General features: G+C 63.3%; 51 protein-coding genes, 1 tRNA gene and 1 other RNA gene (1 of these 53 running past the window's edge). 27 read left to right on the top strand and 26 right to left on the bottom strand.

What is annotated here, in order from left to right:
* Nucleotides 1–1106, bottom strand: the 5' portion of a protein-coding gene (locus Q0877_RS06145) for an ABC transporter substrate-binding protein (RefSeq protein ID WP_299166500.1). Its footprint begins 301 nt before the window's first position; 1106 of the gene's 1407 nt are visible here — the first part of the coding sequence; its start codon is at nucleotides 1104–1106; its stop codon lies off the left edge, out of view.
* 292 nt (nucleotides 1107–1398) lie between these two features.
* On the opposite strand from Q0877_RS06145, the gene Q0877_RS06140 reads away from it, so the two are divergent.
* On the top strand, nucleotides 1399–2565 hold the full coding sequence (locus tag Q0877_RS06140) for an ROK family transcriptional regulator (RefSeq protein WP_299166499.1): 1167 nt from the start codon (nucleotides 1399–1401) through the stop codon (nucleotides 2563–2565).
* Here the strand turns inward: Q0877_RS06140 and Q0877_RS06135 are convergent.
* Entirely contained in the window at nucleotides 2562–3164 is a 603-nt protein-coding gene (locus Q0877_RS06135) for an SGNH/GDSL hydrolase family protein (RefSeq protein ID WP_299166498.1), read from the bottom strand. The two genes, Q0877_RS06140 and Q0877_RS06135, sit on opposite strands and share 4 nt — an antisense overlap.
* A 51-nt stretch (nucleotides 3165–3215) precedes the next feature.
* Here Q0877_RS06135 and Q0877_RS06130 point away from each other — a divergent pair, with 51 nt between their 5' ends.
* On the top strand, nucleotides 3216–4973 hold the full coding sequence (locus tag Q0877_RS06130; RefSeq protein ID WP_299166497.1) for a class I mannose-6-phosphate isomerase: 1758 nt from the start codon (nucleotides 3216–3218) through the stop codon (nucleotides 4971–4973).
* Here Q0877_RS06130 and Q0877_RS06125 read toward each other — a convergent pair.
* A complete protein-coding gene (locus Q0877_RS06125) occupies nucleotides 4970–5872 on the bottom strand; it encodes an ROK family protein (protein WP_299166496.1) in 903 nt (300 codons plus the stop codon). The genes Q0877_RS06130 and Q0877_RS06125 overlap by 4 nt on opposite strands.
* A 101-nt stretch (nucleotides 5873–5973) precedes the next feature.
* Between Q0877_RS06125 and Q0877_RS06120 the strand changes: the two genes are divergently transcribed.
* Nucleotides 5974–7110 (top strand): LacI family DNA-binding transcriptional regulator, encoded by a 1137-nt coding sequence (locus tag Q0877_RS06120; RefSeq protein WP_299166494.1) that lies wholly within the window; start codon nucleotides 5974–5976, stop codon nucleotides 7108–7110.
* Between the two features lie 90 nt (nucleotides 7111–7200).
* Here the strand turns inward: Q0877_RS06120 and Q0877_RS06115 are convergent, their stop codons facing one another.
* Nucleotides 7201–7869, bottom strand: coding sequence for a ThuA domain-containing protein (locus Q0877_RS06115; RefSeq protein ID WP_299166493.1), 669 nt, complete (start codon nucleotides 7867–7869; stop codon nucleotides 7201–7203).
* Between Q0877_RS06115 and Q0877_RS06110 the strand changes: the two genes are divergently transcribed.
* The 4 genes from Q0877_RS06110 to corA all read left to right on the top strand — a co-directional run bounded on the left by Q0877_RS06110 (nucleotide 7857) and on the right by corA (nucleotide 10685).
* The gene (locus tag Q0877_RS06110) at nucleotides 7857–8570 is read left to right on the top strand and encodes a nucleoside/nucleotide kinase family protein (RefSeq protein WP_367182140.1); all 714 of its coding nucleotides are present in this window, start codon (nucleotides 7857–7859) and stop codon (nucleotides 8568–8570) included. The two genes, Q0877_RS06115 and Q0877_RS06110, sit on opposite strands and share 13 nt — an antisense overlap.
* 169 nt (nucleotides 8571–8739) lie before the next feature.
* Nucleotides 8740–9231, top strand: coding sequence for a DUF2975 domain-containing protein (locus Q0877_RS06105; protein WP_299166491.1), 492 nt, complete (start codon nucleotides 8740–8742; stop codon nucleotides 9229–9231).
* Complete coding sequence (locus Q0877_RS06100) at nucleotides 9231–9464, top strand: helix-turn-helix transcriptional regulator (protein WP_299166490.1); 234 nt, start codon at nucleotides 9231–9233, stop codon at nucleotides 9462–9464. The genes Q0877_RS06105 and Q0877_RS06100 overlap by 1 nt, the downstream gene beginning before the upstream one ends.
* A 204-nt stretch (nucleotides 9465–9668) precedes the next feature.
* Nucleotides 9669–10685 carry a magnesium/cobalt transporter CorA gene (gene corA / locus Q0877_RS06095; RefSeq protein WP_299166489.1) on the top strand — a complete coding sequence of 339 codons (1017 nt, stop codon included), beginning with the start codon at nucleotides 9669–9671 and terminating at the stop codon, nucleotides 10683–10685.
* A 6-nt stretch (nucleotides 10686–10691) separates the two neighbouring features.
* Here corA and Q0877_RS06090 read toward each other — a convergent pair whose 3' ends face one another.
* Nucleotides 10692–11738 (bottom strand): D-2-hydroxyacid dehydrogenase, encoded by a 1047-nt coding sequence (locus Q0877_RS06090; protein ID WP_299166487.1) that lies wholly within the window; start codon nucleotides 11736–11738, stop codon nucleotides 10692–10694.
* Nucleotides 11739–11867: 129 nt separating this feature from the next.
* Here Q0877_RS06090 and Q0877_RS06085 point away from each other — a divergent pair, with 129 nt between their 5' ends.
* From Q0877_RS06085 to Q0877_RS06065, 5 genes are all read left to right on the top strand, one after another.
* Complete coding sequence (locus Q0877_RS06085; protein WP_299166486.1) at nucleotides 11868–13943, top strand: HNH endonuclease signature motif containing protein; 2076 nt, start codon at nucleotides 11868–11870, stop codon at nucleotides 13941–13943.
* Between the two features lie 247 nt (nucleotides 13944–14190).
* The gene (locus Q0877_RS06080; RefSeq protein ID WP_299166484.1) at nucleotides 14191–15105 is read left to right on the top strand and encodes an aldo/keto reductase; all 915 of its coding nucleotides are present in this window, start codon (nucleotides 14191–14193) and stop codon (nucleotides 15103–15105) included.
* 11 nt (nucleotides 15106–15116) lie between these two features.
* Nucleotides 15117–15896 carry an alpha/beta fold hydrolase gene (locus tag Q0877_RS06075; protein WP_299166483.1) on the top strand — a complete coding sequence of 260 codons (780 nt, stop codon included), beginning with the start codon at nucleotides 15117–15119 and terminating at the stop codon, nucleotides 15894–15896.
* A gap of 47 nt (nucleotides 15897–15943) precedes the next feature.
* Nucleotides 15944–16954 carry a GlxA family transcriptional regulator gene (locus Q0877_RS06070; RefSeq protein WP_299166482.1) on the top strand — a complete coding sequence of 337 codons (1011 nt, stop codon included), beginning with the start codon at nucleotides 15944–15946 and terminating at the stop codon, nucleotides 16952–16954.
* Nucleotides 16955–16967: 13 nt separating this feature from the next.
* Nucleotides 16968–17384, top strand: a complete 417-nt coding sequence (locus Q0877_RS06065) for a CoA-binding protein (RefSeq protein ID WP_299166481.1) — start codon at nucleotides 16968–16970, stop codon at nucleotides 17382–17384.
* Nucleotides 17385–17495: 111 nt separating this feature from the next.
* Here the strand turns inward: Q0877_RS06065 and Q0877_RS06060 are convergent, their stop codons facing one another.
* Nucleotides 17496–18320 carry a DUF1206 domain-containing protein gene (locus Q0877_RS06060; protein ID WP_299166480.1) on the bottom strand — a complete coding sequence of 275 codons (825 nt, stop codon included), beginning with the start codon at nucleotides 18318–18320 and terminating at the stop codon, nucleotides 17496–17498.
* 59 nt (nucleotides 18321–18379) lie between these two features.
* Here Q0877_RS06060 and Q0877_RS06055 point away from each other — a divergent pair, with 59 nt between their 5' ends.
* Both Q0877_RS06055 and Q0877_RS06050 read left to right on the top strand, forming a co-directional pair.
* Nucleotides 18380–18775: an MmcQ/YjbR family DNA-binding protein gene (locus Q0877_RS06055; protein WP_299166479.1), complete on the top strand. Its 396-nt coding sequence runs from the start codon at nucleotides 18380–18382 to the stop codon at nucleotides 18773–18775.
* The gene (locus Q0877_RS06050) at nucleotides 18768–19442 is read left to right on the top strand and encodes a DUF1990 family protein (protein ID WP_299166478.1); all 675 of its coding nucleotides are present in this window, start codon (nucleotides 18768–18770) and stop codon (nucleotides 19440–19442) included. The genes Q0877_RS06055 and Q0877_RS06050 overlap by 8 nt, the downstream gene beginning before the upstream one ends.
* Before the next feature lie 28 nt (nucleotides 19443–19470).
* Here the strand turns inward: Q0877_RS06050 and Q0877_RS06045 are convergent, their stop codons facing one another.
* The 7 genes from Q0877_RS06045 to Q0877_RS06015 form a co-directional block, all read right to left on the bottom strand.
* Entirely contained in the window at nucleotides 19471–20340 is an 870-nt protein-coding gene (locus Q0877_RS06045; RefSeq protein ID WP_299166477.1) for an SMP-30/gluconolactonase/LRE family protein, read from the bottom strand.
* Nucleotides 20341–20398: 58 nt separating this feature from the next.
* Nucleotides 20399–20785 (bottom strand): DUF1304 domain-containing protein, encoded by a 387-nt coding sequence (locus tag Q0877_RS06040; protein ID WP_299166476.1) that lies wholly within the window; start codon nucleotides 20783–20785, stop codon nucleotides 20399–20401.
* A 103-nt stretch (nucleotides 20786–20888) separates the two neighbouring features.
* The gene (gene purL / locus Q0877_RS06035; protein WP_299166475.1) at nucleotides 20889–23186 is read right to left on the bottom strand and encodes a phosphoribosylformylglycinamidine synthase subunit PurL; all 2298 of its coding nucleotides are present in this window, start codon (nucleotides 23184–23186) and stop codon (nucleotides 20889–20891) included.
* Nucleotides 23183–23938 carry a phosphoribosylformylglycinamidine synthase subunit PurQ gene (purQ, locus tag Q0877_RS06030; RefSeq protein ID WP_299166621.1) on the bottom strand — a complete coding sequence of 252 codons (756 nt, stop codon included), beginning with the start codon at nucleotides 23936–23938 and terminating at the stop codon, nucleotides 23183–23185. Before purQ ends, purL begins: the two co-directional genes overlap by 4 nt.
* A gap of 17 nt (nucleotides 23939–23955) precedes the next feature.
* A complete protein-coding gene (gene purS, locus Q0877_RS06025; protein ID WP_299166474.1) occupies nucleotides 23956–24213 on the bottom strand; it encodes a phosphoribosylformylglycinamidine synthase subunit PurS in 258 nt (85 codons plus the stop codon).
* A 190-nt stretch (nucleotides 24214–24403) separates the two neighbouring features.
* Nucleotides 24404–24985: an SSI family serine proteinase inhibitor gene (locus Q0877_RS06020; protein WP_299166473.1), complete on the bottom strand. Its 582-nt coding sequence runs from the start codon at nucleotides 24983–24985 to the stop codon at nucleotides 24404–24406.
* Nucleotides 24986–25042: 57 nt separating this feature from the next.
* Nucleotides 25043–25984, bottom strand: a complete 942-nt coding sequence (locus Q0877_RS06015; protein WP_299166472.1) for a 3-methyladenine DNA glycosylase — start codon at nucleotides 25982–25984, stop codon at nucleotides 25043–25045.
* Between the two features lie 347 nt (nucleotides 25985–26331).
* Here Q0877_RS06015 and Q0877_RS06010 point away from each other — a divergent pair, with 347 nt between their 5' ends.
* Together Q0877_RS06010 and Q0877_RS06005 are read left to right on the top strand one after the other, a co-directional pair.
* Entirely contained in the window at nucleotides 26332–29376 is a 3045-nt protein-coding gene (locus tag Q0877_RS06010) for a S8 family peptidase (protein ID WP_299166471.1), read from the top strand.
* Between the two features lie 139 nt (nucleotides 29377–29515).
* Nucleotides 29516–29794, top strand: coding sequence for a hypothetical protein (locus Q0877_RS06005; protein ID WP_299166470.1), 279 nt, complete (start codon nucleotides 29516–29518; stop codon nucleotides 29792–29794).
* 83 nt (nucleotides 29795–29877) lie between these two features.
* Here the strand turns inward: Q0877_RS06005 and Q0877_RS06000 are convergent, their stop codons facing one another.
* The 5 genes from Q0877_RS06000 to ffs form a co-directional block, all read right to left on the bottom strand.
* Nucleotides 29878–31164 carry an aspartate kinase gene (locus Q0877_RS06000; RefSeq protein WP_299166469.1) on the bottom strand — a complete coding sequence of 429 codons (1287 nt, stop codon included), beginning with the start codon at nucleotides 31162–31164 and terminating at the stop codon, nucleotides 29878–29880.
* A 196-nt stretch (nucleotides 31165–31360) separates the two neighbouring features.
* Nucleotides 31361–31957 (bottom strand): recombination mediator RecR, encoded by a 597-nt coding sequence (gene recR / locus Q0877_RS05995; RefSeq protein WP_299166468.1) that lies wholly within the window; start codon nucleotides 31955–31957, stop codon nucleotides 31361–31363.
* A 70-nt stretch (nucleotides 31958–32027) separates the two neighbouring features.
* Complete coding sequence (locus Q0877_RS05990) at nucleotides 32028–34868, bottom strand: DNA polymerase III subunit gamma and tau (protein WP_299166467.1); 2841 nt, start codon at nucleotides 34866–34868, stop codon at nucleotides 32028–32030.
* A gap of 9 nt (nucleotides 34869–34877) precedes the next feature.
* A complete protein-coding gene (gene gluQRS, locus Q0877_RS05985) occupies nucleotides 34878–35798 on the bottom strand; it encodes a tRNA glutamyl-Q(34) synthetase GluQRS (protein WP_299166466.1) in 921 nt (306 codons plus the stop codon).
* A 44-nt stretch (nucleotides 35799–35842) separates the two neighbouring features.
* An RNA gene (ffs, locus tag Q0877_RS05980) (signal recognition particle sRNA small type) lies at nucleotides 35843–35939 on the bottom strand.
* Nucleotides 35940–36042: 103 nt separating this feature from the next.
* Here ffs and Q0877_RS05975 point away from each other — a divergent pair.
* Nucleotides 36043–36127: transfer RNA gene (locus Q0877_RS05975), tRNA-Ser, on the top strand.
* Between the two features lie 62 nt (nucleotides 36128–36189).
* On the opposite strand, the gene Q0877_RS05970 is transcribed toward Q0877_RS05975, so the two are convergent.
* Nucleotides 36190–37089: a diacylglycerol kinase family protein gene (locus Q0877_RS05970; RefSeq protein ID WP_299166465.1), complete on the bottom strand. Its 900-nt coding sequence runs from the start codon at nucleotides 37087–37089 to the stop codon at nucleotides 36190–36192.
* A 198-nt stretch (nucleotides 37090–37287) separates the two neighbouring features.
* Between Q0877_RS05970 and Q0877_RS05965 the strand changes: the two genes are divergently transcribed.
* Both Q0877_RS05965 and Q0877_RS05960 read left to right on the top strand, forming a co-directional pair.
* Nucleotides 37288–38349: a ferredoxin reductase gene (locus tag Q0877_RS05965; RefSeq protein WP_299166464.1), complete on the top strand. Its 1062-nt coding sequence runs from the start codon at nucleotides 37288–37290 to the stop codon at nucleotides 38347–38349.
* An 11-nt stretch (nucleotides 38350–38360) separates the two neighbouring features.
* Nucleotides 38361–39545 (top strand): acyl-CoA desaturase, encoded by a 1185-nt coding sequence (locus Q0877_RS05960; RefSeq protein ID WP_299166463.1) that lies wholly within the window; start codon nucleotides 38361–38363, stop codon nucleotides 39543–39545.
* A gap of 36 nt (nucleotides 39546–39581) precedes the next feature.
* On the opposite strand, the gene Q0877_RS05955 is transcribed toward Q0877_RS05960, so the two are convergent.
* A complete protein-coding gene (locus tag Q0877_RS05955) occupies nucleotides 39582–40502 on the bottom strand; it encodes an oxygenase MpaB family protein (protein ID WP_299166462.1) in 921 nt (306 codons plus the stop codon).
* Nucleotides 40503–40592: 90 nt separating this feature from the next.
* Here Q0877_RS05955 and Q0877_RS05950 point away from each other — a divergent pair, with 90 nt between their 5' ends.
* Nucleotides 40593–41087 (top strand): glutathione peroxidase, encoded by a 495-nt coding sequence (locus Q0877_RS05950; protein WP_299166461.1) that lies wholly within the window; start codon nucleotides 40593–40595, stop codon nucleotides 41085–41087.
* On the opposite strand, the gene Q0877_RS05945 is transcribed toward Q0877_RS05950, so the two are convergent.
* Nucleotides 41084–41962, bottom strand: a complete 879-nt coding sequence (locus tag Q0877_RS05945) for a hypothetical protein (RefSeq protein ID WP_299166460.1) — start codon at nucleotides 41960–41962, stop codon at nucleotides 41084–41086. The genes Q0877_RS05950 and Q0877_RS05945 overlap by 4 nt on opposite strands.
* A gap of 126 nt (nucleotides 41963–42088) precedes the next feature.
* On the opposite strand from Q0877_RS05945, the gene Q0877_RS05940 reads away from it, so the two are divergent.
* Nucleotides 42089–42715: a hypothetical protein gene (locus tag Q0877_RS05940; RefSeq protein WP_299166459.1), complete on the top strand. Its 627-nt coding sequence runs from the start codon at nucleotides 42089–42091 to the stop codon at nucleotides 42713–42715.
* Nucleotides 42708–44096, top strand: coding sequence for a multicopper oxidase domain-containing protein (locus Q0877_RS05935; protein WP_299166458.1), 1389 nt, complete (start codon nucleotides 42708–42710; stop codon nucleotides 44094–44096). The genes Q0877_RS05940 and Q0877_RS05935 overlap by 8 nt, the downstream gene beginning before the upstream one ends.
* On the opposite strand, the gene Q0877_RS05930 is transcribed toward Q0877_RS05935, so the two are convergent.
* Nucleotides 44074–44643, bottom strand: coding sequence for a hypothetical protein (locus Q0877_RS05930; protein ID WP_299166457.1), 570 nt, complete (start codon nucleotides 44641–44643; stop codon nucleotides 44074–44076). The two genes, Q0877_RS05935 and Q0877_RS05930, sit on opposite strands and share 23 nt — an antisense overlap.
* Before the next feature lie 112 nt (nucleotides 44644–44755).
* On the opposite strand from Q0877_RS05930, the gene Q0877_RS05925 reads away from it, so the two are divergent.
* The 3 genes from Q0877_RS05925 (at nucleotide 44756) to Q0877_RS05915 (ending at nucleotide 46856) form a co-directional block, all read left to right on the top strand.
* Nucleotides 44756–45793, top strand: a complete 1038-nt coding sequence (locus Q0877_RS05925) for a multicopper oxidase domain-containing protein (protein ID WP_299166456.1) — start codon at nucleotides 44756–44758, stop codon at nucleotides 45791–45793.
* A 90-nt stretch (nucleotides 45794–45883) separates the two neighbouring features.
* Nucleotides 45884–46183 carry a type II toxin-antitoxin system VapB family antitoxin gene (locus Q0877_RS05920; protein ID WP_299166455.1) on the top strand — a complete coding sequence of 100 codons (300 nt, stop codon included), beginning with the start codon at nucleotides 45884–45886 and terminating at the stop codon, nucleotides 46181–46183.
* Nucleotides 46176–46856 (top strand): LytR C-terminal domain-containing protein, encoded by a 681-nt coding sequence (locus Q0877_RS05915; RefSeq protein WP_299166454.1) that lies wholly within the window; start codon nucleotides 46176–46178, stop codon nucleotides 46854–46856. Before Q0877_RS05920 ends, Q0877_RS05915 begins: the two co-directional genes overlap by 8 nt.
* A gap of 42 nt (nucleotides 46857–46898) precedes the next feature.
* Here the strand turns inward: Q0877_RS05915 and Q0877_RS05910 are convergent, their stop codons facing one another.
* The 3 genes from Q0877_RS05910 to aceA all read right to left on the bottom strand — a co-directional run bounded on the left by Q0877_RS05910 (nucleotide 46899) and on the right by aceA (nucleotide 50757).
* Nucleotides 46899–47594, bottom strand: a complete 696-nt coding sequence (locus Q0877_RS05910) for a DsbA family protein (RefSeq protein ID WP_299166453.1) — start codon at nucleotides 47592–47594, stop codon at nucleotides 46899–46901.
* Between the two features lie 122 nt (nucleotides 47595–47716).
* Nucleotides 47717–49342 carry a malate synthase A gene (gene aceB, locus Q0877_RS05905; RefSeq protein WP_299166452.1) on the bottom strand — a complete coding sequence of 542 codons (1626 nt, stop codon included), beginning with the start codon at nucleotides 49340–49342 and terminating at the stop codon, nucleotides 47717–47719.
* 95 nt (nucleotides 49343–49437) lie between these two features.
* On the bottom strand, nucleotides 49438–50757 hold the full coding sequence (gene aceA / locus Q0877_RS05900) for an isocitrate lyase (protein WP_299166451.1): 1320 nt from the start codon (nucleotides 50755–50757) through the stop codon (nucleotides 49438–49440).
* 134 nt (nucleotides 50758–50891) lie between these two features.
* Between aceA and Q0877_RS05895 the strand changes: the two genes are divergently transcribed.
* A complete protein-coding gene (locus tag Q0877_RS05895) occupies nucleotides 50892–52373 on the top strand; it encodes a helix-turn-helix transcriptional regulator (RefSeq protein ID WP_299166450.1) in 1482 nt (493 codons plus the stop codon).
* Nucleotides 52374–52400: 27 nt separating this feature from the next.
* A complete protein-coding gene (locus tag Q0877_RS05890) occupies nucleotides 52401–52940 on the top strand; it encodes a CGNR zinc finger domain-containing protein (protein ID WP_299166449.1) in 540 nt (179 codons plus the stop codon).
* 74 nt (nucleotides 52941–53014) lie between these two features.
* Here the strand turns inward: Q0877_RS05890 and Q0877_RS05885 are convergent, their stop codons facing one another.
* Entirely contained in the window at nucleotides 53015–56974 is a 3960-nt protein-coding gene (locus Q0877_RS05885) for a S8 family serine peptidase (RefSeq protein ID WP_299166448.1), read from the bottom strand.
* Between the last annotated feature and the right edge of the window lie 421 nt (nucleotides 56975–57395).

The raw sequence follows: 57395 nt of genomic DNA, 5'->3' as shown, positions 1-57395 counted from the left end.
CCGAAGCGCACCGGAACCTTGCCTTCAGGCGCGATTGCCAGCCAGTCCACGTAACCGTCACTCATCATGTACTCGACGAACTGCTTGGCCGGCTCCGTGTTGGCGCTGGCCGTGATGGACCAGTTGGTGATCTGGCCGAACTGGGCCGGTGTGCTGCCGTCAGGACCGACGATGGCGGGGACCACGCCGGTGTTCTCGGCAAGGAACGCAGGGTTGTCCGCACATTCGGGGCAGGTGGGCAGCGCGTCGTCGCGCAGGCCTGCCATCTCGTCAAGCACGAAGGTGGACCAGATGAACATGGCGGCTTCACCCGCGAAGTAGTTGGCACGCACGGTGTCCACGTCCTGGGCACCCGGCACCGAGTAGTTCTCGATGAGGTTGCCGTAGAAGTCGAGCGCTCCAACACATTCGGGGCTGTCGAAGACGATCTCGCCGGACTCGTTCACCATCTCACAGCCGTTGCCGAGCGCAACGTGCTCGATCGTCTGCTGCGTGAAAGCGTCACCCGGTGCGGTGGCGCCTACAAAGCCCGCCATCTCGGGTGAGTCCAGAGCCTCAGCGGCGGCGAGGATGTCATCGTAGGTTTCCGGTGCCGGCAGGCCCGCCTCTTCGAAAAGATCCGTGCGGTAGTAGAGAAGCTGAGCCCAGGACTCGCTGGGAATGGCGAGTAGTTCATCGCCGTCCCGGTTCAGTTCAAGCGCCCTCGCTGAGAAGGTGTCTTCCCCGAGTGCTTCAAGCACCTCTGCGGTGGCCTGAGTGTTTACGAGGTCATTGGCCCCGAGAGTGCGAACCTGTGTCAGGCCGATGGAACCGATGACATCCGGAAGTTCACCCGCTGCCGCTCCTGAGGTGAGCACCTGGTTGAACTGATCTTCGGCCACGCCCACCAACTCCACCTGGATGCCGGTGTCGGCCTCGAAGTTAGCAATGATCTCCTCCGTGGCCGCAACGCGGTCGGGAATGGTGTCAGTGGTCTGGACGACGATGGACTGCCCTTCGCTGTCCGCCTCACCGCCGCCGCCCGAGCACGCCGCGAGCGTGCTGACAGCCAGCGCTGCCACCGCCGCGGAAGCGGCGACTCTCCGTTGGGAGGTCCTGATTTTCATTCGAAGCTCCTTCTTGCTCTTCATGGAACAACGTTGTCCATGCGCGCTGGCCGGGTCCGATCCTCTGGTCGTTTTCCGGCGGACGCTATGTTGTGCGGACATCTGACGTCGAAAGGTGCTGGTGACCGTGTGGTCGCTATCACCAACTTATGCCCAAACATTAGCCGGATGAGTAGTGGCTGTCGAGCAGTAGTGAACAAATCGTTATCCTTAACATGAGCCTTGGATGTACTTTTAACATTCACTGTTTCGTAAAGGGATACTCTTTACTCTGCCCATCAAGGAGCTCACGATGACGGTTGGACCGGGGGAGGTTTTCGACCTCATTCGCTACGGTCATGCCCGCACCCGCGGCGATTTGCAGGAGGTCACCGGGCTCTCGCGTATGACCGTCGCCCAGCGGGTCGATGCGCTCCTGGCCGCCTCCCTTATCCGTGAAGCCGGATCGGACCGGCCCTCCGGCGGCCGGAGGCCCACGCGGCTTGAGTTCAATATCGAGCATTCGGTTGTGGTGGCTGCAACGGTGGACACCACGCACTCGCACATAGCGCTCACCGACCTGGCCGGCCGGATCCTCGCCGATGACAGCATTGACCTTGCTGTCGTCGACGGACCGGAGAAAGTGCTGCACGGCATCGTCGAGTCGATTCACAGGCTCCTGGAGCGAACCGGCACGCCGACGGGAAGAATCTCGGGCATCGGTATCTCGGTCCCTGGGCCGGTTGATCCGCGGACGTCCCGCCCCAGCCAGCCGCCGATTATGCCCGGGTGGGATGCCTACCCGGTCGCGGAGTATCTACATGACGCGCTGCCGGTTCCGGTCCTTGTTGAGAATGACGCGAATGCGATGGCGCTCGGCGAACACACCGTCGGCTTCAAGGACTGTTCATCGATTGCGCTCGTCAAGATCTCGACGGGCATCGGAACCGGGATTGTCATCAACGGGCGGGTGTACCAGGGGATCGACGGCGGTGCCGGCGACATTGGACATGTGCGGTTGGGAGACCACCCCGACGTCGTCTGCCAGTGCGGTGCGCGGGGCTGCCTCGCCGCTGTGGCGAGCGGCCGGGCCATCGCGCGCCAGCTCACTGAGCTGGGAGTCGAGGCTTCTTCCGGGAGGGATGTGGGTGAGCTGCTCGCACGCGGAAACGTTGAGGCGCTGCGTCTCACTCATGAGGCAGGCCGCCGCATCGGCGAAGTGATGGCCACGGTGGTGTGTCTCATCAACCCGGGCGTGCTGCTGATCGGCGGAGCACTGGCTTCCTCCTCCCTGCTCAGCGGTGTTCGCGAGACGCTATACCCGATGTCCCTCCCGCGGGCCACCCGCAACCTGGATGTTCGGCTGGCCACCCTTGGTGACCGGGCTGGAATCATCGGAATGACGCGGATGGTGGTGGACGAGGTCTTCGCCAGCAAGGCGATCAACGCCCGCCTGAACGAACCTGCTCTCGCCCGCTAGCTCCTGCGACTCGCGACGGCGTGAAGTACCGCCTGTGCGAGGCAGGCGTGCCCGGCGTCGTTCGGATGAACCGTGTCCTCATGGAGCATGAGTTCCGCGTCCCAGTGGTCGGTTTCGGCCAGTGCAACGAATGAGTATTCGGCGCTGGCCCTTCTCAGGACGCTGTTGTAGTCGTCGACCAGCTGGTTGTTGCCGCGGTTATGGGGCGGGTAGAGGCTGAAGTCCACGAGGTAGGGCTGGGCGACGGCCACCACCAGCGAATTCGGCGACGTGCGTCGCAGGGCAGTCAGGATCCGCCGCAGCACCCCGGAGTATCCGGAGAGGGCGAACGATTCTTCGCCGTGGAGTCGCAGGTCGTTGAGCCCGGTCATCACCACATACAGCGGCGCGGGCGGCGGCGGGCTTGAAACCACGAGTTCAGCGGTCGCGGTACTGCTGCTTCCGCCGACGGCACGGTTGTCCAGGGCAAGCTCAAGCTCGCGGGCGGCCAACGCGGCGAACGACGTCCGGCTGAAGGACGCACCGTCGCCGGCCACCCAGGAGTGCCCGTAGGACACCAGGACCGGAGGTGCTTTGTCGCTATCGGCGTTGGAGTGCATGCTGGTAACGTTATCAAAACCAGTGCCACGAGGAAGAAGGCGGCCAGAGTAATGAGCTCATACAAGAAGTTTCCCCGTATCACCGTTCCCGGGGAGCCGCGACTCTGGACCGGGGAAAACGCGTGGCAGGAGGTTGCACGCCACCCGTCGTCGTCGGTGATCGTCGTCGACACCTACCCGGGAGTCCGTCTCGATGAGTTGCAGGATTTTCTGGCGCAGGCGCTACCCGGCCGTCGGGTCATCGACGTCGAGGATTACGCGGCGCTTCCTCTTGCCGAGATCGACCGGCTTATCGAGCCGAACCTGACGGATGACCGCGTCTTCGGCGTGCTCAGCCATTTCACGCTTTCGGATTTCTATGATGCGCAAAAGCTGGCGGAACTGGCACAGGAGGTGTCGACGTCGGACGCTCCGGTGGTGCTCATCGGCTGGGGGGCCGCATTGGTTCCCGTTTCGAACCGCACCCTTGTGCTGGCCGATATGGCGCGCTGGGAGTTGCAGCAGCGGCAGCGAGCCGGTGCGCCGAACTGGCGTTGCGACAACGGCGCCGAGGACACCCTGCGTAAGTACAAGAGAAGCTTCTTCGTGGAGTGGCGGGCGGCCGACCGGCACAAACGCGCGCTGTTCGCCGAACTTGACTACGTACTCGACACCAACAGCAGCGTGCGCGAAGGGAAACTGATCACCGCCGATACGTTCCATCGCGGCATGGCAACGGCCGTGTCCGCTCCGTTCCGGGTGGTGCCGTTCTTTGATCCCGGCGTGTGGGGAGGCCAGTGGATGAAAGAGGTCTGCGGCCTGGATCCGGACGCTGACAACTATGCGTGGTGCTTCGACTGCGTGCCCGAGGAGAACAGCATCCTGCTCGACGTCGGAGGCGAGGTCATCGAGTTGCCCGCACTGGATGTGGTCCTCGCCCAGCCGCGCAAACTGCTCGGTGCTCTGACGCACGCGCGGTTCGGTGCCGAGTTTCCGATCCGGTTCGACTTCCTCGACACCATGGGTGGCGGCAATCTCTCGCTGCAGGTCCACCCCTTGACCGAGTACATCCAGGACCGCTTCGGAATGCCCTACACGCAGGACGAGAGTTATTACCTGCTCGACTGCGATGAGGACGCCGTGGTGTACCTCGGCCTCAAGACGGGCACTGACCCGGATGCCATGATCACAGAGCTGAAAGACGCGGCCGACGGCGGCGGCTCCTTCCCTGCCGAAAAGTACGTAAATGCCTTCCCGGCGAAAAAGCACGACCACTTTTCCATTCCCGCTGGAACGGTCCACTGCTCAGGCGCGAACTCCATGGTGCTCGAGATCTCCGCCACCCCTTACATCTTCACGTTCAAAATGTGGGACTGGGGCCGGCTCGGGCTGGACGGACGCCCGCGGCCTATCCACCTGGACCACGCAATCCGCAACATCCAGTGGGACCGCAATACCGAATGGGCAACCGAGCAGCTGGTCGACCAGGTGCAGGAGGTCGCTTCAGGGCCGGGGTGGACGGAGGAACGCACAGGCCTGCACGAGCTCGAGTTCATCGAAACCCGGCGCCACTGGTTCACAGGCGTCGTAGCGCACCATACAAACGGCACGGTGAACGTGCTGAATCTGGTTGAGGGTGCGGAAGCAATGGTTGAGAGTCCGGACAATGCCTTCGAACCGTTCGTGATCCACTATGCGGAAACGTTCATTGTCCCGGCCGCAGTGGGCGCCTACACCATCCGCCCTACCGGCGCGGCGATTGGGCAGCGGCTGGCCACAGTGAAGGCCTATGTGCGTGGGACTGAGAGGCAGCCGGCTCTCAAGGGTTAGCGGTTTTCAGTTACCCAGTGCGCGGCACCGATCAGGCACGCTTCCTCGAAACGCTCCGAGCGGATCACCGGAAGGTGCTTCAGCTGCGGCCTCACGGACGTGAGACCGTGCCGGACGGCGGGGTGCACGATGTCCCAGGAACCGGCCATGGATCCACCGATGACAAGGATCTCTGCTCCGAAGTCGTGAAGGTACGGGGCAATCGCTTCGCCGAGTGAGGTGAAAGCCTGCCTGAGCACGTGTGAGGCCGCGCCGTCGCCCTGACGGCTGCGCTCTGCTATCTCGTGGACATCGTGGTCTCCGCCCGCCGTTTTCGAGTACCGCCGCCGGATGGCGCGGCGTGAGACAGAATCCTCCAGTGCGCTGCCACGGTATTCAATGAGGTGGCAGGACCCGTTCGGCGGGACGCCCGGGCCTGCCTTGGCGGGGACTCCGTTCACGAGGAAAGCGGACCCGACGCCGGTGCCAAGAGTGATGCAGGCAAGGCGCGCAGGAGTTGGGCGGAGTAGTGCATACTCGCCGATCCCGAAGGCGTCGGCGTCGTTGAGGAAGGCGATGCTGGTGACCAGCGCGCCGAGTTCCACGGTCAGGTATGCACCGACGTCAATGCCGTTCAGCGCTTCGAACTTGCCGACATGCTCGTAGCGGCCGATGCCGTTCTCATAGTCGAAGGGTCCGGGAAGCGCTATGCCCCACCGGGTGTTGTGGCTGTTGCCGAGGAGGCGGGCCGCCTGCACAACGACGTCGAGAATCACCTTGGCGGACGCATGCGCGTCGAGCGGCAGTCTGAGGAGGCTTCCCGCGGGCGCGGACCAGCCGTCGTCGTGCTGTTGCACCAGGGCAGCCGTTACATGGGTGCCGCCGATTTCCAGCACGGGAATTGTTGCCTGTGTCCTCACAAGGCAACTTTCTCATCCGGATGGCATCTTTCTCATCCGGACGGGTATGGGCATCAGATCGAGCGCGGCACGCTGCTCGCCCCGCTTGGTAACGTGATCGTGTGCCCTCGTCCCCTCCGTCCCCGCCGTCGGGTCCATCGGATTCGTCGCCTCCGCCGGCTTCGTCGCCTCTGTCGGTTTCAGCGGCTTCGTCCCCGGCGTCTCCTTCGTCTGCGGCGTCTTCTAGGTCTGCGGCGTCTCCTTCGTCCCCGACGGTTCGCGATGTTGCGGCGCTCGCCGGCGTCAGTCCCATGACGGTGTCGCGCACCATGTCGGGCGGCCGGAATGTACGGCCGGAAGTGCAGGTACGGGTGCGCGCGGCAGCGGATCAGCTGGGATACCGTCCGAACCAGAGTGCGCGGAACACTCGGCTGCGCCGGCCAACCGGGCTCATTGGAGTGGCAGTAACCAATCTCGGTAACCCTTATTACGGGCAGTTTGCCCTCGGAATCGAGGATGTTGCAGCCCAGAATGGCCGGCACATCCTGATTGGGAACACGCGGGAGGATCCGTCGAGGGAACGGGAACTGCTTGATGATTTTGCGGGTCGTCAGGTTGAGGGGCTGATCATTGTTCCTGCCGGAAACGGGCTGTCCGTCCTCGGCGAAGGGCAGGTCACCTCATCGATGCCGTTGGTCCTTGCAACGCGAGCCGTCCAGGGTGTGCGCAGCGATACGGTGCTCGTCGACGACGTGGGCGGGGCTGTTGCGGGAACCACGGCGTTGATTGATGACGGTCACTCCCGCGTTGCCTTTCTCGGCGATATTTCTGGGATTCCGACGGCGAGGCGGCGCTTCGAAGGGTTCAACAGTGCGCTGGATGCCCGGGGTTTGGGCTTCGATGAGTCGCTGCTTTATTCTGTTCGGGACGCTGATTCCGCTTTGCAGGCGGTTGCCGGCTCGCTCGGTGGGCACAATCCGCCTACTGCGTTCTTCTCCACCAATAACCGGACGACGGTGGGGGCCCTGCGCGCGGTCTGGAATCACCGGCGGAACCATCCCGGCCTGGAGGTTCCGGCGATCGCCAGTTTCGACGACGTCGAGTTGGCGGATCTGTTGGACGTGCCGCTGACGGTCATGTCGCACGACCCGCGGGCTCTTGGTGCACAGGCGGCCCGGATGCTGTTTGAACGGCTCGCGGGCGATGCGCCGTCAGAGCCGCGCACTATTTCGATGCCGGTGACTGTTCAGCGGTACTGACTTCTGCTCCTGCTCTGCTTGTACTTCCTGCTCCTGCTGCGTGTTCCTAGGGCGAGCAGCCAGTCCACTGCGTGCGTCAGCAGCTTGTTCCTATTCGAGTAGCCAGTCCACTGCGCGCGTCAGCAGCTCACGGTGTTCCGGTGATTTGTAGGATGCCGCATCGTGGCCGAGCGCGTCGTAGAAAGTTCGCGCCGATCCGGTCTCGACCTGCCGTTCCAGCGACCACATCACCGGATGCAGGTGGCCCTCGTGTTCGTGGCGCGCGTGAACCACAACGTCGGGCGAGGTGCGCAGCCAGCTGTAGCGTTCGTCGTCGAGCGTGAAATCCGGAACGCCCACCGGGAAAGAGCCTTCGAGCAGGATGTGCGCCGCGCCGTACTCAGGGTGCATCGAGACACCGCGCACCCACTGTCCTCCGGCGGCCTTCTCCCACGACTCCGAGTCGGTGAAGCTCGTGGAGCTGGAATGAAGGGCGAGCAGCGGCCGGCCGCCGGCCACCCAGGCGTCCATTCCGGCATGGGCTTCCTCAGTACCCGGGGCCGTACCGCCGTCGCGGGGCAGGCCGACGTTGACGACCAGCAGGTCGGGCCAGGCGGAAGGGTCCCGGAGGCTCGCAAGGGAGGTGTCGACGTCGTCGGCAGTGTTCACCGTTAGTCCGGGGTCCTCAAGGAGGCTGGCCACCGCGGCGGAAGTCTCCGCGAAGGGGTGCCAGGGGTCTGCGTACCGGCCGGTGCCGCTCAGGAGCAGTGCTGTTGTCATGGGGTGACCGCCTTTGTGTACTGGAGCTGTCGGTGAGTTCTACGTGTCAGGATAGCCGGGTGACTCTCGCCGATCTTGTGAAGCGAATCGAGCGGTTGTCGGCGTCGGAGGGTAGCGCCGTCGTCGTCGGAATTGCGGGTGCGCCGGGAGCGGGGAAGACCACCCTTGCCGAGCAGCTTCTGGCCATTTTGAACCGTGACGAGCCGCAGCCGGAGCGGCAGCGGTACGCACACGTGCCGATGGATGGGTTTCATCTGTCGGACGCGGAACTGGTGCGGCTTCGCCTGCTGGAGCACAAGGGCGCTCCCGAAACCTTCGATGCCTACGGCTATGCCGCGCTTCTCAAGCGTCTTCGCGGGCCACGCGATGCTGTGGTTTACGCTCCGGGTTTCGAGCGGACGATCGAGCAGGCGATTGCCGGCACACTTCCGATCTACCCGTCCGCCCGGCTTATCTTGACTGAAGGCAACTACCTGCTCCTCGACCAGCCGGGATGGAGCGAGGCCCGGGAGCAGTGCACTGAGGTCTGGTACTGCGAACAGGACGATCGACTGCGGGTTGAGCGGCTGATTCTGCGGCACATCACGTTCGGGAAAAGCCCCACTGCGGCCGCGGACTGGGTTCAGCAGGTTGATGAACCGAATGCCCAGCTGATCGAGGCGACGAGGGCTCGTGCGGACCTGGTTCTGCGCGTCGAGTAGAAGGACGCGCACAGAACCGCCGGGTAAGTGCAGGATCGTTGTTTTGACGGCAGCGTCGTTTGCACCAACCCGGCGGTTCTGTTGCGTCCAGGCCGTCCCGGTTGTCTTGGTTGACCACCTATCGACTTTCGATATATTCTCCTTGTAAATCAATCGAAGGAGAACCCTGATGGGTAAGTTGGCCATCCTCGCATTACAGGTCGTCATCGCGATGGTGCTCGCGGGTTCGTTGTTCGTTCAGCTCTGGATGGTGCCGCTGATCTCGACGGATCTGGAGGAATCGGGCGTGCCTGCCGGGTTGCGCATCACGTTCAACGCCATCGTGGTCTTTGGCATTCTGACGGTTCAGGTAAGTGCGATCTGCGTCTGGAAACTGCTCACGATGGTCCGCAGCGGAACGGTTTTCTCGAATCGGTCTTTCCGGTATGTCGACATCATCTTCGGCGCCATCGCCGCCGCTTCCGTGTTGGTATTCGCGCTGGCAGTTCTTCTCGCCCCGGGGGAAATCGCTCCAGGAATCATCCTGTTGATCTGCGGTGCGTCGCTGTTGATCGGTGGCGTTGCGCTGATTGTGCTGGTCCTTCGGGTTCTGCTCGCGCAGGCTGTAGCACGCGACGCCGAAGCAAAAAACCTGCGTGATGAACTCGATGAGGTCATCTGATGCCGATCATCGTGGACATTGACGTCATGCTCGCCCGGCGCAAGATGCCCGTCGGTGTGCTGGCTGAACGCATCGGTATCACCCCCGCCAATCTGGCTGTCCTGAAGAACGGCCGCGCCAAGGCCGTCCGCTTCACCACCCTTGAAGCCATCTGCGAGGTCCTGGAATGCCAGCCCGGCGATGTGTTGCGGTGGGAGCCTGACGGCTCGCCGGACATCAATCAAAGACAATAACGACGACGGCGACGACGACAGCGGCGACACCCCAAGCCAGGCTGCAACATTCGCGGGGACGTCGTAGCTGTGGCGCTGATCTACCATCTCCAGACGGCGAACTGACTTTTCAAGTGCGGCATTGCGCGGAGGGTAGTGCGTGAGAGACTCGCCTAAGCCTGGAGCGCTCGAATTTCCGGGACTACCGAGAGTAAGGACAGCAGGGTGGCCATCGTTGACAACGGCGTGTATGTGAACGGTCGCCGGACCGCCGATCCGCAGAACCTGGATGAGACGTTTGAGCTCAAGCGTAATAACGCCGGCATGGCCTGGATCGGGTTGTACCGCCCGGATGGTGCTGAAGTTCAGCGCGTGGCGGATGAGTTTGCGCTTCATGAACTTGCCGTCGAGGATGCGCTTCACGGCCACCAGCGTTCCAAGCTTGAGCGTTACGGGGAAACCCTCTTTGCAGTCCTCCGACCGGCCCGGTACCTCGATGCCGAGGAGATGGTGGAGTTCGGGGAGCTGCATGTCTTCGTCGGCCCCGATTTCATTGTCACCATCCGCCAGGCCGAGTCGCCCGACCTCGCGAAAGTGCGACGACGGCTCGAGGCGCAACCAGAGCTGCTGGCCCTTGGACCCCAGGCGGTGCTCTACGCGATCCTGGACGAGGTGGTGGACCAGTACGCACCCGTCGTCGCGGGCCTTGAGAACGATATCGACGAAATCGAGGACGAGCTTTTCAGTTCGGCTCCTGATGTTGCACGCCGCATCTACGAGCTTTCCCGCGAGGTGATCGGCGTTCAACGTGCCACCCACCCGTTGCGGCCGATGCTCGATGCGCTCCTGGCCGGCGCCGACAAGTACGGCATGGATTCGGAACTGCAGCCCCGTTTGCGCGATGTGCAGGATCACGTGATCCGCGTGATCGAGCGGGTGGACTCCTTTCGTATCCTGCTCCAGAACGCCCTCTCGGTCCATGCAACTCTCGTAACTCAACGGCAGAACGAGGAGATGCGTCATCTCTCCGAGGCGAGCCTTGCCCAGAGCGAGGAGGTCAAGACAATCTCGTCCTGGGCTGCGATCCTTTTTGCACCCACCCTGGTGGGAACCGTCTACGGGATGAATTTCGAGTTCATGCCGGAGCTGGATTGGGTTCTGGGCTATCCATTTGCGCTTGCGCTCATGTTGCTGATGGGCGTTGGCTTGTACCTGACGTTCAAACGCAAGAAGTGGCTGTAGCGCCCGTCAGTAAAACTCCACAGTGTCCACAACGTTGAGCAGGGGTTCGCCGTCGAGCAGTCTTCGAGCGTTTTCGGCGAACAGCTCGGCAATCTTGCGCTCCTCCTCCTCGTAAGTGCCGGCATTGTGCGGACTGACGACGACGTTCGGAAGGTTCCATAGCGGGCTGTCGGTTGGAAGCGGCTCCTGTTCGAATACATCGAGCGCGGCAAATCCCACGCGCCCGTCCGTCAGCGCGTCGATCATTGCCTCCTCGTCCACGGTGCTGCCCCGACCCACATTGACAACGGTGATGCCTTCCTTCACCTGTTCGAACAGCTCCCTGCTGAGCATGTGCCGGGTCGACTCGGTGAACGGCAGGCATAGCACCACTGCGTCAACGTCCCGAAGAAGTGCGCCGAGGCGGTCGGGAGGGAGAGTCCTCGACACCCCTTCGGCGTGAACTTCGCGTCGATGCACACCGACGACGTCGGCCCCCAACGCACTCAGCTTGCGCGCAACAGCGCGTCCAATGCCACCTAGTCCGACGACGGCGACCCGTTGGTTCGATACCAGAGGCACCGGGCGTCGTGCTCCCCACACCTGGCCGCGCTGGTCCTTGAGCAATTGGGGCAGCCCCTGGGAGCCGGCGAGCACGCCGAACACAGCGAATTCGGCAAGGGGTTCGGCGTGAACACCACCCGAGGTGGTGAAGGTGACGCGCTGCAGCTCCTCGGAGGTAAGTCTTGCCGCCTTCACCTGACTGCCGCCACCTGCCGGGGTGGTGTGCACCCAGCGAAGCCGCGGATTCGAGCGGACTGCACGGCGCAATTCCTCGCCGGACTGGCCCGGCACCCCATACAGGGACTCAGCGCTATCGATGAGGCGCTCGTATTTTTCCTGCTCCGGTGGGGTGCGCCGGAAAGCCTTGTCGCCCTGATGATCACCGGCGTAGAGCTGTGGCGGAAGCAACAACTGGTCGCGTATCAATTCGACCCGCGGCTCCAATTGCTCAATGAGTTCACAGAGTGATTCGGGTAGGGGAGTGGGAACAAAAACGCGAAGTCCAGCCATGGTTCTCCTAGCGAGTAGGGTTCTCATCGAAGCATATGGGACCCCACCGACAACGCTGTTTCAGCTCTGATGACGGGCGACCACAACGGGTCTCACGAAATTGTCGGTGGCAGGTGTTTGACTGTTTTCATGACGTTGGAAGCGGAGCTGGAGTGCTCATCGGTTCAGGCCGATGACTATGCCTGGCACGACTTCCTCACCGAGCGTGACTTTCGGCCGGAAGACCTCTGGGAGTTCGACTGCGAAGCCAGGGCTACCGGATTGCCTGGTCCGGTTCCGGAATATCCGACAGTGTTCCCTGAAGATCCTGAAGGCTCTCAACCCCAACCGGGTGATGCGCAACCCCGCGGTGAAGAGCAGCAGCGTGAGGCGGAACTTTCCCAATTGGTCTGGGAGCTCGTGCCTTCCACCACCGACGACGGCGAGGACGAGGGCGAGGACGAGGACGCTGACGACGGTGTTGACGCGGACGGTGACGACGGCGTTCATCCGGACGGGGACGACGGTGTTGACGCGGACGGTGTCGACGCGAACCGTGCGTATCCCAAGTCGGGTGCTGGTCTGACCGGCAGGGTGGTCCTCGCGGGGCTCGAGGGGCTTGAGCTCAATGACGCCTCAGAGACCTTGAAGGACCTGGCTGGGCTTCGTTCCTGGATCGATGCAATGGAGGCGCGAGTCGTCTCGACTCTCGCCAATCTCACCCACGACGACGTCTCGCCGCGTTTTTCAGGCGGCGATCGAGGGGAGGAGATGGCGCGGTCTGTTGCGGCGTCCGAAGTTGCGCTCACCTTGAATATTCCGGAGCGGACTGCAACTCGTCTGGTCGACGAGTCCGTCGACCTGGTCGTGAAACATCCGGCCACCCTGAATGCATTGGAGTGTGGGTCAATCTCACGCCGTCACGCAGTCCTTATCGCGGATGAGTCGCTCGGAATGCCGAGTGAGGCCCTGCTGGGGTTCGAGCGTGCCCTATTGGATCTAGCGTCCGGGATGACCGTGCCCAAACTGGCGCGCCGCGCGCGCCGACTCCGCGAGATGCATCATCCGGACACTTTGCCCATCCGGAAGGCGAAAGCAGTATCTGAACGCCATGTTGAGGTGCAACCGGCTGATGACGGTATGGCTTGGCTGCATGCGCTTCTTCCTGCAGAACAGGCATGCGGAATCTACCAACGGTTGACTGCAACTGCGCGGAAACTTAGGGTGCCTGAAGAATCCCGCACCCTGACGCAACTTAGAGCCGACGTCCTTACGGATCTGTTGACCCACAACTGCCCCGGCGATGAGATGTCAGTATGTCCCAGCGGCGCTCCCGGCACCGGCAACAACGGAGACGACAGCGCAGTGCAAAGCGGCAGGGCTGGGTCTCCTGGGGTTGCAATCGGACAGAGCGGCAAGCCGGCGTGGCAGGGCATTACCGCCCACGTGAACATCACCGTGCCGGTTTTGGCTCTGCTTGATGTCCTTCCCACAGATGCCAAAAGGGACAACAACGCAGCCAACAGGGCACCTGGCAGCGGGTGCAGCAACGTAGATGGCAACGCGGTGCGCGAGGCAGGCAACACTGACAGCAACGCGGTCAGCGAGGCAGGCAACACTGACAGCAACGCGGTCAGCGAGGCAGGCAACACTGACAGCAACGCGGTCAGCGAGACAGGCAACACTGACAGCAACGCGGTCAGCGAGACAGGCAAAGCAGACAGCAACGCGGTCAGCGATGGAAACTCCGTGGGAAGTTACCCGGTGGGGCGCTACCCCGAAGAAGGCAATAACGCCCGCGGTCTCAACCAGTTCGCAGAGCTGGAGGGTTACGGCCCCATCGATGCCGAAACCGCCGCCCGGCTAGCAGCGCACGCACCTTCATTCACGCGAATTCTCACCCATCCTGTCACCGGATCTGCGCTGGACGTCGGGCGCGAAACGTATCGACCGCCGAAACACCTGCAGGACTGGGTGAGGGCTCGCGATCGAACGTGTCGACATCCGGGTTGCAACAGAGCGGCGGTCAGCTGCGAAATCGACCATACCGAGCCATGGGCAAGGGGCGGATCCACGAGCCACTGCAATCTCGCGTGCTTTTGCCCCAAGCACCATATGTACAAGTCAGAAGGGATTTTCGGGTATCACCAACCGGAGCCGGGATGCATCGTGGTGCGTACCCGAGCCGGAACAATTCGCACTTCCGACCCCGAGCCGCCCTTTTGACCGGTAAGTTCCTAAGCAGAGACCAGACCTAGCAGATCGAACGCCAACCCCCGGCCCGCGAAACGGAGACGCTATGCCCGAACAACTTCAGCACCCTGAGCAATCTGAACAGCTCCAGCACCCTGAGCAATCCGAACAACTTCAGCACCCTGAGCAACCCGAACAACTTCAGCACCCTGAGCAATCCGAACAGCTCCAACACTCTGAGCAATCCGAACAACTCCAACACCCCGTCGATCCCCGGCCATTGGGAGGCACAGGCCTGCTAGCCAGTCCGATCACCCTGGGGACCTCGTCGCTCGGCGCTGGAACCAGCCCCGGGGATCCTGAGGAAGCGGCCGCCGTCGAAATCGCCCAGGCAATGCTTCACGGCCCCTACGCACTCGTCGATACCTCCAACAACTACGCACAGGGCCGCAGCGAGACGGTCTTGGGCCTAGCGCTGGCGAAAGGCGGCGCTGCCGAGGGCAGATCTGTTGTCACCAAAGCCGACCAGAATCCAGAGACCGGTTCCTTTGACCGTAACCGGGTTCGGAGATCTTTCGAGGAGAGCTGCCGGCGGCTCGGAGTGGACAAACTCGGTCTGCTGCACCTGCACGACCCTTATTCGGTCACCTTCGAAGAGGCAGCGGCACCCGGCGGCGCCATCGCCGGCATGCTTGAGCTCAAGGAGGAGGGTCTGGTTGATGCCATCGGCATAGCAGCAGGAACAGTCAGCCTGATGCGGCAGTACGTCGCAACCGGAGCGTTCGACGTTCTGCTCACGCACAACAGATTCACACTGGTCGACCGCAGCGCGCTTCCGCTGATCGAAGATGCAGCGGAGCGGGGTATGGGTGTGTTCAATGCCGCGCCCTTCGGCGGCGGACTGCTGGCACGCGGCTCCGCGAGCGGCGCAACCTATGCCTACACGGACTCCCCGCCGGAACTCCTCGAATGGGTCGGGCAGGTCGAAGGCCTCTGCAGCAGACACGGAACCGACCTCCCGACGGCGGCCCTCCACTTCTCCCTCCGCTCACCTCTCGTCGACTCCACAATCGTCGGCATCTCGTCAACCAAACGCATTGAACAGCTTGAGCGGGCGCGGCAAACGGAAGTGCCGCCGTCGTTCTGGGAGGAGCTGGACGCCCTCGGCACACCGCCGTCGAACATCACCGATTAACGGACCGAGGCATGGACTTTGCAGTCGCTGCAGACAGAACCCGACTCGCCTGGCGGTCGGAAGGGTATGGAAGTCCGCTCCTGCTCATCGCCGGTCAGGCCACTGCATTGACCGGCTGGGAGCCCATCGTGCCCGAGTTGGCCGAGTCATTCCGGGTAATCCGCTTCGACCATCGGGGGATCGGCAAGAGTGACGAAGGCCCAAGCGAGTACCTCAGCACCAGGGAGTTCGCAGCAGATGCCCTAACGGTGCTCGATGCCGCCGGTGTCCGGCGGGCGCACATTTACGGGCACTCGATGGGCGGCCGGGTGGCGCAATGGCTCGCGATTGATCACCCGGACCGCGTGGGTGCACTCATCCTGGCTGCCACCTCGGCAGGCGGCTTCCTTGGCAAAAACCGCGACCCCGAAGCCACCCGCGCCCTGACAAGCGGCGATCCGGAACAGCTGCAACCGCTGTTCTTTGACGAGGATTGGGCGGCCGAGCACAGTGACGCCGTTCGAACCTTCTTCACCGCACGCGCATCCAAGCCGGCCAAGCGCAGGCACTTCCGTGCAAGCAAAGAGCACGACGCACGGAGCAGCTTGGGAACCATCCGGGCGCCGACACTCATCCTCCACGGAACGGACGACGTTCTTACCCCGCTCGATAACGCACTGGTGCTTCGTGAACTCATACCGCACTCAGTGCTGGTCAAGATCGCGGATGGAAGACACGGCTTCCACCTTGACCATCCCGAAACGCTCGATTGGATTCGACGGTTCATCGCTCGGAAGGTGCCAAACATTTAGCGTGGCGGGATCTTAACTATCATCGATAAACCTGCCACACTTGGAGAATGCTGAAGAAGGTCGCCGTCGTTGTATTGCCGGGAATAACGCCCTTTGAGTTCGGGGTTGCGTGCGAGGTTTTCGGCGTCGACCGCTCCACACGCGCGGTGGGATTGCCGGCATTCGAATTCTCGATCTGCACGCCCTCACCCGGGCTTGTCCCCACCAACCTCGGGTTCGCCATTTCTGTGGAGGAGGACCTGCGCGCCACTGAAACAGCAGACCTCGTCATCATGCCGCCGTTCGGTGTCGACGCACCCGGGCAACCTGAAGTGCACCGGGCATTGCAGGCGGCCCACCAGCGCGGGGCGTGGGTGCTGTCGGTCTGCAGCGGAGCTTTCGCGCTCGCTGAGGCCGGCCTGCTCAACGGGCGCCGTGCCACCACACACTGGCTTCACGCCCATCGGCTCGCCGAGCAGTATCCGGAGGTACACGTTGACGAAAACGTGCTCTACGTCCAGGACGGCAGCATCATCACCAGCGCCGGCACCGCAGCGGGAATCGACGCCTGCCTGCACCTCGTACGCACCGAACTGGGCGCCACGGCAGCGACGAGCATCGCCCGCTCAATGGTGGTGCCGCCCCATCGCGCCGGCGGGCAGGCGCAGTTCATCGACCGCCCGATCTCGGTCACCCAGTGTGACACCCTCGAGCACGTCCTCGTCTGGCTGGATGAACACCTCGACGAAGAACACTCCGTGAGCGCCCTCGCTGCCCGGGCACACATGTCGGAACGCACCTTCGCCAGACGCTTCAAGGCAGAAACAGGTACGACGCCGGCAGCCTGGCTTACTGCCCAGCGTGTCCTCCGCGCACAAACCCTGCTGGAGGAATCCGACCTCAGCGTCGAGTCCATTGCCCGGGAAACAGGCTTCGGTCAGGCAGTACTTTTGCGGCATCATTTCCAGCGAGCCTTGGGCACGTCACCGGCGGCCTACCGCAGGACTTTCCGCGGACACCCGGAAACGGCGCAGAACGCAACCGACAATACTGACGCCCTCAACCTGCAACCAGCCTGAGGAGGCGCCACCCATGCCGCATCACAATGACCCAGCAACCATCAAACGGCTACTGACTACTCCGGCCCGCTGGGCCGTCGTCGGGCTTTCAAATAATCCGCGGCGAGCTGCAATGGGTGTGTCGCGCTTTCTCATCGACCAGCTCGGGATGGACGTGGTGCCGGTCAGCCTGAAGGGCGACGACGTCTACGGTCGCACCGGCTACAAGCGGCTGGCAGACGTGCCGGGCGAGATCGACGTGGTGGACTGCTTCGTCAACAGCCAGCGGGTAGGTGCAGTGGTGGACGACGCGATCGCCGTCGGCGCCAAGGCCGTTTGGCTGCAGCTCGGCGTGATAGACGAGGCCGCAGCGCAACGGGCTGCAGATGCCGGGCTGGAAGTAGTCATGAATACCTGTCCCGCCATCGAGGCGCCGAGACTGGGACTGTAAGCGCCCTACCCTTGGTCCAGCCCTGCAGTTGATCGAGCACGGCAGCGCAGTCAGACAAGCCGCTTGGAAGTCAGACCAGCCCGGAAAGCCGTACAGCGCGAGAAGCACCGCTCACATGCGCTGATACCGGGAACGCACAATCATGAACACGCCGTAAGCAATCAGGCCCAGCGCAACTGCTCCGAGTATGTACACGCCAAACGGCTGCTCCTGAAGCGACTTCAAAGCGCCGTCGAGCCCGGTCGATTCCTCCGGATTGTTCCGGATGGTCGCAATAGCCACCAGGAATCCCAGCACTCCCAAAGCAACGCCCTTGGCCACATAGCCAACAGTGCCAAGGCCAGTGACTGCCTGGCCGACCGAACCGGAAGGTTTCCCCGTCAGGTTCTCCTCGAACTTTCGAGTAATGCCGCTGTAGACGAAGTACCCGCCAACCACGAGAATTCCGACGCCGATCGCGAGGAGCAGGGCCGCTCCGGCGGGATTTGCCATCAACGCGGCGCTGGTGGACTGGGTGGAAGAACCGCTGCCGCCGCCACCCATCGCATACTGGGCAAATGCAACGCCGATCGCCGCGTAGACCACGGCTTTCCCGCCGTTCTTCAGGCGGTCCTTGATCTTGTCCTTGCCGCTCAGGCGCTTCGACGGAAAGATCACTTCGCTCAGCAGGAACAGCGCCAGAGCCGTACAGCCGATGAAACACGCCCAGAGCAGGATTCCACCGCCGGGAGTACCGGCAAGAGAAGCCATCGCGCCGCTCTGGTCGGCGCTGCCTGATCCTCCTGCAGCTACACGAACAGCGATGACGCCGATCAGGATGTGCAGAAGCCCAGCCGCGACGTACCCTGCCCGTGCAGCAATGATGAATGGCTTGGAATCTGCGGCATCTTCGGCTCCGTCCGCAACCTTGCGTGCCTGACGGCCCATTTCTCCCATATACACTCCTAATTCTGTGGTCCCTACAGTCTGTCACCGCTTCGCAGTACCCTCATCATGTGGATGCAGAACAGCTTCGGGCGGCCTGTCTGGCCTTCGCCGGCACGTTTGAGGACTTCCCGTTCGGCCCGGAAGCGTCCGTGTTCAAGGTGCGTGCACCGGGAGGTACCGCGAAGATGTTCGCGCTCTCAGATCTCGGCTCCCCGAACCTGTTCATCAGCCTCAAGTGTGAGCCGGACATTGCGGAACAGTTGCGGGCCGCCCATCCCGAAATCATCGGAGCCTGGCACATGAACAAGACCCACTGGAACGGTGTGGACTGCACCGGGTCATTGCCGGATGACATGCTCCGCGACATGATCGAGGACTCCTACGATCTTGTGGTGGCAGCACTGCCGAAAAAGGACCGTGAGTCGCTCGGCTGGTCCAGACTTGCACGGGGCAGCGATGCCTGAGCTCACGCGCAAGGCGGGCTTTCACACAGCAGGAACCCCCGCGACAGGAACCAACACGGCAGTTCCTCACACCGCGCTCACCCACACCGCAGTCGGCTGGACCCGGTCCGGCGTGTGGCCGGCAGGCTTCCGGCCGATGCGGCACCGCATCCGTGTGGGCACCGGCGAAGCTGCCTTTCGTTCTTTGGCTGAGGGAATCCTCACCTTTGAGCTTCACCGCCGCGCCAAACTCCGCATTACGGCTGCACCACGCGCCGAGGTCGGCGGCTCGGTGGTCGTCGGCTTCGGGTTGGGCGATCTTAGATTGAATGCCCCGTGCGAGGTGGTGTGGGTTGAGAAGCTGCAGAACGAGAACGAGAACGAGAACGAGAACGAGAACGACGCCGGCGCACCCAACGACGGCGATACATCGAACGATGACCCAGCCGACGGCGATCGCCGAGCCGGTTTCGGCTACGGCACCCTGCCCGGCCACCCGGAAACCGGCGAGGAAAGCTTCGCAGCCATACTCGCTGCCGATGGCTCGGTGCTCTTCGAATTGCACGCCTACAGCCGGCATGCGAACTGGTTCTACCGGCTTGGAGCGCCGGTTGCACGGTTCTGTCAGGAACTTGTCACCCGCCGCTACCTTGCGGCAGCACGTCAGCTGGCGGCAACCGCGGGGTGAGCAGGGCGCAGAAAGACGCGAAGTTTGCTCACAGCGCGCCCGTCGTCATTGTTCTGATCCTGTACAGGCTTGTTGACGCGGTGATGAACAGCTCATCACCGTTCTCTCCTCCGAAACAGACATTGGATACCGTCTCGGGTACAGGGATGTGTCCCAGCAACTCGCCGGCGGGTGAGTAGACGTAGACGCCGTCGCCGGCGGAGGTCCATACCCTTGCTTCGCGGTCGATGGCGAAGCCGTCAGCCGCACCAACGGGCACCCTGGCGAAGACCCTACCCCTTCCGACGCCCGAGCCCTTCACAGGAAATGTCATGATGCACTTCGAATCGGGCTGGTGCTCGTGTGTTCCGGTGTCCGAGACGTAAAGCACGGTCTCGTCGGGTGAGAATGCGATCCCGTTCGGGTGGACCATTGACGTGATCACGGGCGTGGCGATACCTGATCCCAGATCGAACCGGAAGACGAAGCACCCCTCATACTCCTGTTCGCCCGGATAACCTTCCCGTCCGCTGGGGTGCAAACCATAGGGAGGATCTGTGAACCAGATCGAACCATCGGAGACGACGGCGAGGTCATTGGGAGAGTTGAAGTGTCCCCCTTCCCAGCGTTCGACGAGGACTTCCAGCCCGGCAGCGTCTTCACGCTCCAGAGCGCGCCTTCCGTGGCTGCACTGCACCACTCGGCCGTGGGCGTCGAGTGCGCGACCGTTGGTGTATTCGGCCGGCTTGCGATACACGCTGGCGACGCCGGTGACCTGGTCCCACTCGAGGATGCGGTTATTTGGGATGTCGCTCCAGCGGACCCGCTTAGTAGCGGGTAGCCACAGTGGACCTTCAGTCCACACTGAACCGCTGTGAAGCTGTTCAAGCCCTTCATGGGAGCTGACAAGCGTGTGCACGCACACCCTCCTTATGCGCGGCGCGATGTTTCCCGTACGTCGACGCTGTGCGGGAAACTCAGGTCTGTTGAACCATGGGTAGGGTCAGCAGCGCAAGAAACGGCGGTAGGCCCTGTACCAGGGCGGCAATCCACAGCGCCCGGTTGGTCACCACAAGAACGACGGCGGCAAGCACCATAATTGCCAGGGCAAGGACGATCATCCCGTACCCGACGAGGGTTCCGGACAGGGCCAACCCTACGATCACGCCGGCCGCAAGGAAGAGGTTATAGAAGCCCTGGTTGAACGCCATGGGGCGGATGATGTTCGCGTGTTCCTGGGAAGCGATGCCGAACTTCCGCCACGCGGATGGGTGCCGCCAACGGACACTCTCAAGCACGAAAATGTACACGTGCAACAGACCCGCGATCATGGCGAAGAGCGCGCTCAATAGCGGAAATGTCATGGATCAACCCTATCTGCTGGGCTGCACTACCCATGGACAGTACACGTAACGATATGGCAGAGCACCGGCAGAAAATCCACCGGCGCCCTGCCTGATCGAACAGTTACGCGAAGTGTTTCGGAAGCGTAGCTTCGTGCGCTTCTTTCAGTTCAGCGAGTGGGAGCGTGAAGTGTCCCTGAACGTCGAGGGACTCGCTCTCAGCATCCACCACACCGATGCGGATCCGCGGGAAATTCCGTGCCGTGCACATGTCATTGAAACGCACCTCCTCGGAGCGGGGAACAGCGACGACGGCGCGGGCCTGGGACTCCGAGAACAGAACAGTGAAAGCATCAAGGCCATCACGCTCACACAGTTCATCAATTGCGATCCGCGCACCCACACCAAAGCGGAGGGCTGCTTCGGACAGTGCTGCGATGAGCCCGCCCTCGGAGAGGTCGTGAGCGGCATCGATCATGCCGTCACGTGACGAGTTCACGAGAATCGCCGCGAGGGTCTTCTCGGCGTCGAGGTCGAGCGCCGGGGGCTGACCGCCCAAATGTCCGCGCAGGTTGGCCCATTCGGATCCATCGAGTTCGTTCTGCGTGGTGCCGAGCAGGTAGATAGCCTGCCCGTCCTCACGCCAGCCCGACGGCGTGCGGCGGGCGACGTCGTCGAACACCCCCAGCACGCCGACCACCGGCGTGGGATGGATGGCAACGCCGCCGGTCTGGTTGTACAGCGACACGTTGCCGCCGGTGACCGGAACGCCGAGTTCCTGGCACGCGTCGGCAAGACCACGGACGGACTCCGCGAACTGCCACATGACCTCGGGGTCCTCGGGGGAGCCGAAGTTCAGGCAGTCGGTGACGGCCATCGGCTTGGCACCGGAGGTAGCAACATTCCGGTACGCCTCCGCCAAAGCCAGGCGGGCGCCGTCGTAGGGGTTGAGGTAGGAGTAGCGGCCGTTCGCGTCCGTGGACAGCGCAACACCGAGACCGGTTTCCTCATCGACACGGACCACACCGGCGTCGTCGGGCATTGCGAGTGCGGTGTTGCCCTGGACGTAGCGGTCGTACTGGTTGGTGATCCAGTCCTTGGAGCACATGTTCGGCGATGACATCAGCTCCAGGGCAGCGGCCTTGAGCTGCTCGCCGTCAGCCGGCCGGTCTCCCTTGAACGAGTCCGCCTGCACACCGTCCAGCCACTCGGGGCGGGAGTACGGACGCTCGTACACCGGACCTTCGTGCGCCACGGTACGCGGGTCCACGTCAACAATCTTCTCGCCGTCCCACTCGATGATGAGGCGCCCGGTATCCGTGACCTCACCCAGCCAGGAGTATTCGACGTTCCACTTGTCCATGATGGCTTCGAACGCGGCAGCATTCTCCGGCGTCACCACAGCCATCATGCGTTCCTGAGACTCGGACATCAGGATTTCACCGGGAGTCAGAGACGGATCGCGCAGCAGGACGTCGGTCAGCTCGACGTGCATCCCGCCGTCGCCGTTCGACGCCAGCTCGGAGGTGGCGCAGGAGATACCCGCGGCGCCGAGGTCCTGAATGCCCTCGACAACGGAGGCCTTGAACAGCTCAAGGCAGCACTCGATGAGGACCTTCTCGGCGAACGGGTCTCCTACCTGGACCGCGGGCCGCTTCGAGGGCTTCGACGAGTCGAATGACTCGGACGCAAGCACTGAGGCGCCGCCGATCCCGTCGCCGCCGGTCCGCGCACCAAAAAGTACAACGCGGTTGCCGACGCCGGACGCGTTGGCCAGCCGGATGTCCTCGTGGCGAAGCACGCCCACGGCGAGGGCGTTCACCAGCGGGTTGCCCTGGTAAACGGAATCGAAGACGACCTCGCCGCCGATATTCGGCAGGCCAAGGGAGTTACCGTACCCGCCGATACCGGACACGATGCCATGCACCAGCCGTGCGGTGTCGGGATGGTCGATGGCGCCGAACCGCAGCGGATCCATGACTGCCACCGGGCGGGCGCCCATCGAAATGATGTCGCGGACAATGCCGCCGACGCCGGTCGCTGCACCCTGGTACGGCTCCACAAAGGACGGGTGATTGTGGGACTCGACCTTGAAGGTCACCGCCCAGCCGTCACCAATGTCGACGACGCCGGCGTTCTCACCGATGCCGACCAGAAGGTGTTCCTTCATGGCCTCGGTGACCTTGTCGCCGAACTGGCGAAGGTGCACCTTTGAGGACTTGTAGGAGCAGTGCTCGCTCCACATGACGGAGTACATGGCGAGCTCAGCAGCGGTGGGCCGGCGTCCGAGAATCTCGACGACCCTCTGGTATTCGTTCTCTTTCAGGCCGAGTTCGGCCCAGGGAAGCGGCTGCTCCGGAGTCTGCTCTGCATGCTCAACCGTGTCGATGTTGAACTTCTTGGAGGTTGTCTCTGTAGTCACTTGTTAACCAGTTTCTGCAGTACCGAAGTGAAGATGCCGAGTCCGTCCACGCCGCCGCGGGTTTCCACCTCGCCGGACGCTGAGGAGTCGGGGCCAAAACCGGCCTCGACCGCATGCTCGGGGTGCGGCATGAGGCCTACCACGTTTCCGTGCTCGTTCGTGATCCCGGCGATATCGCGGCGGGATCCGTTCGGGTTGCCGCCCACGTAACGGAAGACCACGCGGCCCTCGCCCTCCAGCTCGTCGAGGGTGCGTTCGTCAGCGACGAACTGGCCGTCCTGGTTCTTCAACGGAACCACGATTTCACTGCCATCTGCGTAGGCGGAGGTCCACGCCGTCGTACTGTTTTCGACCTTCAACCGCTGGTCCTTGCACAGGAAGTGCAGGTGGTTGTTCTTAACCATTGAGCCGGGAAGTAGATGCGCTTCGGTGAGGACCTGGAAGCCGTTGCAGATACCGAGCACGGGCAGCGAACCGCCCGAAGCTGCTGCGGTGATCTGCTCCATCAGCGGAGCGAAGCGTGAAATTGCACCCGCACGCAAGTAGTCACCGTAGGAGAAACCGCCCGGGATGATGACGGCGTCAACATCCTTCAGGTCATGGTCACCGTGCCAGAGCTGGACGCCGGTACCGCCTGCGATACGAACGGCGCGCAGCGCATCGCGGTCGTCGAGCGTGCCGGGGAAGGTGACAACACCGACGCGGATGCCGGACAGGCCGGCGTCCACAACCTCGGCATTGGAATAGCCGATGAGGGGAGTCTCGACGGTCACTGTGCGTCCTCGATGACCTCGACGCGCGTCACGTCCTCAATCACGGGATTGGACAGCAGCGTTGCGGCCGCGTTGCGGGCCTGATCCAGGATTTCCTCGGTGACGTCACCCTCAACGGTCAGTTCAAACCGCTTGCCCTGACGTACCTCAGCGAATCCGGTGAACCCAAGACGGGGGAGGGCGCCGGCGATGGCCTTGCCCTGCGGATCGAGGATTTCGGGTTTGGGCATGACATCAACAACGATCCGGGGCATCCGGCAACTCCTGTGAAGGTAAACACTGCGAAAAATGCGGTTAAATGCAGTTGCCCGAGGGGTGCCGTCTCACGCTTGGATTGTGTGTGTTCAAGAATGATCCTGAAGCGGGATCCAGCGCTCCGCGAGCTTGCCGTTCCATTCTACCGGCCGAACGCATTCGTCCGAACCGGGTTACGGCTTAGCTGACCTAGCTCGCGCCCGCTGTGCCCAGGATGGATTCCAGCGCGTTCCACCGTGCAATCTCACAGCCGTCCGTCGCCGAGAAGGACGCATACACGCGGTGCCCGTCGACAGTGCCCTTGACAACGGCTGTCTGCGGGCCGCCGTATTGCTGGGTGCACATCCGGTTGGGATCCGGCTGCGCGTTGAAGAAGGCAGCCCCCAGACGCTTGACGGCCTCGCACGCTGCCTCCGGGTTGGGCACAGTGGTGGTTTCGCCGATGCCGTCCGGCGAACACTCAAGAAAATACTCGACCGGCTGCGACTCGGGGCTGGGCTTGATGCTGATGGCCAGCATCGCGGTACCTACGGCGTCAGGATCGGACGGCAGGCTGGGGGTCGGCTTCGGGGTCTGCGATGACATGCTGCTCTCCGTGGCTGTTGGCGACGCGGACGGTTCGGCTGATTCAGGGCTGGGTGAGCTGGGAGGGGCTGCGGTCAGTTCGGTGCCGGGATTACCCGCTGCACCGCATCCAGCCAGTGCCGCAGCGAGCACCGCGCCGGTCAGCAGGCACGCACTCCTGACGGCGATGCCTTCTGTGGATCTCATGGGAAACCTCCTCGTTGCCCCCACTGCGTACTCTTCAGGCTAACCGCCCGCCTCAGGCTAACCGCCCGTCGCCGGCTCGACCCGGTGGCCAGGCGCAGACTGCAGTTCGCTGATGTGCTCAACCAACTGTGCACGCTTTAGCTGGGATTCAGCCGAGAACTCGCGTTGTGCCCGCACATAGTCGGCCCGCCCGGCCGGCGTTTCGATGGCAATCGGCGGGTACCCCCACTGGGCGAGGTCGTACGGCGAGGCTTGCATATCCATGACCCGGATCCGCCAGGTGAGTTCGAAGCAGTCCATCACCAGCTCGCTCGGAAGCGCCGGCGTCAGCTTGTAGGCCCATTTGTAAAGGTCCATGTTCGCGTGAAGACAGCCTGGCTGCTCAATATTCCGCTGGGTCTCGCGGGTGGGCTGAAGTTCGTTCAGCGGAACCGCCTGCGGCGTGTAGAAGCGGAAGGCGTCGAAGTGGGTGCACCGGATGCGGTTCCCTTCGACCACTTCATCGGTCCCGCCGGCACCCAACCGGAGGTTCAGATACTCATGCCGGATCGAATTCTCCTCCGACTTGTACGCCATCGCCCACTCATGCAGGCCGAAACAGCCCAGCTGTGCCGGGCGGGCTGCAGTACCGGAGAGGATGATTCCCGCGAAGTCCACCGCCTCACGCCGCGCCGTCAGGAAGGCAGCGAGATCGAGGGTGACGGCGCCGTCGTCGTTCAGTCCCAGGTTCTGCCGCTCCGCGGCGGTCAGCGGGCGGTAGAACTTCCAGTCTGCGCGTTCGACGGCGGCCGGTCCGGTCAGCACCGCATGGGCACCCGGATGCCAGCGCAGCAGCTGTGCCGGCTTCTGCGTGTAGTAGGTGAACAGGAAGTCCTCGACCGGGTGCCTGCGCTGCTCAGCCCGGCGGCGCAGGTAGGGCTCGGTGTAGGTGCGCACCCGCGCGGCGTGGGCGAGGGCGCGGGGCTCCCACTCTTCCGGAGCAAGGACGGTGACGGACACCGAACCATTATCCCTGACCGCCTCGAGCAGCGGTCCCTACCATTCCCGCACCGCAAACTGAATAAACGAGCGTTATGAAAACTCCTTTTTGCTCGAAGTCTCTGTTTACCGGCAGGTTCTGCTCAGGGGCGCGTATTGGGGTACCTACTCGGGGGTAGCCTATGGAAGGCGCGGTTGTGATTCAGGGCACAGACCCCACACCAGCTGCTTTCAGTCCGGCTTTGTCCGGTCGCGTTCTCGATGAAAGGTACCCTCGCGTGAAAGACCCTCAACACCGGAATCCGCGGGCAGGCGGATTGCGTGGAGCTACAGCTCTCGTATTTGGCCTGCCGCTGATTCTTGGCTCCATGACAGCGGTTCCCGCCGCTGCGGCACCGGCTGGTCCTACTGCTACCCAGCAGATCCAGCCGGTGAAGAATGTGGATCCCAGCAACTACCCCGCCGGCCGCTACATCGTGGTGCTCAATGAAGAGCCTGCGGCCACGTACGACGGCGGTGTCCCCGGTATCGAAGCCACCAAGCCGGACAAGGGCGAAAAGCTCAGCGGCAAGAAGGACTTCCAGAAGTACAAGAAGCACCTGGAGAAGAAGCAGCAGGCTGTCGCCGCAGAAGAGGGCGTGGAGATCAACCGCTCCTACGCTGCGGCTCTCAACGGCTTCAGCGCGAAGCTGACCGCCGAACAAGCGGTCGAGCTCGCCAAGGACCCGAACGTCAGCATGGTTGCTCCGGACATCGAAAACGCACCGGATGACTACACCAGCATGGACATTCTGGAGCTGCGCGGGCAGAAGGGTACCTGGAAGACCCAGTTCTCCGGGGAGAAGAACGCCGGAGCAGGAACCGTCGTCGGCGTCATCGACACCGGCTACACACCGGACAGCGCGTTCTTCGCCGGCGAGGCAGTGCAGCCGCTCAAGGGCAACGGAAAGCCGAAGGTAGGTGTTCCCTATCTCAATTCAGATGGCCGGATCGCAATGCTGAAGGCCGACGGTTCAACCTTCCTCGGCGAGTGCCAGGCAGGGGAGGGCTTCACGGGCGAGGAATGCAACTCCAAGGTCCTTGCCGCGCAGTATTTTGCGGATGACTTCACTAAATACGTTCCTGAGGCGAACCGCGCGCCCGAGGAAGTGCTCTCCCCGGTCGACGTTGACAGCCACGGCACCCACACGGCCAGCACCGCTGCCGGCAACAACGGTGTCACCCAGACCGTCGACGGCCGCGACTTCGGCGTGTCCTCCGGTGTGGCCCCGGCCGCCAAGCTCTCGGTCTATAAGGTTTGCTGGGCCGATGACGATCCGACCACCGGCGGCTGCTACTCCTCCGCTTCCGTCGCCGCAATCGAACAGGCAGTCCTTGACGGCGTGGACGTGTTGAACTACTCGATCTCCGGTAGCGCAACCACCACCACTGACCCTGTGTCACGTGCCTTCCTGTCAGCAGCTTCGGCCGGCATCTTCGTGGCAGCTTCGGCCGGTAATTCCGGTCCGACTGCCAGCACCGTCAACCACGGTGCGCCCTGGGTGACCACGGTTGCAGCCAGCACTTTCAGCCACGCGCTGCAGGGAACGGCCGAGTTCTCCGACGGGACCAAGTTCCGTGGCGCCAGCATCATGAACGCAGGCGTCCCCGCAAGCCCGGTGATACTGAGCGGGAACGCCGCGGCAGCGGGTGGAAAGGATCCGGAACTCTGTGGACCGGACTCACTGGATGCCACACTGGTAACCGGCAAGATCGTCGTGTGTGACCGCGGTGTGTATGACCGCGTCGCAAAGTCCGCCGAGGTCGAGCGGGCCGGCGGAGTGGGCATGATCCTGGTGAACCTCGCCGACTCCTCGATGGACACCGACAAGCACTCTGTACCGACTGTCCACGTCAACGCTCCCCAGGGTCCCGCCCTTAAGGAGAAGGTTGCCGCGAACCCGGACCTCAAGGTTGCGCTGGTTCCCGAAGACACCACCGGAGAGCCGCTGCCTCCTGTCCCGCAGATCGCTGGCTTCTCGTCGCGTGGTCCGTTGCTCGCCGAAGGCTCGGACCTCCTGAAGCCCGACGTCGCGGCGCCGGGTGTTGCTGTTCTCGCCGGTGTATCTCCGATCGGTACCGGCGGCGACAAGTTCGGGTTCCTTTCAGGAACGTCGATGGCTGCTCCGCACATCGCCGGCGTCGGCGCCCTGGTTCTCGCCGAGAACCCGAAGTGGTCACCTGCTGCGGTGAAGTCCGCCATGATGACCACTGCTGATCCGGTGAAAAACGCCGAGGGCGGCGTGGACGGCGACGTGTTTGCCACCGGTGCAGGCCAGGTGGATCCCGCCAACGTGCTGAGCCCCGGCCTGGTCTACGACGCCGGCATCCGCGAGTACCTGCAGTTTGTTGAGGGCACCGGCTACGCCGATGTCAACGGACTCGAGGGCATTGACGCCAAGGACATGAATGTTCCGTCCTTTGCCGTCGGCAGCCTGACCGGCAAGGTCACTGTCACCCGCACCGTCACCGGTATGAAGCCCGGCAAGTACAGCGCGTCAGCCAATGTGCCAGGTGTCAACGTAACGGTTACCCCCTCCGAGCTGAAGTTCGACAAGCCCGGTGAAACCCGCACGTTCGAGGTTACGTTCGAGAATGCTGGCGCGCCCTTTGGCAAGTTCGCGATGGGCTCGCTGACCTGGCAGAGCAAGAAGGAAGCCGTCACGTCCCCGGTAGCGGTGCGTCCGCAGTCGGTAGTTGCTCCGTCCGAGGTGTCCTTCACCTCTGAGGGGCCGGATGGCAGCGGATCGATTCCCGTAACGTCGGGGTCCAACGGCCCGGTTGAGATGACGTTGAATGGTCTGTCGAAGGCACTCAGCGAGAAGCTCTCGATGGTGCCCTCCGATGCAAACTTCACAACCAAAGTGACGGTTCCAGCCGGTAGCCCGCTTGCCAAGTTCTCGGTACTTAGCTCCGATGACACAGCGGACTTCGACATGCTGGTCGTTGGGCCGGATGGTCGCGGATACTCGGCGGCAACGGCTTCCGCCAGCGAAACCCTGACGCTGCGCAGCCCAGCCGCCGGCGTCTACACGGTTTACGTTGATCTCTATGCGAGCACGGACGCGCGAGAGACTGCTGCAACTTTCGACGCGGCTATCCTCGGTGCAAACGAGAACAACGCCTCACTCACGCCGGATCCGCTGACGCTGACCAACGGTACCTCGGGCGAGGTGACCCTCAGCTGGACGGGCCTTGAGCCCGGATCGTACGTCGGTCGGGTGACCTATGCGGGCTCTGCGGCCGTGACCGACATTCTGGTGGTCGTGAGCGAAGCGGGCGTAGCCTCGACCTCGGTACTCCCGGACACCGGTGAAGCGGACAAGCTGCCCGCCGGTCCGAGCGAAAAACCCACTCCGACGAACGGCAAGTAACACCAGCCGATCCCAAGAGCAGCGAATCCCCCGCACTGGTGTAACGGTGCGGGGGATTTCTGCGTGATACCGGCTCTTTTTGCTCCGCGCTGACTTAAGATGTGGGTACTCATACAGCCGCAGAAAGAAGGCGATACCCATGGCTGAGAGAAACCGGCGTCGCTGGATCAGGAATCCAATACCCAACTTCCTGGGTCCCGCCGAGAGGGACGACCTCGATGGCCCCGTAGTGCACCGACATGACGAGTTCGAGACCGCGTCAGAAGCCGAACTTGCCGAACTCAACATCGAGGTGGATTCCGACGGGCATCATTACGCCGTTCGAAGGTATCCGGACCACCAAACAGTGCGCCGGACGGAACCGGTCCAGAAGTACCCGGACTACTTCAGGAACCCGGTCCTCCACACGGACGAATAGCGCGTTGAGTTGTCAGGACACACCCCTTTTGGGACGCCATTCGGGGCGTGTCCTGCCAAATCAACGTGGGAAGGGGCGGACGCCTAGCGGCCGGTACCCGCGTACACGGTCGCCACGGCATCGCCGTCGAGGTCGAACGCCGCATGCACTGCGCGTACCGCGGTGTCGAGCAGGTCTGCGCTCGTGACCACCGAGATTCGAATCTCTGAGGTGGAGATCATGTCGATGTTCACACCGGCGTCGGACAGCGCCTTAAAAAACTTGTAGGAAACGCCCGGATTGGAACGCATTCCGGCGCCGATCAGCGACAGCTTTCCGATCTGCTCGTCGTATTCGATGCCCTCATAGCCCACGTTCTCCTGCGCCGCCTTGAGTGCGGTCAGTGCCTCCGCGCCCTCGACGATCGGCAGGGTGAAGGAGATGTCCGTGTGACCGGAGCCGTGGGTGGACACGTTCTGCACGATCATGTCGATGTTGGAGTGGGCGCCGGCAACGATCCCGAAGATTTCAGCTGCCTTGCCCGGGATGTCGGGCACACCGACCACGGTGACCTTCGCCTCCGAACGGTCATGGGCAACACCGGAGATGATGGGCTGTTCCAAGGGTTCTCCCTCTTGAATCTTGATGGTGTCGTCGGGGTTGGGCAGTACCCACGTCCCCTCGAGCTGGCTGAAGGATGAGCGGACGTGCAGCGGAACGCCGAAACGACGGGCGTACTCCACGCAGCGCAGGTGCAGGATCTTTGCCCCCGAAGCTGCCATCTCAAGCATTTCCTCGCTGGAGATGGTGGAGATTTTTCGGGCAGCGGCGACGACCCGCGGATCGGCCGTATAGACGCCGTCGACGTCGGTATAGATCTCGCAGACGTCAGCTTTCAAGGCCGCTGCCAAGGCAACGGCCGTGGTGTCGGATCCGCCGCGCCCGAGCGTGGTGATGTCATTGCTGTCCCGGCTCATGCCCTGGAATCCGGCAACAATCGCGATGTCGCCCTTGTCGATGGACGCCTTAATGCGATGCGGGGAAACGGCAATGATCCGGGCCTTGCCGTGGATGGCATCGGTGATCATGCCGGCCTGGCTGCCCGTGAAGGACTGTGCGCTTGACCCGGCCTCGTGAATGGCCATCGCGAGCAGGGCCATTGAGATGCGCTCTCCGGCACTGAGCAGCATGTCCATCTCACGCGGATTGGAGGAGGTGCTCACCTGCCCTGCCAGATCGAGCAGCTCATCGGTACTGTCACCCATGGCGGAAACGACGACGACGACCTGGTTGCCGGCCGCCTGCGTCTCCACGACGCGCTTGGCGACGCGTTTGATACCTTCCGCGTCGGCCACGGACGAGCCACCGAACTTCTGAACAATTAGGGCCATGCGCACGCTCGCTGAAACTTGGGAGATGATATCCGGCGGCGTCATCGGCGCCCGAAAACAGGTCAGTTGCTGGAACTACTACTTCACACTGGACTCCGGCCGTAGGATCGCAATCGACCGCCCGGTAACCGCACACCATCTTAACCGGTAGGTTTCGGCTCACCGAATCGTGAGTCTAATTGTGAGCCGGTGCTACTTAGGAGACGGTGCGGCGGCCCTCGAAGGCGCGGCCGAGGGTGATCTCATCGGCGTATTCGAGGTCGCCGCCCACCGGAAGGCCGGAAGCCAGGCGGGTCACTTTGATGCCGATGGTCTTCAACATGCGCACCAGATACGTAGCTGTTGCCTCGCCCTCGAGGTTGGGGTCGGTGGCGATGATGATTTCTTGGACCTGATCGTCGGAGAGGCGGCTCAGGAGCTCCCGAATGCGCAATTGTTCCGGGCCGATCCCGGCGATCGGATTGATTGATCCGCCGAGAACGTGATACTTACCGCGGAAGGAACGCGTGCGTTCGACGGCGATGACGTCCTTGGACTCCTCGACCACACAAATCGCAGTCGGGTCACGCCGTGGGTCACGGCAGATGCCGCAGGTCTCCTGCTCAGCCACGTTGCCGCAGATCGTGCAGAACTTGACCCTTTCCTTGACGGTGACAATTGCGTTGACGAGACGCTTGGTGTCTTCCCCGTCTGCTTCCAGGATGTAGAACGCGATGCGCTGTGCCGACTTGGGGCCCACGCCGGGCAGGCGTCCCAGCTCGTCGATGAGCTCCTGAACTGCGCCTTCGTACACGGGTTTGCCTTAGCTGTAGGTGGTGCTTTGGAGTCAGAATCAGTTGGCCGGGCGGTGATGGACGGCACGGCTACTGGTCGAGGCTGCGCTCCTCGATGAGCCGACCGTTGAGGATTCGTTCGATGGCCTGGCGGCCGACCAGCCCGGACTCTTCGATGGTTTCGTCGTCGGCACTGGGAATGTCCTCGACGTAACTCAAGTCTACGGCTCCGGTAGGCCGCTCCTGCCGCTGCGGCCGGGCTGCTTCCGCCTTTGCGGCTTCGTCCAGCAGCTGCTGGTAGCGGCTTACCCGCGCCGGTGGTTCCTCCTCAAACGAGGGTTCCTCCGGCCCGGGATCGTCCGGGTCACGCGGCGGCTCGGCGGTCAGCCAGTCGTCTGCCGGCGCTGCTGGGCTGGAAGGAACGGGAACCTGCTCAACGGGAGGAACCTGCCGAGCCGGAGCCTGCTGAACCGGGGACTCCTGTGCCGATAGCTGTTGTGTCGACACCTGTTGGTCAGGCTTTCCCTGAGGGGACGCCTGCTGTGCAGGAATCTGTTGTGCAGCTACCTGCTCCGGCGATCCGTCAGCCGCTGTGAACTGACGGGGCTGCGGCGTGCTCGGCAGTCCCCAGGAGTCGTCCACTGCTGGAGTGGGTGTTCCCCCATCCGAGGGTGTCGAAGATGATCGGGCGCCGGACTGCTCCTGCGCCTTTGCCGGCTCATCCCGGCTGGTAGGTACTTTTGGGTCGGGTTCACCCGCTGCCGCGGCGCCGTCATGAATGGCCTCGATGGAGCAGTTCAGGCCGAGCACCTTGTTGATCGCCTGCTTGAGGTTGTCTGTGTGCTGGCCACGCTGGAACCCGAGCGCGTTGCCCTGCGACGCGAACGCCAGTGTGAGCTGGTTGTCGCTGAAAGACCGAGGCTTGGCGTCAGCGTTGACGTTCAGCCAGGTGCTGCGCTTGATGCGGGCAAGCTCGTCCATGATTTCCGGCCAGGCTCTGCGGATCATCTCAATCTGACCGGAAGCCTGTGCTGCCGGCGCGGCAGACTGCGCTGCTTGGCTCTGCGGCACTGGCGCCTGCTGCTGCGGTTGCTGTGGCGCCGGCGCCTGCTGCTGTGGCGCGGGGGCCTGTGCTCCCGATTGTTGCGGCGTAGGTGCCTTGGCCTCTGGCTGTCGCGCTGCCGGCACCTGGGCTTGTGGCTGCTGAGCCTGTGGGTGTTGCGGCGCGGGTCCCTGCTGCTGCGGTCGTCGCTCTGTGGGCGCCTGCTCCTGCGAGGGTTGCGTGGCGGGCGATATCGCCGCGTGCCGCTCGGGCGCGGCGGAGGAAGGGCGATGCTCGGCTCTGGGCGCATCGGAAGGCAAACCCCATCCGCCGCCCCAATCAGCAGCACCGGGTTCCTGTGCAGGCTCCGAGGCGCGCTCGAGCTTCTCTGCAGGAGCAGGAGCAGGAGCAGGAGCAGGAGCCGGAGCGGGAGCAGGATTCGCAGCCGGTGCGGTAGCTTCCTGCTGAGATCCGTTCGAGCGCTCGCCGGCGGTATCAACAGGAGCGGTACGGACGGGAGCGGGATCGACAGGAGAGGAGGACTCCGACGGGGATCGACCATCGACGGGCCCGCGGTCGGAGACCGGCTGTGCCGCCGCCGTGACCGGCTCTGTCGACGCCGACACCGGCTGTGCCGCCGCCGTGACCGGCTGTTGCACGGCCATGACAGGCTTTGCCGCTGAGGTCGGTAGGGCCGACGTCGTGCCGGTGCCAGGGAGGCCACTGGCGTAGCTGAGCCGGCGTTCGATGCGGTCGACGCGCGCGAGTGTGCCCTGCTCGGACTGATCGGCAGCGGGCAGCAGGACGCGTGCGCACAGCAGCTCAAGGTGCAGGCGGGGAGAGGTGGCGCCGGTCATCTCGGTCAGCGCTGTATTGGTGATATCTGCGGCACGCGAGAGCTCGGCTCGTCCGAGCTGCTGCGCCTGGGTGCGCATGCGGTTCAGCTGGTCATCCGGAATGCCACGGAGGATGGACGCAGCGGCATCCGGCACCGCATTCACAATGATCAGGTCGCGGAACCGTTCGAGCAGGTCCTCAACAAAGCGCCGCGGATCGTGTCCCGTTTGAATGACACGGTCGACAGCGCCGAAAACAGTGGCGGAATCGTCTGCTGCGATCGCGTCAACGACGTCATCGAGCAGGGAAGCGTGAGTGTACCCAAGCAGGGATACCGCCAGCTCGTAGTCCAGGCCGGACGCTCCGGCACCGGCCATCAACTGATCCAGCACCGACAGGGAGTCGCGAACAGAACCGCCGCCGGCCCGAACCACCAGAGAAAGAACCCCCGGTGCAACCGGGATGTTCTCCCGGTTGCACAGAAGTTCCAGGTACGCCATCAGCGGCTCGGGCGGAACCAACCGGAACGGATAGTGGTGGGTGCGGGAACGGATGGTTCCGATCACCTTGTCCGGCTCAGTGGTAGCGAAGATGAAGAGGATGTGCTCCGGCGGCTCTTCAACGATCTTCAGCAGCGCGTTGAAGCCCGCACTGGTGACCATGTGAGCCTCATCGATGATGAAGATCTTGTAGCGGTCGCGGACGGGAGCAAAGGTGGCGCGCTCGCGGAGGTCGCGGGCGTCGTCAACACCGCCGTGGGACGCAGCGTCGATCTCGATGACATCCAGGCTGCCTGAGCCGTTGCGGGCCAGCTCCACACAGCTGTCGCAGGTACCACATGGGACGGGTGTTGGGCCCTGCGCGCAGTTAAGGCAGCGGGCGAGAATGCGGGCAGAGGTAGTCTTTCCGCAGCCGCGCGGACCGGAAAAAAGATAGGCGTGGTTGACCCTGTTCTTGGAGATCGCCGTCATCAAAGGTTCGGTGACGTGCTCCTGGCCGATCACGTCGGAGAAGGTCTCCGGACGGTACCGGCGGTAAAGGGCTGTACTCACAGAAGAACTCTATCGGTTGGGCGGGACTGGAGCGGCATCGGTGGAGGACAGGTGGGAAGGGTCCACAATCCACGGTTCCCGAGGCAGCAATGCCGGGTCAAATGCAGCCAACGCAGCCTCCAGCGAGGTTTCAGGCAGGCCCAGCGAGCGCAGAATTACAGCCCTGATTTCCGCCGCTTCCCAGCCCTCCGCGGTGAGCGCTTCGAGGGTGACGGCGCCATCCCGCTTGGCCAGCCGGCGTCGTTCGGGGTTGAGCGCAAGCGGTACGTGCGCGTACTCCACCGACGGCAGCCCAAGCAGCGAGCCAAGGTACGCCTGCCGCGGCGCCGAGCTCAGCAGATCATCGCCCCGGACCACCTGGTCGATGCCCTGCTCCGCATCGTCGACGACGACGGCAAGGTTGTACGCGGGCACCCCGTCATTGCGGACCACCACGAAGTCGTCAACCGCACCGGTATATGGACCGTGAAGGACATCCCGGATGTCATAGCGCCCGACGTCGGTGACCAGCCGCAGTGCGGCCGGCCTCACCCGGCGGGCGGCTTCCCGTTCCGCCTCGGACAGGTTCCGGCAGGTGCCTGGGTAGTGGCCCGGGAGGACATGCGGAGCAGACGCTGCTTCGGCAATGTCGCGGCGCGTACAGAAGCACTCGAAAAGGCGCCCGTCGCGGCGCAGGCGGGCGACGGCGTCGTCGTAATAGGGCTGCCGCTCGCTCTGCCGCGTGACCGCGCCGTCCCAGCTGAGCCCGACGGCGGCAAGCTCGTCGAGCTGCGCATCCTCCGCTCCGGCGCGGACCCGGTCGAGGTCCTCGACGCGCAGCAGGAAGCGTCGGCCCGTGGAGCGGGCGAAAAGCCAGGCCAGGATGGCGGTCCGCAGGTTGCCCACGTGCAGCTCACCTGTGGGGCTGGGTGCGAAGCGTCCGGCGGTCACATGACTCCTTCAGGGATCACTGCAGGGAAGGTGCTGTCAGGGAACGTAAAGACCCCCCATGCACCTGCCAGAGCCCGCCTACCCTTGCTACCTTCCGGTCCTGGGGGAGTTCAACAGGATGACACCACATGAGGGGCCGCGTAATAGTCTACACAAACCGATGGGAGGGTTGCCCGCTCGGGCGGCTGCTCCCCGATTCGGCACATCAGGCATGTACGGGTATTCTGGAACCTGCTCCAAACAAGGAGGATTCGCCTAGCGGCCTATGGCGCACGCCTGGAACGCGTGTTGGGTTCACGCCCTCGGGGGTTCAAATCCCCCATCCTCCGCTTTTCCCACAGCACCCCGGTCCATGCGGCCGGGGTGCTGTGTTTTATGCCGTGGAAACGGTCTAGCCCACCACCGCCAGAGCACGGCGCTCGCTCCGAACCTTCACCACGGTGTGGGCAGGCGCCGACCGGACCTCGCCGTCAAGCTGGTAGGGAATGGGTTTGAGCGTCGTGAACTCGTAGTAATCCAGGCTGGGCTGGTCCCCGAGTCCCTTCGTCGTCGCGCGGAGTGCGCGGAGCAGGATCCGCCATTTCGCCTGGTGCGCGAAGGTGATGACTTCGAACTTGCCGTCCGAGGCGTCGTCGTCGGCTTCACTGAGCGTGGCGTATTTCGCCATCTGCGAGATGTTGGCGAAGACCAGGCTGTCGAACTTGCGGCGCTTCCCGTCCTTCTGACGGATCTCGAAGGGCCTGAACTTGGCGAAGGTCCGCACCACCGTGAACATTTCCTTGAAGGCGCCTTTGCTGCCCTTCTCGAGATCGATGGCCACAATCGGCGTCAGCCCAAACCCGATGTAGGAGTGGGCGTAAACGGATTCAACGTCAGCGCCGGCCTCGATGGTGATCTCCAGCAGGTCGATTCTGCGCACAGCACCCTCGGCAATGGCGTCAGCAAGAGGCTGCCGGCTGATCGTGCGATGGTGATCGTTGGCGTTGCCGGCCGCAAGCACGGCACTCACCGCGTCCGGATTGGAGCTGGCCATCACCCCGTTCACTACCTCGTTGTAGCCGCCGTCGCCACTCACCGAAACGACGAGGACTTTTCCGCCACGGTCGGCAGCGTTGCGTGCCAGTTCGACGGCATGACCGGCGTGATCGGTCGGCTGCAGTTCAATTTCCACCGAGTCCGGGAGGGACTGCTTGAGCTCCTGCTGCAGTTCGTCGGCCAGTTTCGGAGCATCTCCGGTGCTGTTCGGGTTGAAAATGATCGAGATGGCGTCGAATGTGTGGGTTGCGGTCATGAATGTCTCCGTCGGTTCTTCCCGCTGCCTGGAAGCGGACTCTAGAGTAATCGTAAGCCTGCTGAGTAAAGTATTCTTATAAGAATCCCATAGAAGCTTTACGTGCGGAGTCCACACTGGAAACTGCATTGGCCGTGACGGCCTGATATCTTCGGCCATGTGCCCGTCCTGTAAGGAGTTGCGATTGGACCTGCAGCGATGACACCGAGACCCAAGCTGAAACACGCTATCTCCGCCCTGACCACCCCGTTGGCGCCGGAAGATTTCCTGTCGCTGTTCAACCCGGTCTTTTCGGCCCGCCAGTTGCGCGGCGTGGTCACGAAAGTGGTGCCGGAAACGGCCGACTCAGTGACTATCCACTTCCGCCCGGGTCGGGGCTGGAAAGCCCACCGTGCGGGACAATGGGCGCGAATCGGCGTCGAGCTGGACGGTGTCCGCCACTGGCGCTCATACTCCCTCAGCACTGCCGCCGGGCAGGATCCCGCGATCACGGTGACTGACATGGGTGCTGTCTCAGGCGTCCTGGTCCGGGAGACCAAGCCGGGGGATGTGCTGTTCCTGGCTCCGCCGCAGGGCACTTTCGTGCTCCCCGACAGGCCTCGGCCGCTGCTGATGCTGACGGCGGGCAGCGGCATCACGCCGGTTATGTCAATGATCCGCACGCTGGTTCCCCGCCGCCCCGACTCGGATGTTGTCCTGATCCATTCAGCACGGACTCCGCTGAAGAGCCTGTTCATCGAGGAACTGCGCGAACTCGCGGACCAGTTCCGCCAGTTCAGGGTCAAGCTGTGGTTCACCTCCGAGCACGGCCGTATCGACTTCTCCTCCACAGCCGAATTGGACCGGCTCTGCGAGGACTGGAGGGATCGGGCGGCCTACGCCTGCGGCCCTGAGGAGTTCCTTGAGAGTGCAGAGTCGCTCTGGGAAAAGCAGGCGAAGCTCCCTGCCGGAACCCTGACGATCGAACGGTTCAGCACAGCCCTCGCCGACGGAACGGGGAACGACGGTGGTCTGGTCACCTTTGAGGCTTCAGACCGGGAGGTCGAGGCTGACGGTGATACACCGCTCCTTGAGGTCGGCGAGGACGCGGGGCTGCTCATGCCGAGCGGTTGCCGCATGGGCATCTGCCACAGTTGCCTGCTCCCGCTCCGCGCGGGACAAGTCCGGGACCTTCGTACCAACGAAGTACATGGAGACCCCGGTCAGCTAATACAAACGTGCGTTTCGGCGGCAGCCGGACCGGTGAACCTCGATATCTAAGGAGTGAGGGTATGACAGACCTCGTAGAACAAGTGTCAGAGGACACGGCCGTTGAAAAGCCGGCTCCCCGACGACGCCCCGGTGCGCTCGCGGACACGGGCCATCCGCTCGTTCGTCCGCCGGCCGCCGCGCACCTCTCGGATGAGCAGGTCGCGGAGCTTGGCCGTGAGCTGGACGCCATCCGCGACGAGGTGCTGGCCCGCCGCGGCAAGCACGACGCCGCGTACATCCGCCGGGTAATCAAGGCCCAGCGCGCCCTTGAGTTCGGCGGACGCGCAGCGCTACTGGTAAGCCGGAACAAGGCTGCCTGGGTGGCGGGAACAACCATGCTGAGCTTCGCGAAGATCCTGGAGAACATGGAGCTCGGCCACAACATCCTCCACGGCCAGTGGGACTGGATGCGTGATCCGGACATCCACTCGACCACCTGGGAATGGGATTTTGTTACCCCGGCGCGCTCCTGGCAGCACACGCACAATGACCTGCACCACCGCTGGACCAACGTCGTGGGCAAGGACCGCGACGTCGGCTACAACCTGCTGCGGATGGACGATGACCAGCCGTGGAAGCCCTTCAACCTGGGCAACCCGCTGTATAACGCCATCCTGGCGCCGGTCTTTGAGTGGGGCATCGCCCTGTATGACCTGGAGCTGCCCGAGTACAAGGAAGGCCTCAAGTCCAAGGAAGCCATGCGCAAGGACCTTCGCGCACTCGGGCTGAAGGCCGCGAAGCAGTTCGGCAAGGACTATGCTGCGACGCCCGCGGTTGCCATGCTGACCGGCTCAGGCAAGCAGGCGCTGATCGGTACGCTGACGGCCAATGCGGTGCGTAACGTGTGGGCACACGCAGTCATCTTTTGCGGACACTTCCCGACAGGTGCCGACACCTTCACGGAGGAAATGGTCGACGGCGAAACCCGCGGCGACTGGTACGTGCGCCAGATGATCGGGTCGGCCAACATCTCCGGCTCAAAGTTCATGCACCTGATGACAGGCAATCTGTCACACCAGGTCGAGCATCACCTGTTCCCGGACCTGCCGTCGAACCGCTACCACGAGGTGGCGCCGAAGATCCGGGAAATCTGCGCCCGCTACAACCTGCCGTACACCACCGGTCCGCTGCTCAAGCAGGTCGGCTCCGCCTGGGCGAAGGTTTTCCGGTTGGCAATGCCGGATCGGAAGCCCGCGACCAGCTGAGACCTGTTGTCCAGGGCCAGCTAGCGCACGAATACTTCAGACGCCGTCCGGCGGGTGCAGTTCCCGCACCCGCCGGACCCGGCGAAGAGCGGCGGCCTCGCTGGGCCCCTGCCGGCCAAGGCCGAGTTTCAGCACCCCAAGTACCAGTAGAACCGCCGGCTTGACGGGCAACCGCACCGGTCCGATGTGCGGTAGCGACAGCCCGAGCAGCTCCCGTTGCCGCGGAGTCAGCGTGGCCACCGCACCGGCGAACAGCACCCGGTAGCCCACGCGCTGCGACCGCGGGAGCGGTGGATGCTTGATGTAGGTCAGCGCGTCCTGGACCTGGTGGCTGGAGGTAAGTTCGTCGTCGTACGCGGCAAGCTGCGAGCGCAGCTCGGCCACGCTTCGCGGCGGGTCAGTCACTCCCATCAGTTCACCGGCCACCGCCCACTGGTCAACATACTTATCCGCGCCGCCCGGGAATTTCAGCCCGTACTGCTGGTGAGCGCTGAGGAAGGCGTCGGTGAAGGCCAGGTGCACCCAGCGCAGCAGGTGCGGATCGTTGGCAGTGTAGGAATGTTCGACGCCGCGGGCATCCACATACGTTCCGGCCACCTTCTCGTGCAGGCGCAGCACCCATCCCGAAGCGCTGCGTGCTGCGTCGGTGGACCCGTAGGTCACCGTGAAGATCCAGCGGATCGTGTTGGCCAACCGGCCAAGCGGGTCCTCACGGAAGTTCGAATGCGCATACACGCCCGCCATTGCGCCGGGGTGCAGCGCCTGCAGCAGGAGGGCACGGATGCCGCCCACCGTGGGGGTCATGGAGCTGTGGACCGCCCAGACGGCAGATCCTGGAGCGAAATAGCCGGCGTCGTCGCCCTCGGCTAGCTGCTCGGTCCAGGCAGGCGGCTCGGCACCTGTGCCGGTGAAGGTGTTCTTGAGTTCGATGCGAAGCCGGGAGATGGGTGACGCCATGGCATTAGTATGCAGGTTCAACCCGTGCGTCCCATCCAGGGCGCAATTGCCAACGAATCTGAAGTAGGAAATCAGCAGCAAGGAGCATCAGTGTCCCCGCAGAACCTTCACGACATCCCGCTGACCATGATCGACGGTAGCGAGCGAAGCTTCGGCGATTTCCGGGGCAAGACCGTGCTGGTGGTGAACGTCGCGTCGCAGTGCGGTTTCACTCCGCAGTACGCGGGCCTGGAAGAGCTCTACCGGAAGTACGCGGACCGCGGTTTGGTGGTGCTAGGCGTACCCAGCAATCAGTTCATGGGGCAGGAACCGGGAACTGAAGCAGACATCCAGGCTTTCTGTTCCATGAACTTCGGCGTGACTTTCCCCCTGACCACCAAAACCGACGTCCGCGGCCGCAACCAGCATCCCCTCTACGGCGAGCTGACCAAATTCAAGACGGGCACGTTGCCGGGACTTGTGAAATGGAACTTCGAAAAGTTCCTGGTGAACGACGCCGGAACAGTGGTTGCGCGGTTCGCCCCCACAGTGGAGCCGGACTCCGAGGAGATCGTGGCGGCGATCGAGAAGGCACTGCAGGGTTAGGCGGGGGAGACCGCCGTTTCTGCGCAGCGCAGCAGGAAGGCTGCGCCGGCGTCGTCGTGGGTCAGTTCACCTTCGGTGAGGACAGGGTAGGGCTTCTCCGGGACGCCGTCGGCGGGCCGCACATCGACGTGGGCAACGCTGTAACCGTGCTCGTGCAGGTAGTCAGCCATGGCGTAGTCGGTTCGCGAGTCACCGACGGTCCGCCAGACGTGCGGAATGTCGCCGTCAATCAGGCGCAGCGCCCGCTCCGCGCCGAGGTCCTTGCCCACGCGGACCGATTCGATGTCGGTGGAGATGATGGTGGGATCCACCCGGTAGTCGACGCTGTCGTCACTGTCCGGCAGGTGGTGCGCGAGGCGGCAGACGCCCATGTCGAAGTGCTGCATGATCTCGAGTACTGCGGCGTCGAAGGGCCCCTGCCGGTCGAGATAATCCTCGTTCCCGACGTCGAGGCGCTGTTCGATGGACACCATGGCGCGCTTGGTCTCGTCGAAGAACATGTGGTCGGCGAACTTGTCCTCGACCAGGCGCCGCACCTCGTTTCCAAACTCTTCCGGGAGCGCGAGGGCATCATCGACCTGGACATCGGTAGGGCCGTCGGAGGTGAAGCTGAACCAGGTGGCGCCCTTCTCGCAGATGGCATGGAAAGTGATGCCCGCGGGAATGCCGGCGGCCAGCATCGGCTGCATGACTTCTTTCCGGATGAACTCGTCCGACCGCCCGGTGTTGAAGATGACCGGCCATCCGGCCGCAGCCAGGGCGATGAGCGCATCAATGATCTCCCGCCGTACGGTTCGCGAAACGGGGCTGGCAACCGGCCCGTCGACGTCGAGCAGCAGGCCGATGGGAGCGGATTCGGGGGCAGAAGTTGTCACCGACCCAGTATCGGCGCTCGGGGCGCCGGCGGTGAAATCCGTGACGGTTTCCCATGCAGGGTTTCCCCAAGGTCTGGAGATAACACTGAATTCCTGCAGCATCCACGCACGATATAGAGGCGAGTAATGGCGATAGAAAATATCGCGCTGGCCGAGCAGGATGCGGCTGACCTAATGCCTGGGGAGGCAGCCGACCGTCCCATCGGACTCACGCGACGAGTATTTGGCATTTTGATAGGCACCGGTGCACTGGGCACCGCAGCGGGCTGGGGGATAGTCTCCGCCGCCGGTGGCACCGAGGAGGTTCCGACGTCGTTCGGAACCGTACGGATTGCAGCCGCCGAACGGCAGGCCCGCATGGGCGGTGCAGTCGGCGGTCACGCAAGTAGCGCAGGCCACGGCGCCGCTCCGCCCGGCGCCTCGGCCCAACCGTTCAACCACACCTGGGGCGAACACCTGGCCGTGAAGCTCGACGTCCGCAACACCTCAGAGCGCAATGTGCTGTTCGCGCCCGGGCAATTGCGCCTGCTTGTCAGCGACACGACGACGGTCACCAACCGCGCAGCCGACGTCTCCAAGATCCTGCTGACCGCCGGCGCACTCCGCAGCCTCTGGATCAGCTTCCTGGTTCCGAGCGGCGTCTCCGGCCTCGCAGCCCAATTCACCGACCCGTGGGGTGGCCCGGCTCCGCTGGCGCTGGCACTTCCCCGGATATCCCTTCGACCCGGCTCCCTGGAGGACAACCATGGCTGAGCAGTTGCCTCCCGAGATACTGGCCCGAGGGGATCTCCTCAAGCTCGGCGCGGCTGCCGGGTTGGGGTTTGCGGCGTTGCCGCTGATTCAGCCCTCTGCTCCGAGTCAACGGGCTGCGCGGACGCCGATTCCGTTGGCGCTCGCTGCGTTGCCCGGTGTGCTGGACGTCTACATCAATGAGGGCTACCTGAAGATGGTCGACGACACGCTTGTTTACCACCGCGGGTTCGGCAGCCGGCCTACCGACGTCGACGATCCGGATCCAAGCCTCACCATGGATCCGACCGTCATCACCGCTACGGGTGACGTGGTTCCCAGCCGCACGTATCCGCTCGATGCCGCTGTACCTCCCCGCGGCACGCCCGAGCCGCTGCGGGCCGACGAGGCCAACCCCGGCCAGTACTTTATCCGCCGCAACTACTGGGCGAGCTACTTCCCACAGCGGACAATCATCGCCGAGCTGGGAAGTGAAATCCGGCTGCGCATCCAGAACCGGTTGAGCAAGCCCCACACCCTGACGGTTTTCGGAGCAGGGCCCGACGGCGGTGACCTCACCACCGGCGCCATTGCTCCGGACTCCGTGGCAACCCTTGATTTCCCCTGCCCGCCGCCCGGGACGTACATCTTCGCGGATCCGACGAACGCGCCGGTTGAACGGGTGCTGGGTCTGTTCGGGGTGCTGGTGGTGATGGATCCCGAGCACCAGTGGGACATTGCCGAGGACCGTGCAACGTTCGAGCGGCAATGGCTGTGGATCACCCATGCGGTGGAATCGCGCTGGGCTTCGATGGAAGCCTCGGGCCAGACCGTCAATCCGGCAACAACCAGGGCGGTGCCCCGCTACTTTACGTTGAACGGGCGCAGCGGTTTCGAATCGCTCGGTATTACGTTCGACGACGCCGTCAACCTCGCCACCGAGGAGGAGACGCTGATCTCCGGCTACCCCCGGCAGCTCGACGTACGCCAGTTCGGTGAGGGAGCCGAGGCAGGGACGCTTCGCGGCGGCCAGTTGGTGCGGCTCGTCAACCCGGGAATCGTCTTCCATCAGATGCACTTCCATGGGAATCATGTCTGGACCGTCCGCCGCAATGGCGTGGACTGGCCGCGGCACGAAGGGTATGTGGACAGCGACGGCCATGTGGTCCTCCAGCAGTGGGAAGACGTTGTCGAACTTGAAACAATGGACCGCAAGGACATCATCATCCCGATCAAGCGGCCGCCGGACGCAATCGATCCCGTCTGGTTCGCCCGGACCACGGACTGGGTTTACCCCATGCACTGCCACGCCGAGCCGTCCCAGACTGCCGCCGGAGGTATGTACCCCGGTGGCCTCGTTGCCCACTGGACCTTGAAGGGCCCTAACCCAGGAGCCACGCCGTGAGTATCTTCAGCCGCAAACGAACCGACCGCCGCTCCATCCGGGGGATCGAGAGAGCACAGGAACGCGACGAGCGCCGTCGTCGGGATGAAGAGCGGCGGCGTGAAGCGGAACGTCGCCGGGAAGCCTCGGAGCGTCGCAGGGAAGACAGGCGGCGCCGTGAAGCCGCGGAGCGTCGTCGGGAGGAAGAACGACGGCGGGAGGCGGCGGATCGACGTCGGGAAGAGGAACGGCGTCGGGAAGAGGAACGGCGTCGGCGTCGCCGCCCGAGCGCGAAGCCCAGCGCGACCACGAAACCCAGCGCGACCACGAAACCCAGCGCGACCACGAAGCCGAGCGCAACCACGAAACCCAGTGCGACCACGAAACCCAGTGCGACCACGAAGCCGAGTGCTTCGCCGACGCCCAGTGCGACGTCGTCGTCTGCGTCTGCAAGTGCCACCGCCACCGCGACCGCCTCGGAAACCGCCACAGCCAGCGCGACCCCCTCCGAGTCGGGAACTCCGTCGACGACGGCAGAGCCTTCGACAACGGCAGAACCGTCGGCCACAGCCGAACCTACCGAGCAGCCGGGCCCGGTCGTCGGACCGGAGCCGACGCTGAGCCACCGGTTCCAGAGCCAGGTCGACTTCAGTTCGGACCAACTGGAGGTGGAGGACCCGGTGACGGAGTTCCTCCAGGCGGCTGCTATCTCCGTCGAGTTCGATGTCCATAGCCGGGACCTCGTGATGGACGACGGCGCCGAGTTCGAGATGTGGAGCTTCGAGGACGAACGGTACGAGCGGGGTTTCCCCGGGCCAACGTTGCGGGTCCAGGAGGGGAGGGTCTTTCATGCCACAGTGCACCCGAGCAAAGGCCCCCACACCATCCATTGGCATGGCATGGAACCTGATCCGCGGAACGACGGGGTGGGCCACACATCTTTCGAAGTGGACGGGCAATACACCTATCAGATGCAGCCCGAAGCGGGCCGTCCCGGCGATCCCAACTACGGCGCTGCGGGGACGTACTTCTATCACTGCCACGTCAATACGCCGCTCCACGTCCAGATGGGAATGTTCGGGCCGCTGGTGATCGATCCGGTAGTGCACCCGGACTACCCCGTGAGCCCTGGCGCTCGCCGTGCTTTTGTGGACGGACCGGAGTATGACATTGAGACAGAGGCGCTGTTCGCTCCCTACTGTGTGGATCCTCGCTGGCATGAGATGAACCACGCAGACGGACTCTCCGGGGACGACGCCGGTCTCAACCGGTTCGAACCTCGGCATTTCTACCTGCTGGGCGGTGAACTGGCACGGCGTCCGGCAGGCAGGGAACGGGTGTGGAGCCTTTCCAGCCTGCGCGCCAACGTTGCGGGCGGCACCCGCAAGCCGACGCTGCTGAGGACGGTGAATGCCAACTACCTACCCAATATGGTGACCATCACCGATGCCACAGGGGCGGAAGCAAAGATTGCGGAGCTGATCTCCCATGACGGACGTCCGTTCCGGGACACCTCCGTACCGGGAGCGCCGTCGCCCAGCTGCCAGGACTCCGGGTACCCGTTGATGACAAGCAGGCTGGCGTACGGTGCGGCTGAACGGTACGACATGCTGCTCCATCCGCCGACACCGGGCAGGTACTACCTGCGCGTCGACTGGGAGGACTGGATTACGGGCGCTGTGATCGCAACACGCACCATCCCGATCGACGCCACCTGACGGAGTTTCGCCGGTAACTCTTTGGCGACGACGGAAGCGCCACCAGAGCGTCACATTCCATTGCGACGTGATCTTGCCTAGGCTGTGTTGGTGATCTTCAAAGCAGTGAGCGATGGACGCCCCTACCCCGACCATGGACACGTGACGCCCAAGGACTGGGCCGGCGTAGCCCCGCGCCAGGTCCGGCTGGACGAACTCGTGACCACCAAAACCACCCTCGACCTCGAGGCGCTACTGGCAGAAGATTCCACTTTCTTCGGTGACCTCTTCCCACATGTGGTCCAGTGGAAGAACACCCTCTATCTCGAAGATGGGCTGCACCGGGCCGTGCGTACCGCACTCCATCAGCGCACCATCCTGCACGCACGTGTCCTGGTCATCGATGGCTAGGACCGGTAAACGCAAGCCGATCCGGTCGAAGAAGAACCCGATCGAGTGGCACGGTCACCGCATTGTCACCGAAAACGATCTCGAAACGGTTTTCGCCGACGACGGCAATGTGGAACGCCCGCACATCTATATGCGCAGGCTTCGCCACGGTGTGGTTCTGGTGCTGCTCCTCGCACTGCTGACCGCGGCCGTGCTCTTTGCGCTTGCCCTCGCACGCGGTGACATCCAGCTGACGGCCAGCGAACCATCGCCCAGCCCGGTGAGTGCGTGCCCGGCCGGGCCGTTCAACCTCGTTGACCCGGCCACCATCACCGTGAACGTGCTCAACAGCACCAGCATCGCCGGCCTCGCGGGCAACGCTTCGGCTGCACTCGAAGAGCGCGGCTACACCGTAAGTGCCATCGGGAACCGGTCGGTCGCGCAGACCAACATGACGGCAATCGTCGTTTCAGGGCCGGCCGGGTACGCCCAGGCTTTCACCCTCCAGCGGACCATCCCCGGAACCGTCTATGTCGAAGACGAGCGCCCGGACGCCACCGTGGACGTGGTTCTCGGCTCCGAGTATGAGGCGCTGGTGCCGGCCGAAGAAATTAACGCCGAACCGGGCGGGCTGGTGTGCGAACTGCCGTCCACAGCGAGCCCCACGCCCGCGCCGTCGTCGGCTGCTCCGTAGGAACGGAACCGCAGAAAACGACGACGACGCGCGGCCGGCTTGCTAGCAGCCGTCCGGTCCGCAGACCTCGCCGTCGGGGGACGTGGACACGGGGATCAGCGGATGGGCTTCCTGCCACGCCTGATCCAGCGCCTGGCGGAAGAGCTCGACGGGCTGCGCGCCGGAGATGCCGTACTTCCGGTCAATCACGAAGAACGGGACGCCGCTGACACCGAGGGTCTGTGCCTCGTTGATGTCTCTTCGTACGTCGTCTGCGAAGCGATCGCTGGCCATGGTGTCCCGAACCGACTGCTCATCGATGCCGAGGTTGTTGCCCAGCTTCACGAGCACGTCGGTATCGGAGGTGTTCAGACCCTGCTCGAAGTGCGCCGAGAGGATGGCTTCCTTCGCTTCGTTGCCTTTATCGAGCGACTTCGCGAGGTGCAGGAACCGGTGGGCGGGGAAGCTGTTGCCGACAACCACGGCGTCAAAGTCGAACTTCACGCCGACGTCCGCCGCTGATGAGGTGAGCTGGTTCCACATCTGGCGGACCTGCTCGGGAGCGATTCCCTTGCGTTCGGAGAGGTACTGCTGTTCGGTGCCGTCGTAGTGCTCGGGAAGGTTCGGGTCGAGCTGGAAGCTCTTCCAGGTCACTTCAACGCTCTCCTTGTGCGGGAACTCGGCAAGGGCTTTTTCGAAGCGGCGCTTGCCCACAAAGCACCAGGGGCATTTGACGTCAGACCAGATTTCAATGTGCATACCTGTTCCAACGGAAGGGGCGCGGCGCGCTATTCCCGTCCCAGAAGTCCACGTTGAGTTGGCAAGACACACCCCTTTTGCGCGCGCATTAGGGGCGTGTCCTGCCAATTCAATGGGAGGAGCTAGCGCTGCAGAGCCAGAACCGGACGCTGCCCGGCGCAGAGGTGCCGGGTGTAGGCGGGGAGGGTGAGGAATTCGGGGAAGTCCTCGCGGAGGGCCACTTCCTCGAAGAGCCTCCGTGCGTCGTCATAGCGATCATCATCGAAGCGGGGCAGCCGCTCGAACTCGTCGTCCAACAGCTGTTCCACCCACTCGCGGGTGATGATCTCACCCGTGTCGGTTACCGCTTGAACGCGAATCCACTGCCAGATCTGCGAACGGGAGATTTCCGCGGTGGCGGCGTCCTCCATCAGGTTCTTGAGCGTCACCGCGCCGTGGCCGCGCAGCCAGGTCTCAAGATAGCGGACGCCTACCGTCAGGTTGGTCCGGATGCCCGCTTCCGTGATGAGCCCCTGCGTGCCGGTGAGGTTGATGAGGGCGCGGTCATCGGGCACTACGTCCGTGCGCTGGCGCTCCAACTGGTGAGGACGGTCGCCTAGCACCACGTCGAACACGGCACGGGCCACCGGAACCAGATCAGGGTGTGCCACCCAGGCGCCGTCGAAACCGTCGCCGACCTCACGCGACTTTTCGGTGCGGGCTTGCTCGCGGGCGATGGCGTTGATGGCGTCATCCCGTCGGCTGGGAACGAATGCGGCCGGGCCGCCGATGGCATGGGCACCGCGTCGATGGCACGCGCGCACCAGCTGTTCGGTGTAGGCGCGCATGAACGGAGCGGTCATGGTGACCATGGTTCGGTCAGGCAGGACAAACCGGGGGCCACGGAGACGGAAGTTCTTGATCAGCGAGAAGATGTAGTCCCACCGGCCGGCGTTCAGGCCGGAAGAGTGTTCGCGCAGTTCGTAGAGAATTTCCTCCATCTCGAAGGCGGCGGTGATGGTCTCGATGAGAACTGTGGCGCGGATGGTGCCGCGGGGGATGCCGAGCAGCTGCTGGGAGCGGATGAAGATGTCGTTCCACAGCCGGGCTTCGAGGTGGTTCTCAAGCTTCGGCAGGTAGAAGTAGGGTCCGCGGCCGGAGTCTATGAGCCTGTGGGCGTTATGGAAGAAGTAGAGGCCGAAGTCCACGATGCTGCCCGAGATCGGTTCGCCGTCGACCAGCAGGTGCTGTTCCGGCAGGTGCCAGCCCCGCGGACGCACGACGACGGTGGGCAGCTTCTCGCCAAGCCGATACTCCTTGCCCTCTTCGGTGGTGAAGTCGATGCGGCGTCGCAGCGCGTCGTGCAGGTTGAGTTGTCCATTGATGACGTTGGGCCAGGTGGGGGTCAGCGAATCTTCAAGGTCTGCCAGCCAGACGTTTGCCCCGGAGTTCAGGGCGTTGACCGTCATCTTGCGGTCCACCGGTCCGGTGATTTCGACCCGGCGGTCCTCCAGACCGGGAGCCGGCGGCGCGACCCGCCAGCCGCCGTCGTTCCTTATATGTGCGGTGTGCGCCAGGAACCGCGGGTCCTCCCCGCGCGCGATCCGGTTGCGGGCTTCCCGGCGGCGCTGGAGCAACTCCTGGCGGCGGGGCTCCGCGAAGGCGTGGAGCTCGCGGAGGAAGTTCAGCGCTTCGGGGGTAAGGATTTCGTCCTCGCGGGGGACAGGTGGTGCGGTCAGTGTGATGCCGTTGAGGCTGGTGATGTTCATGGAAGGTGCTCCTTCAAAAGCTTGCGTCGAGTTGGCAGGACACGCCCCGAATGGGTGCCGATAAGGGGTGTGTCCTGCCAACTCAAGGGGAGGGGTTAGGAGAACTGCTGGGTCTCGGTGGAGCCGGCGAGGGCGAGGGTGCTGCCCGTGGGGTTGAGGGCGCTTGCTACCTGGTCGAAGTAGCCGGTGCCGACCTCGCGCTGGTGGCGCGTTGCGGTGTAGCCGCGTGCTTCGGAGGCGAATTCCTTCTCCTGAAGCTCCACGTAGGCGCTCATGCCTTCGGTCGCGTAGCCGTGGGCGAGGTCGAACATCGAGTAGTTCAGCGCATGGAATCCGGCGAGGGTAATGAACTGGAAGGTGAATCCCATGGCGCCGAGCTCACGCTGGAATTTGGCGATGGTCGCGTCGTCGAGGTGCTTGCGCCAGTTGAAGGACGGCGAGCAGTTGTAGGCGAGCATCTGGTCCGGGAACTCGGCCTTGACGGATTCCGCGAAGCGCCTGGCCAGACCAAGGTCCGGGGTGCCGGTCTCCATCCAGATCAGATCGGCGTAAGGAGCGTATGCGTGTGCCCGGGCAATGCACGGCTCGATGCCGTTGCGGACCTCGTAGAACCCTTCCGGTGTGCGTCCTCCGGTAAGGAACGGACGGTCCCGCTCATCGACGTCGGACGTGAGAAGTGTCGCCGCTTCCGCGTCAGTCCGTGCCACGATGACCGACGGCACGCCGGCGACGTCGGCCGCCAGCCTCGCCGCGTTCAGCGTGCGGACATGCTGCTGCGTGGGAATCAGGACCTTGCCGCCAAGGTGCCCGCACTTCTTCTCGGACGCCAGCTGGTCTTCCCAGTGCACGCCCGAAGCACCGGCGGCGATCATCGACTTCATGAGCTCGAACGCGTTGAGCGGGCCGCCGAAACCGGCCTCGGCGTCCGCGACGATAGGCACGAGCCAGTCTTCGACTGACTGAGTCCCTTCCGCCCACTCGATGTGGTCCGCACGCTGAAGCGCGTTGTTGATACGCCGCACCACCTGCGGAACCGAGTTGGCCGGGTAGAGCGACTGGTCGGGATACGTCTGGCCGGAAAGATTGGCGTCAGCGGCAACCTGCCAGCCGGACAGGTAGATTGCTTTCAGCCCCGCCTTCACCTGCTGCACAGCCTGGTTGCCGGTCAGCGCACCGAGTGCGTGGGTGTACTCGCCAGTCTGCGCCTGGGTGGTGAGCTGCTGCCACAGCTTTTGTGCGCCACGGCGGGCAAGCGTGTGTTCCTCCTGAACACTTCCGCGAAGGCGTACGACGTCGGCAGCCGAGTAATCACGCTGGATCCCTTCCCAGCGCGGATCAGCTGCCCACTCAAGCTCGAGTTCGCGCACTGCTTCGGTGCGGGTGTTGCTGCCTGGGGTTCCGGCTTCCTGCGTCATTGCGTTTCTCCTTCCGGGAGGCGTCTATGCCTCTGCGGTAATTACGTGGCGAAATCAACGATTCAGCATCCTTCAACCCTTCAACTAGAGCAAACCTCTGGAAAGAAACGCGTTTCTTCGCGTATGGTCAAGAAATGACGACTTCCAGCTGGAATCGCACCCGGCAGCCCGAAACCGAGTCAGTCGCCGAAGGTGAGGACGCGATCAGCCTTGGCCGTCGCCTGCGGCACCTCCGCAAGAGCCGGCGCATGACGCTGGAGGAGCTGGGCGCCGTCGTCGGGACTGCGCCTTCCCAGCTCTCGCTGATGGAGAACGGCAAGCGTGAACCCCGGCTGGGCATGCTGCAGTCGCTCGCGAAGGCGCTCGGGGTGAGCATCGACCAGCTGCTCGGTGCGGAACCGCCCAGCCGGCGCGCTGCGCTTGAGATTTCGCTGGAACGCGCGCAACGCGGCCCGCTGTACGAGTCACTCGGCCTGCCGAAGGTCCGCACGTCGGCGCGGCTACCGATGGAGGCGCTGGAGGCGCTGGTGGGGTTGCAGGCGGAGCTCGAACGCCGGTTGAATGAGCAGGTCGCAACGCCCGAGGAGGCCCGCCGTGCCAACGCCGAACTCCGCGGCCTCATGCGGCGGCAGAACAACTATTTCACGGATATCGAGGCGGAGGCGCAGAAGGTCCTTGCGTCCGTCGGACATACCAGCGGCCCGCTCTCGCAGCACCTCATCGCCGACATCGCTGCGCACCTCGGCTTTACGCTGCACCATGTGGGGGACCTGCCGCATTCCACCCGTTCAGTGACGGATCTGAAGAATCGGCGCATCTACCTCACACAGTCGCAGCGGACGGACCACGACCCGCGGTCCGTCCTGCTCCAGGCCCTTGGCCACTACGTGCTGCAGCATGAAACACCCGAGAATTATCGTGAGTTCCTGAGGCAGCGGGTGGCTACCAACTACTTTGCGGCGGCGCTCCTGCTGCCCGAGAAAGCCACGGTCGATTTCCTCCAGGCGGCTAAGTCAGCCAAGGAGATCGCGGTCGAGGACGTTCGGGATGCGTTTGCCGTCTCCTACGAGACCGCGGCCCACCGGTTCACCAACCTCGCAACCCAACACCTCGGCATCCCCACCCATTTTCAGAAGACCCACCAGAGCGGGATCATCTATAAGGCCTACGAGAACGACGGCGTAACCTTTCCGCAGGACCACACCGGCGCCATTGAGGGTCAGCCCTCCTGCAGGAAGTGGACCTCCCGGGTGGTGTTCGATGTTCCGGACCGCTTCTCCGCCTACAGCCAATACACCGATACGCCGAGCGGCACCTACTGGTGTACCGCCCGCACCGAGCGGGCCGCTGCCGGCGAGTTCTCCCTCAGCGTCGGCGTGCCGTATGCGCACGTGAAATGGTTTCGCGGACGCGATACCTCCATCCGTGGTGAGTCCCGCTGTCCGGAGGAATCATGTTGCAAGCTGCCGCCGTCGTCGTTGGCCGGCGAGTGGTCAGGCTACGCCTGGCCCAGCGCGCGTGCGCACTCTCACCTGCTCGCTGCCATGCCGCCGGGCGCATTTCCGGGCGTGGACGAGACCGAGGTGTACTCCTTCCTGCAGGCGCACTCGGGCTAGTCTGGAGCGAGACTGACAGGAGCCACCATGCTTTTTGCCAATGACACCGAAGAGGGGCTGCGGAGCGCCGCCGCGCTCGTGAATACCGAGGACGGCGAACAGCTCCCCGACGTTGACTCGCTGGTCCGGTTTGCCCGCGACTGGAACTGGACCGGCAACCTGGCGCTCGACTACGCAGAGCTCGACGCCGTCCGTCATTTGCGCCCCCGCCTGCGGGCGCTCTGGGGTGGGAGCGAGGACGCGGTGGTCGAGGCGGTGAACGCGCTGCTGCGTGAGTTCAGCGCCCTGCCGCAGTTGGTCCGTCACGATTCCTGGGATTATCACATCCATGCAGTGCCGCGGGAGGCTCCGCTTTCGGCGCGCATGGCAGTCGAGGCGGCAATGGCCTTCGTCGATCTGGTGCGGAGCAAGGAGCTGAGTCGGGTGCGGACCTGCGCGTCGCCGGACTGCGGGAACGTACTGGTGGATCTGTCGAAAAACCGGTCCCGGCGGTTCTGCGAATCCGGTTGCGGGAACCGGGCTGCGGTGGCGGCGTATCGCGCGAGGCTGGCCGAGAAGGCCGGGTAGCGTCGCATGTAAGACGAAAGTGGCGGCCGCCCGTTTCCGGGTGACCGCCACTTTCTATTGGCTATTGCTTACCCTTACGGGTTGCAGCCGCCGTTCTCCTCGACATAGGTGTCAAGGCGCTCGATGAATGCTGCCATGGCATCACGGGCCACTGGCTGCAGACGCTTGTACTCACCGTCGGGCCAGCCGGTGGTGATTTCGTTCTCCGCCATCCAGGAAATTTCGCGGTGGAAGAGGTCATCTACCGGTACGTCCGGGAACGGAGGCTCCTGCGGTGCAACGTATTCCTCGGCGTCAGCGATGTTGCAGTACAGGCCCGAGAACCTGTTCATGAAGGCAGCCATCGCATCACGGTTGACCGGGGATAGGCGGCGATACGTGAATGTTCCGTCATCCTCCTCGTAGCCTTCCGTAAGCCCTACCGACTCCATCCAGGTGATCTCCTTGTAGAAGAGATCGGTAGTCGGCACGTCCGTGAACGGAGAAACCGTTGGCGCGGAGAAGGCCGGCTCGCCTGCGAGACGGTAAAGGAACGCCGCCATCGCATCGCGGTTGATCGAGGCCAGCGGGCGGTAGGTGCCATCCGGGTAGCCCGTGGTGAGACCCTCGTCAGCCAGCCAATTGATCGCATCCTCATGCAGGTTGCCCGGCACATCGGGGAAACGCAGAAGGTCAACCTGGATGGGAACAATTTCATCCTTGGTGTCGGTGGCGTTGTGGTGATGCAGGAAGACAGCGTTCGCCTCCGTGATGCCACGTTCCCGGTTAACTTCAATCGTTGCACCGTCCACGTCGAGGAACGATGTGGCGGGGGTTTCGCCCGTGAACCATAGAGCCGGTTCGGTGACGTTGAAGCCAATCCAATCGGTCTGGTCCACCGGTCCAAGCGACTCGCCGTCAGGGTCAACATTGAACGCGCTGAAGGTCGAGACCCTGTAGCTGATCGGTGCTGATGCCGTCAGATCGAGACCCAACGCTGCGGCGGGGAACGGGAAGGTAATCACATTCGTGTCGAAGGTGTTTGTGTCCACGTCGCCAAAGACGCCGTTTCCGTAGGTCTGCGCGAGCAGCACCGGCACACCATCCTCGTCCTCCACGAGCTGTCCTTCGGCATCGAGTGCATAGACGTCGAAGATGATCAGGTCAAGACCGTCGGCGCGGCCGGTGAAGCCCACGAAGTCAGCTGCGCCGTCGCCATCGGTATCGAATTCAACCTCTACCGAGTTGTTTCCTGCCAGTTGAGGCCAGTTCTGCCACGTGCTGATACCAATGTTCAGCAACCCTGGAGTCTCTGCGCTTGAGGGATCATCGCCAGCGGCGATCACCGCAGGCACGGTTGACGCCGCACCTACAGTGCGCAGGTCCAGCGAATACAGGGACTCCAACGGACGCTCATCGGCTCGAGGGCTTTCCGTTCCCAGCACGAGTGGCGACACGAGTGATGTGTAGTTAGCAGCGCCTTCACCTTGGCTCAGGCCTCGTCCCTCAAGGGTCACCAGCGTGTCCATGGTCTGCGCATCTGCGAAGTCGATCCTGGGGCCAGCGCTCATTTCTGAGGTTGGCTTCGGAGCCGAGTACACAGGCACGCGCAACGTGTTCTCTCCTTCGAGCTGAATGCGCCCTGAAACGTCCGCAAGGAACTGCCGAGGTGCCCCTAGTTGAATAACTTCCGCTGCGGGATCGATGGTTTTCGCAAGTTCTGCTGGGTCGTCGATCTGCAGCGTAACGTCCAGCGTTGCTGTTCCATTTCCGAAGACGTCGAACGCATCAGGATCGCCCTCAACGGGCACCTGAGGGACAACAGTGATTTCGACACCAGGCATCGTGGATGCCTGAAGGTAGGAAGCCGTGTAACGCTTCACAACATCGGACTTGTTCTCAACGGTAATCTGTCGAACTTCGGTTACGGGCTCGGATCCGAGCTCCATTACACCGAAATTGACTGAGCCCAGCGCCTGGTCATCAGCAGCATAGGCGATCACTGGCGTATCCAGTGCGTCTACGGCATCGACGCGACCTGACCCGACGCGATTGGGTGCATACTCTATGCCGTCAGCCGTCAAGAGATCGGTTGTTGCGGTGTTCATGATCATGTTCTTGACTTCGTATGGGTTGAAGTCTGTTGCGGCAACCACCAGGGCAGCGATGCCTGCGGTGTGGGGCGCCGCCATGGAGGTACCGCTCTTGACGGACGCTCCATCGCCGGTTCCAACCTGCACGGAGCCAATCGATACGCCAGGTGCGGCAACGTCCGGCTTCACTACACCGTTCGAGCCGTGGACTCCACGCGAGGAGAAGGCAGCCAGCGTGTCCAGCGCATTTGATAGCCCGGTTGCGGTGGCCTGAAGGTCGGCATCGAGACGAATATCCAACTCGCCAGCCTCAGCTGCAGGATCCAGCCGTTCGGAGAACTCACGGTTGAACTGGACGCCGGGAATGGTTGCGTTTCCGGCGATTCCGGCATCGAAGATGTCGCGCGGGGAGTTCAGGACAACGCCTGCGCCACCAGCCTGCTCAACGTTGTTGAACCGTGCACCGGAGGGGCAGGGCAAGGGACTGCCGGAAACTTCCCACTCCAGCCAGACCCATTGGCCGTCGAAAGTACCTGCAGGGTAGGTCTCACATCCGAACGGGTCCAGACCCTCGCCTGGCTTCACTACCGTACCCGTGAGCACGGCAGGGTCGGCGGAAGCGTAATCAAAGTTGACGCTGTATTGGCCAGCAGCCGTACCCGCAACATCTTCAGGTGCGAGCACTTCAACAGCATCAAGCGTGATCTGTGAACCTACGCTGGCAGCTACGGTCAGCGCTGACTTGGCGCTGCCAGGTGAGCCCCCGATGTCGTAGATATCGCCGTCGTTTCCGGCGGAGACTACGGAAAGGACACCCAACCCAGTCAGGGCGTTCACAATGTCATTCTCAGGATCGTCGTAGGCTGGGAAACTTGAGCCCAGGGACATGTTGACAACCTGTGACGCGTCGTCGAAAACGCCGTCCTGGTTGGGATCGAGCACCAGGTCGAGTGCCTGTCCAACAACAAGACTGGAGCCCTCGCAACCAAACACGCGTAGTGCAACGATGCCGGACTCGGGAGCTGATCCCGGGCCGATTTTCATCTCGTTGACCTGCTCCGCTGTCAGTTGGTTGTATGCGCCGTCGAAGGTGGTGCCGTCAGCGTTGACGCCATATCCTGACGAGGTTCCGGCAACGTGGGAGCCGTGGCTCTGGCAATCCATGGGGTTGGCGTCCGGCTGCGGGATGAGATCCGCGGCTTCGGTGGACGCTGCGTTGTAGTTATCGCCTACGAGGTCCCAGCCGCCCTTGTACTTGGCGGGATCATACCAATCTTCGTTGGGCGGCGTGGTGGGCAGGTTCGCCTCAGGAGCGCTTGCGGCTTCAAATGTCGCGATCTCTCCGTCGCCACCAAAGCCCGCGTGGGTGTAGTCCAGGCCGGTGTCCAGAACGGCGATGGTGACACCTTCACCGGTTTCGTCCCGCTCGGTCCACGCGTTCAGCGAGCGGGTGTCAATATCCGCGCCCTTGTTGCCCGGAGTTTTGGGTACGATACCAGTGATCTTGACCACGTCAGGGCGGGCGGCAAGAGCCCTGATGGCTTCGGCATCGCCTTGGATCGCCACACCGGGAATGGTGTTCGTAGTGGTGTAAAGCTGCGAGGCTGACGCCTCGGCAGCAACCTCATCTGCCTGTGACTGGATGTCGGCGCGAATGCCAAGAACCTGGTCCGCAGTAGGGATGGGCTCAGAATCACCGGCGACAACCGACAATGGCTGCGTCTGTTCGAAGGCACCTTCGCCTGAGAACTGGATGTAAGCGGCGACTTGTCCGGCGGTGTCCCGAAATCTCGGTGCGATCTTCAAATCGGCTGAAGGTTGGACTTGCAGGCCTTCAGCTGTGGGAGCGCCATCCGGCGCTTCGACAGCCGAAGCAGGCGCCCACATGCTGGAAGCTAGGACGAGACCGGTCAGCGATGCCAACACAGCCTTCCCCGAGCCCCGGCGGTATGACTTGCTCATGCTTCTCCTTAGTCAGGATCAGTCAAGGCCATACCGCTTGAGTCCATTCCTAGCCCCCCGCAGCACTGCTGGCACGGCCGAGACCGGTGTGAGTGAATTCCATGTGTTGCGATGGGTGCCAGCAGAGATGTGAAGCCTGTAGGGCTTCACCCTTACAGCTTTATGTGTCGGCGGTCACAAGTCAACGGATTTGGTTGGTTCGGCAAGGCAAATAGTCAAACTCTTTGGCAGACGGCCTTAGCCTTGATCCACCGATGAGGGTTTGGTTGTCTCCGGCGTTTTAAACACGAAATGCCCGTCGTTTCGGGGAAAATTGGACTTACCACAGAACCAATTACCCGAAGTCGAAGGACATCTCGTAGATGCAAGTTTCCCATAGATCCGCCGCCGCGTCAGTTGCCTTCGACGAACCGAATCTCGT

It is taken from the genome of uncultured Arthrobacter sp., assembly GCF_947495145.1.
Lineage (GTDB): Bacteria > Actinomycetota > Actinomycetes > Actinomycetales > Micrococcaceae > Arthrobacter_D.
The sequence above is the reverse complement of the archived record's forward strand: the minus strand, read 5'-3'. Positions and strand labels throughout refer to the sequence as shown.

Bases quoted from the DNA above. Each gene is read 5' to 3' on its own strand.
- Q0877_RS06140 (WP_299166499.1), top strand. From the start codon at position 1,399: ATGACGGTTGGACCGGGGGAGGTTTTCGACCTCATTCGCTACGGTCAT.
- Q0877_RS06135 (WP_299166498.1), bottom strand. From the start codon at position 3,164: ATGCACTCCAACGCCGATAGCGACAAAGCACCTCCGGTCCTGGTGTCC.
- Q0877_RS06130 (WP_299166497.1), top strand. From the start codon at position 3,216: ATGAGCTCATACAAGAAGTTTCCCCGTATCACCGTTCCCGGGGAGCCG.
- Q0877_RS06115 (WP_299166493.1), bottom strand. From the start codon at position 7,869: ATGACAACAGCACTGCTCCTGAGCGGCACCGGCCGGTACGCAGACCCC.
- Q0877_RS06105 (WP_299166491.1), top strand. From the start codon at position 8,740: ATGGGTAAGTTGGCCATCCTCGCATTACAGGTCGTCATCGCGATGGTG.
- Q0877_RS06100 (WP_299166490.1), top strand. From the start codon at position 9,231: ATGCCGATCATCGTGGACATTGACGTCATGCTCGCCCGGCGCAAGATG.
- Q0877_RS06090 (WP_299166487.1), bottom strand. From the start codon at position 11,738: ATGGCTGGACTTCGCGTTTTTGTTCCCACTCCCCTACCCGAATCACTC.
- Q0877_RS06085 (WP_299166486.1), top strand. From the start codon at position 11,868: ATGACGTTGGAAGCGGAGCTGGAGTGCTCATCGGTTCAGGCCGATGAC.
- Q0877_RS06075 (WP_299166483.1), top strand. From the start codon at position 15,117: ATGGACTTTGCAGTCGCTGCAGACAGAACCCGACTCGCCTGGCGGTCG.
- Q0877_RS06070 (WP_299166482.1), top strand. From the start codon at position 15,944: ATGCTGAAGAAGGTCGCCGTCGTTGTATTGCCGGGAATAACGCCCTTT.
- Q0877_RS06065 (WP_299166481.1), top strand. From the start codon at position 16,968: ATGCCGCATCACAATGACCCAGCAACCATCAAACGGCTACTGACTACT.
- Q0877_RS06060 (WP_299166480.1), bottom strand. From the start codon at position 18,320: ATGGGAGAAATGGGCCGTCAGGCACGCAAGGTTGCGGACGGAGCCGAA.
- Q0877_RS06050 (WP_299166478.1), top strand. From the start codon at position 18,768: ATGCCTGAGCTCACGCGCAAGGCGGGCTTTCACACAGCAGGAACCCCC.
- Q0877_RS06040 (WP_299166476.1), bottom strand. From the start codon at position 20,785: ATGACATTTCCGCTATTGAGCGCGCTCTTCGCCATGATCGCGGGTCTG.
- purS (WP_299166474.1), bottom strand. From the start codon at position 24,213: ATGCCCCGGATCGTTGTTGATGTCATGCCCAAACCCGAAATCCTCGAT.
- Q0877_RS06020 (WP_299166473.1), bottom strand. From the start codon at position 24,985: ATGAGATCCACAGAAGGCATCGCCGTCAGGAGTGCGTGCCTGCTGACC.
- Q0877_RS06010 (WP_299166471.1), top strand. From the start codon at position 26,332: ATGACAGCGGTTCCCGCCGCTGCGGCACCGGCTGGTCCTACTGCTACC.
- Q0877_RS06005 (WP_299166470.1), top strand. From the start codon at position 29,516: ATGGCTGAGAGAAACCGGCGTCGCTGGATCAGGAATCCAATACCCAAC.
- Q0877_RS06000 (WP_299166469.1), bottom strand. From the start codon at position 31,164: ATGGCCCTAATTGTTCAGAAGTTCGGTGGCTCGTCCGTGGCCGACGCG.
- Q0877_RS05970 (WP_299166465.1), bottom strand. From the start codon at position 37,089: ATGACCGCAACCCACACATTCGACGCCATCTCGATCATTTTCAACCCG.
- Q0877_RS05965 (WP_299166464.1), top strand. From the start codon at position 37,288: ATGACACCGAGACCCAAGCTGAAACACGCTATCTCCGCCCTGACCACC.
- Q0877_RS05960 (WP_299166463.1), top strand. From the start codon at position 38,361: ATGACAGACCTCGTAGAACAAGTGTCAGAGGACACGGCCGTTGAAAAG.
- Q0877_RS05955 (WP_299166462.1), bottom strand. From the start codon at position 40,502: ATGGCGTCACCCATCTCCCGGCTTCGCATCGAACTCAAGAACACCTTC.
- Q0877_RS05940 (WP_299166459.1), top strand. From the start codon at position 42,089: ATGGCGATAGAAAATATCGCGCTGGCCGAGCAGGATGCGGCTGACCTA.
- Q0877_RS05935 (WP_299166458.1), top strand. From the start codon at position 42,708: ATGGCTGAGCAGTTGCCTCCCGAGATACTGGCCCGAGGGGATCTCCTC.
- Q0877_RS05915 (WP_299166454.1), top strand. From the start codon at position 46,176: ATGGCTAGGACCGGTAAACGCAAGCCGATCCGGTCGAAGAAGAACCCG.
- Q0877_RS05910 (WP_299166453.1), bottom strand. From the start codon at position 47,594: ATGCACATTGAAATCTGGTCTGACGTCAAATGCCCCTGGTGCTTTGTG.
- aceB (WP_299166452.1), bottom strand. From the start codon at position 49,342: ATGAACATCACCAGCCTCAACGGCATCACACTGACCGCACCACCTGTC.
- aceA (WP_299166451.1), bottom strand. From the start codon at position 50,757: ATGACGCAGGAAGCCGGAACCCCAGGCAGCAACACCCGCACCGAAGCA.
- Q0877_RS05895 (WP_299166450.1), top strand. From the start codon at position 50,892: ATGACGACTTCCAGCTGGAATCGCACCCGGCAGCCCGAAACCGAGTCA.
- Q0877_RS05890 (WP_299166449.1), top strand. From the start codon at position 52,401: ATGCTTTTTGCCAATGACACCGAAGAGGGGCTGCGGAGCGCCGCCGCG.
- Q0877_RS05885 (WP_299166448.1), bottom strand. From the start codon at position 56,974: ATGAGCAAGTCATACCGCCGGGGCTCGGGGAAGGCTGTGTTGGCATCG.